Raw genomic sequence first — 52323 nt, 5'->3', positions numbered from 1 at the left:
TCGATATCTGGGGCAAAACCTCGGATGAAGTCGGCAAGGCCATGATGGACCAGCTCAAAGTCGAAGACGTGATCCGCCGCGACGGCACCAAGTCGACGCAAGAATCGTTCAACGCCATTTACATGATGGCCGACTCCGGCGCGCGCGGTTCCGCAGCCCAGATTCGTCAGTTGGCCGGTATGCGTGGTCTGATGGCGAAACCGGATGGCTCGATTATCGAAACGCCGATTACCGCGAACTTCCGCGAAGGTCTGAACGTTTTGCAGTACTTCATTTCGACCCACGGTGCGCGTAAAGGTCTGGCCGATACGGCGCTGAAAACGGCGAACTCCGGTTACCTGACGCGTCGTCTGGTTGACGTGACGCAAGACTTGGTGGTGATCGAGGACGATTGCGGCACCATGAACGGCGCGCTGATGAAGGCGCTGGTCGAAGGTGGTGAAGTCATCGAAGCGCTGCGCGACCGTATCCTCGGCCGTGTTACCGTGCACGATGTCGTCCATCCTGAAACCCAGGAAACGCTGTACGAAGCCGGTTCGTTGCTGGACGAAGACATGGTCGAAGAGATCGAGCGTCTGTCCATCGATGAAGTCAAGGTGCGTACGCCACTGACTTGCGACACGCGCTTCGGCCTGTGCGCCAAGTGCTATGGCCGCGACCTGGGCCGCGGTATGCTGGTCAACGCCGGCGAAGCCGTCGGTGTGGTGGCAGCGCAGTCGATTGGTGAGCCGGGTACCCAGCTGACCATGCGTACGTTCCACATTGGTGGTGCGGCATCGCGTGCGGCAGTGGCATCGTCGGTGGAAGCGAAGTCGAACGGTACCATCCGCTTCACGGCAACCATGCGTTACGTGACGAACGGCAAGGGCGCGCAAATCGTCATTTCCCGTTCCGGCGAAGTGCTGATCACCGACGACCATGGCCGTGAGCGTGAGCGTCATAAAGTGCCGTACGGCGCGACCCTGATCGTCAAGGACGGCATGGTCATCAAGGCCGGTACGGCCCTGGCAACGTGGGATCCGCTGACCCGTCCGATCATTACCGAATACGCCGGTCAAGTGCGTTTCGAGAACGTCGAAGAAGGCGTCACCGTAGCCCGTCAGGTCGACGAAGTGACCGGTCTGTCCACCCTGGTGGCGATCGATGCGAAACGTCGCGGTTCGTTGACGAAAACGTTGCGTCCGCAAGTCAAGCTGATCAACGACGCGAACGAAGAAGTCAAGATCGCCGGCACCGAACACTCGGTGGCGATCGGCTTCCAGGTCGGCGCGCTGATCATGGTCAAGGACGGTCAGCAGGTATCGGTTGGTGAAGTGCTGGCACGTATTCCTACCGAATCGCAAAAAACACGCGATATTACCGGTGGTCTGCCACGCGTTGCGGAACTGTTCGAAGCGCGCTCGCCGAAAGATGCCGGTATGCTGGCGGAAGTCACGGGTACGGTTGCGTTCGGTAAAGAAACCAAAGGCAAGCAGCGTCTGGAAATCACGGACATGGACGGCAACAAGCATGAGTTCTTGATCACCAAGGACAAACAAGTGCTGGTGCATGACGGCCAAGTCGTGAACAAGGGCGAGATGATCGTGGACGGCCCGGCCGATCCGCAAGACATCCTGCGCCTGCTGGGTATCGAAGCGCTGGCACGTTACATCGTTGACGAAGTGCAAGACGTGTACCGTCTGCAAGGCGTGAAGATCAATGACAAGCACATCGAAGTGATCGTGCGTCAGATGCTGCGCCGTGTTCAGATCGTCAATGCCGGCGACACCAACTACATCGTTGGCGAGCAGGTAGAGCGTTCGGAACTGCTGGACGAGAACGATCGCATGGCCGTTGAGAACAAGATTCCAGCGACCTACGAAAACGTCTTGTTGGGTATTACCAAGGCATCGCTGTCGACCGATTCGTTCATCTCGGCCGCATCGTTCCAGGAAACCACCCGCGTGCTGACCGAAGCGGCGATCATGGGCAAGCGCGATGGTCTGCGCGGCCTGAAAGAGAACGTCATCGTCGGCCGCCTGATTCCTGGCGGTACGGGCCTGGCCTTCCACCGCGCACGCAAAGAGAAAGAAGCGTGGGAAGTGGAAGAGCGTCAAGCACTGCTGCTGGCCGAGAAAGCCTCGATGGCTGGCGAAGCTGCCGAAGCGCTGCAGGACATCGAAACCCAGCAACACCACGGCGACGAAGCGTAATCTGCGCTGCTAGCTGACAAAAAACGGCACCTTCGGGTGCCGTTTTTTTTATGTGCGTCACTGCGGCCTTCCACCGCACAGGCAAGGAGACGACCGCAGAGCTTCAAGCCCCGCTGCTGACCGATAAAGCCACCCTGGCCGGTGAAGCCGCCGAAGATTTGCTGGCCATCGAAACCCAGCAACACCACGGCGACGAAGCGTAATTTGCGCTGCTAGCTGACAAGAACGGCACCTTCGGGTGCCGTTTTTTTATGCCTGAGCGCATTAACTAGTGCATATATACAAACCAGATTGGAACGCGATAATCATGGTGTTCCGTCTATATCCGGCAGTATCTCCACCATAGATGATCATTTATACGATGTATTGATCAGGATGCGATTATCGATATTGCCTATTCATGCCTGGTATTTTTATTGGCAGTATGAGTAAATGAAGAGTAAATCAGGCATTGAAACTCCTGCTCAGTCATGCTGTTATTAATGGTTGAGATTGCAAATAAACCTATATGCCGATATTCATCTTGCTCGATTTTTGAATAAATATGGCTGAGTTATTGTTGCGTCGTGCATGTTTGAATTGATGGGCTAGATCTGGTGATGCGTTGCGTCAGCCCGGCGGTCGCGATAGGCAGGGATATCTGACCGGCGCGCCAGCGCATCTGAAGTGAGCGCTCACAAGGAATGTAGCTGCAAACTGCCTGTTGCTGTGTCAACGCCATGCGTTGCGCATGGGCTCGCCCAGTTGCCGGTGACGGCGCAACACGGCGTTGTTGTGGCGTCACGCCCAATTGCCTTCGCCACGCCAGCTTCCAGTTCATTCATGCTAAGATTTGGCGCATGATTGCCCAAGCCCTGTTTACTCCGGCCCAGCAGAAACTGCTGGGTTTGCTCTTTGTTCGCGTGAATGAAGGTTTTCACTTGAACGAGATCATGCGCTTGACGGGACTGGGCAGCGCGTCGGCGCAGCGGGAACTGCGCCGGCTGCATGAGTCAGGGCTGATCACGTCGGAGCGGATCGGCAACGTGCGGCGCTTCTGGCCCAACAAGGAAAGCCTCGTGTATCCGGAGTTGAGCGGACTGGTGCAGAAAACCTTCGGCATCGTCGGCGTCCTCAGCATGACCTTGGCGCCCTTGCGTGCCCAGCTGCATCTGGCCTTCGTGTCGGGCGCCACGGCGAAGGGACAGGACATGCCTGGCAGCGCCATCGATTTGCTGCTGGTGGGCGAAGAAGCCAATTATGGCGATCTGTTGACGGGATTGGCCCCGGCCGAGCGAACCTTACGGCGTAAAATCAATCCCAACCTATATACGCTGGCCGATTATCGCCGGCGGCTGCGCGAAGGCCAGCCATTTCTGCTGCAGGTATTACAGCAGCCGAAGCTGTTTGTCATCGGCGATGAATCGCTATTGCATGCGCTGGCATTACCTGATGCTTCATTACAAGCGAATCACATGCCTTCTGTATTCTAAAGGCCGGGCCTGGCATTCAATTTCTGATGCTTGAAATTGTTGGTCAGAATAATATCTGAGGCGGATTGATCGTATGATGAACAAACTACAGGCTTTCGGTTTAATTGTTTCCCAGGCAGTGCGTGGAGAATTAACGTTTCCCACGAGTGTGAATTCCGCACTGCAATTGCAATTGGCCCTGGCTGAGCCGGACTGCCACATCGACCATGCGATCAAGCTGGTATTGGCCGAGCCCTTGCTGGCGGCGCGCACGGTCGCGCTGGCCAACTCGGCCGTGTACAGCCGCGGCGATGCCGCACCCGTGACCAGCGTGCGCGCCGCCGTCATGCGCATGGGTTACCGCAATCTGTACGCGCTGGTGGCGGCCATGGTGGTGCGCCAGTTCGGCAGCAAGATCATCGACCCCGTCCTGCGCCAGAAGGCGACCCAGCTGTGGGAACACACTGCCCATGTGGCGGCACTGGCCCACGTGCTTGCCCGCCGCGTGACGCACGTCGATGCCGACACGGCGCTGTTCGCTGGCATCGTGCATGAGGTGGGCGGTTTTTACTTGCTGTCGCGTGCCGACGAATTCCCCGGCCTGCTCGACGACGATGCGGATCACTGGATGGAGTCGGCAGAAGAAATCATTTCCCGCGAAGTCATGAAGAAGCTGCTGATCCCGCTGGCAGTGAGCGAAGCCATCGAAGGCTTGCGCGATGGCTTGCTATCGATACCGCCCGACTCCCTGCTCGACACCTTGTTATTGGCCAAGCAGCTGTCGCCCGTGCAGTCGCCCTTGCAGGTGACGTACGTGGAAATGCTCACGCCTTCCGATTCCGTCATCGATTTCATTATCGACAACGACACCCTGCAAAGCATCCTGGCCGAGTCAAACGAGGAAGTGCGCTCGATGAGCGCCGCGCTGCTCGTCTGAAATACGCATTGCTCATCTGATCCGGCCACGTTGCCTGCCAGCGCAGGTCAAGGGCCGGGGTGCAATACCACCTTGATGCATTGCTCCTGTTTCTTCTGGAAGATCTCGTAGCCGTGCGGGGCCTCGTCCAGGGTCAGGTGGTGGGAAATGATGGCGCCGGGATCGAGCTCGCCCCCTTGTATCCGTTCCAGCAGCGGCTGCATGTAGCGCTGCACGTGTGTCTGCCCCGTCTTGATGGTCAATGAACGGTTCATGATGGAGCCAAACGGGATCTTGTCGCTGAAGCCGCCATACACCCCCGGCACCGAGACGACGCCGCCGTTGCGGCATGCCATCAATGCTTCGCGCAGGGCCGTGGGACGGTCCGATTCCAGTTTCATCGTCTGCTTGAGGCGGTCATAGATATAGCTGATACCGGAACCGTGCGCTTCCATGCCGACGGCATCGATGCAGGCATCTGGTCCCCGTCCTCCCGTCATTTCCCGCAGGGCGTCGGGCACGTCCACGGCATCGAAATGCAGAGTTTCCGCACCGGACAGTTCGCGTGCCATGCGCAGGCGTTCCGGGTAATGGTCGATGGCGATGACGCGCTCGGCGCCGAGCAGGAAGGCGCTCTGGATGGCGAACTGCCCCACGGGGCCGCAACCCCATACGGCCACCACCTGGCCCGGCGCGATGCCGCAGGCTTCGGCCGCCATATAGCCGGTCGGCAGTATGTCCGAGAGAAACAGCACCTGTTCATCCTTGAGCTCGTCCGGTACCTTGATGGGGCCGACGTCGGCAAACGGCACGCGCACATATTCGGCCTGGCCGCCCGCATAGCCGCCCGTCAGGTGGGAATAGCCAAAGATGCCCGCGCCCGAGTGGCCCCACATCTTTTCCGCCATGTAGGCGTTGGGATTGGAGTTCTCGCACACCGAATACAGCTGTTGCTCGCAAAAGAAGCAGCGTCCGCAGGCAATGGGAAACGGCACCACCACCCGATCTCCCACCTTGAGCTTGCGTACCGCGGAGCCCGTTTCCACCACTTCGCCCATGAACTCATGGCCGAGGATATCGCCTTGTTCCATGGTGGGCACGACGCCATTGTAGAGGTGCAGGTCGGAGCCGCAGATGGCCGTGGAACTGACTTTGATGATGGCGTCGCCGGGATTGAGGATGGCGGGATCGGGCACGTGTTCGATCCGTACGTCGCGCTTGCCGTGCCAGCAATTGGCTTTCATGACACACCTCCATTCGTTTGCGTGCCTGCAGCATTTGCCTTGTTGCCAGCCTTGCTCAGCAGCCGTGCCTTGAAGCTGCGCTTGCCCGATGGCTGGCCCTCGGTGGTGCTGACCTCGCCCGTTTCCATCCACTGCTTGAAGCGGCGCAGGGTGGTCTCGATCTGGTAGGCGGGCGCCTGGCTGAACAGGCCGGCCACGGCCGCGCCCACCTTGCCGACCGGCGCCTGCATGTGCAGTTGCATGGTCACCACGGTGCCCTGGCCGTCCGGTGCGGGCGACAGTTCCAGCGCGCCCGTTTCCGCATGGTTTTCCGCCGCGCGCCAGCGCATGCCCTGGCCCGGACGCTCGTCTGTCAGTTCGCCTATCCACTCGCCTTCGACATTGTGCCAGCGCGAGCGGCGCGCATCGATTACCTGTACCGACTGCAGGCCCGGCATGAAGCGGGGCAGGTTTTCCAGGTCGCGCCAGGCGCGGTAGCAATCGTCGGCGGAACGGTTGACGATGACGCTCTTTTGCAGCGCCAGCCCCTCTTCGCCGGGTGCAGGCAATTCGCTCAGCTTGCGCGGCGCCAGTTGTGTGCTGGCGATATAGTCGATGGCCGTCACGCCTGCCACCACGGCCGCCGTCGCCGCAAGGCGTGTGCGCGCATGGCGCCGGCTGGCCATGGCCACGCCCAGCAGCGACAGGTCCATGGCGTCGCCGGCGATGCGCGACCAGCGCCATGCCGGCCTGCTTTCTCCGCGCAGCAAGGCCACGCCGCAAGCCATTTCGCGCAGGCCGATGGCGCGTATCCATAAAGATGAGACGCCACGCAAGCCGCTGGCCCGCGCCAGGCCGCGCGGCGCCACCAGCTGGGCCAGGCCCAGGCCGATGCTGAGCCAGCCAAGTGCCGCGATCAGGGCACGGTTGCCGCGCGGGGTATCGTCGGGAATGTGCCGCTGTGGCCGTGTATCGGACTGGCCGCGCGCGCTCGTGTAGTGAAGAATGGCGTCGTGCCCATTCCCGGACGAGCCGGATGTTTCCGCTGGTATTTCTGACTGCTGCCGCCATGTTGGCGGACGCGCCGTGGCGCCATCGCTGATGTCTTCGTTTTGCATGCTGCCTCCCTTCTGTGTATGGGAATTAGGCAGCATGGTCTGGTACGCGTTCCGGCAGGCGTGCGCGCGATGCGCTGTTTTGTGAAGGGATCTGCGCCAGATCAAATATCGGCACGAAAAAAAACGGCAGCCCCGCTTGGCGCTGCCGTTCTCACAGGAGTGGGTTAGTTTACTTCTGCTGCGCGATCCACCGGTCGACCTTGGCTTCCAGCAGTTTCAGGGGCAGGGTGCCGTCGCCGAGCACCACTTCGTGAAACTTCGGCAGGCTGAACTTGTCGCCCAGCGCCAGCTGCGCGCGCTGGCGCAGTTCGACGATCTTCAGGGAACCGATCTTGTAGCCCAGCGCCTGGCCCGGCCAGGCCATGTAGCGTTCCGTCTCGCTTTTCGCCACGGCGTCATAGCCGAGCGTGTCGCGCATGTACTTGATCGTCTGCTCGCGCGTCCAGCCCTTGGTGTGCAATCCCGTGTCGACCACGAGGCGCACGGCGCGCAGCATCTCGTCGTTCAAATGGCCGAAATACTGGGCCGGATCCTCGAACAGCCCCATTTCCTTGCCCAGGGTTTCCGCATACAGGGCCCAGCCTTCCGTGAAGGCATTGTTGCCGCCGAAGCGGCGGAAGTTCGGCAAGTCCATCTCTTGCACGAGCGCCAGGTGGAAATGGTGGCCAGGTTTACCTTCGTGCAGGAACAAGGTGGTCATGCCCGTGTCGCCATACAGTTTCGGATCCGTGACGACGGACCAGAACACGCCGGGGCGCGAACCGTCGGCGGCCGGCGCCGTGTAGTGGTCGGCGGCCGTGTCGCGGCTCAGTTCAGGTTCCAGACGCAAGTCCAGCGGCGCTTTCGGCACCAGGGTGAACAGGGCGGGCAATTTGCTGTCGAGCAGCACGTTCAGCTTGCGGTAGACGTCGAGCACTTCCTGTTCCGTCTTGAAAGGGCGGTATTTCGCCTGTTCCGACACCCACACGGGCAAGCCGGCGGCTGGGCCGTTGTAGCCCATCTTCGGGCCCACGATCGCGTATTGTTCCTGGATGCGCGCCACTTCCTTCAAGCCAATGGCGTGGATCTGCTCCGGTTTTAGATCCGTCGTGGTGCTGCTGGCCACGCGCGCCTGGTACCAAGCCGCGCCATCGGGCAGGGCGCTCCAGCCGCTGCTCGCGCGGCCGGCCGGCAGGTAATCGCGTTCCATGAAGGTGGACAGGCGCTGCAGCGCGGGCATCAGCTTGGCTTCGATGATGACGGTATAGGTTTGCGTCAGGCGCGCCTTGTCCGCGTCGGAAAAGCTGGCCGGCAAGTTCTTGATGGGCGTGTAATAGACGCTGTCCTGCGGCGTGGCACTGACGAGCTTCTTGAATTGCGGCAGCGCCGATTCCGTCAGCGCCTTCGGCAGCACGATGCCCTTTTGCATGCCGACCTTCATGTTGGCGATGGCCTGGTCTATCCAGCCCGGCAACTGGCCGATACGGCTCAGGTAAGCGTCATACTCCTTGACCGTGGTCAAAGGCTGCGATGCCTCGCCGCCCGCATAATTGGCCAGGGTAACGGGCATGCTGTCCATCTGGTTCAATGGCAGCAGGTATTCCGGAAAGCGCTCGAAGCTCAGGGCCGTGGCCAGCTCATAGTCGAGAATGTCGTAGTTGATCTGGTCCTGGTGCGACAGCTGCGCGCGGGCAATGCTGCGCAGGGTCTTCTGGTACTGGCGGTACAGGGCGAACTGTTTTGCGCGCGCGGCGGGCACGATGGCTGAACCGAGCTGGTCATCAAAGCGGTTGTCGCCGCTTTCGGTGGCATTGATCGGCTCGAAACGGGCCTGTGCATCGTAATATGTGTCGGCCAGCACTTGTAGTTGTTGCTTTGCTTTTGGCGCGCTGACGGCGGGCGCGACGGCTGTTTTGGCAGCGGGCTGGGCCGCTTGCGCCATGGGCGCGTAGGCGAGCAACAGGGAGATGGCCAGGGTGCCGAGGGTGCCGGCGGCAAAACGATGCTTCATGCGCGATGTCCTTTGTAAGGAGGGTATGAACGGAGGCGTTGTGGGTCGGGGTGGCCGGTCGCGATCGAGCAGCCGGGGCGTAAGCATACGCCATTGCACAGTACGTTTGGATAAATTGTACGAGGGGAATGTTGCTATTTTGCCGTAGGCGGCAGGGACGCTTTCATGGCTTGCCAGTGGCTGCTGGTCAGGGGAAGGCAGGCAGGGCACGGCGTGGCGGCGATCAGGCTGCGAATTTGCTGCGCGCGCGCCGCCGTTTGCGGGTGCGAGGAAATCCAGTCGGGTACCTTGGCCTTGTCCTTCTCATCGAGCTTCTGGAAAAAGCTGAGCATGCCATCGGGGCGGATATGTGCGCGCTGCAAGGCGAGCAAACCGAGGCGGTCCGCCTCTTCTTCCATGTCGCGGCTGAAATACAGGGTGCCGGCCTGGTGCGCCAGCATGGCGGCCACGGCGCTGATGTCGCCGATGGTCACGCCCACGAGGGCGCCCCAGCCCAGGCTGCTGATCATTTGCCGCAGCGAATGGCGCTGCTCCACGTGCTGCACTTCATGCGCGAGCACGCCGGCCAGCTCGCCCGGGTCGGCGGCTTGGCGCAGCAAGCCCGTATGCACGACGATGATGCCACCCGGCATGGCAAATGCGTTGACCGTGTCGTCGTTCTTGATCAGCCAGCGGTACTGGTAGCGCGAGCCGGCCGTCAGCTTGCGGCCGATCTCCTGCACCGTCTGCTGCGTCACGCCGCTTTCGCTGACGCCTCCCTGGGCGCGCACTTGCGCCAGGGCCAGTTCGCCCAGCTGTTTTTCCGTCGACAAAGGGATTAATCCTGCCAGCGCACCGACGGCATGGCCGCCTTGCCACCACAGCAGGCCGGCTGCGACGACGGCCGCGCCCGTCAAACCGGCCAGCCAGCCCGACACCTGCCGCCGGTTGCGCTGGCGCTCGCCCCACAAACGCTGCAGTTGCGGCTGCAGCGCGGCCGGCGCTTCGCGCAAGACGATGGCGATGTCGCTAGCCGTCAGCGGCTTGAGCGACGCTTGCCGACCTTGCGCGTCGAGCCAGTTCAGGAACAGCTCCGGCCCATCGACGCCGCCCACGCTGACGACCAGCTGCGCCACGTCGACACCATGGCCGGGCGCATCGATGGCCAGTTGGTTGGCGAAAAAATGCGCGCTGACGGCCGTGCCCGCCGGGCCGCCATCGGGGTCAGTCAGCAGTGCCTGGAATGGCGTCATGCGGCGGCCTCGGCAAAGCGGCTTTCGTACAGGGCCGCCATCAGGTCAGACTGGCTGATGATGCCGGCCAGGCGCTCTTCGTTGTCGAGGATGGGAATATGGTGATAGCCGGCGTCGGCCATCAGGGGAACCAGATCGATGATGGGCGTGCCCAGGCGGGCCGTGTGCGGCGACGGCGTCATCAGCTGGCCCACCACTTCCGGCTTGTCGCTGTGGGACAAGCCGCTGCGTTGCAGCAAGCTGCGCAGGCGCTGGCGCATGCCCTGGTAATCGTCGAGGCCGCCATGGCGCAGGAAATCCGTCTGCGTGATGATGCCGACGACGCGGCGCGCCCGGTTCAGCACGGGCAGGGCGCCTACCTGATGCTCGCGCATGGTGCGCCAGGCAACATCGAGCGGCGTGCCGAATTCCACGCTGAGCACGTCTTTCGACATGATGTCGGCGCAGGTGACGACGCCGAAGCGGCGCTGGTAAGCGCGCATTTCCGTTTGCAGGAAGATCGCTTGCAAATCGTCGCGGCTGATGTCGAGCACTTCGCTGTGCTGGCGCAGGACGGCGTCGAGGTCATCGGGCGAAAAGCCCAGCCGGTTGCTGGGCACGTCATCCTTGGTGGCGTGCGGATGCGGCGCGACCAGTTGCTGGATGTGCGGGTAGCGGCGTCCCGTCAGGTTGTTGTACAGCACGGCGCAAGCGACCAGCACGGCGGAATTGAACAGCACGGTGATAAAGACGAATTCAAAGCCGGCCGCATGCACGCTGGCGCCGCCAACCACCGTGGTGAGCGCCACGGCGCCGCCCGGCGGATGCAAACAGCGCAGGGCAAACATGGCGCCGATGGCCAGGCAGGCGGCCAGCGCCGCCACGCCCACGCTGGGCCCCAGCCATTTGACGCAGGCCATGCCCATCAGGCCGGACACCACATTGCCACCCACCACGGACCACGGTTGCGCCAGCGGGCTGGCCGGCAGGCAGAACAGCAGTACCGCCGAGGCGCCCATGGGCGCGATCAGGTAGACGCTGGCGCTGTCGGGGGCGAGCAGGAAATGGCAGATCAGGCCCGTCAGCAGCAAGCCGCAGATGGCCCCCGCGCAGGCGCGCAATTGTTCGCGGCGGCTGCCGTTGTTCGGTTGCGGCAGCCAGCGTGCCAGGAAAGAAGTCGTCATGGGAGGGCGCGTTCGGGCCGCGTTGCTCAGTGTCAGCCCGATATTATCCCATGCGTTCCATTTCGCTGCCTGCAGGCATCAATCTTCGGCACAGATGGCTTGCAAGCCGTGTTGCTCCAGCAAGCGCTTGGCGGCCGCGATGGCGGCAGATGCCGGTTTGCTGCTGGCGCAGGCATAGATGTCATTGAGAACCACCGCCGCATCCTTGCCCATTACAGCAGCCATCAGCTCGGCCAGGTTGCGGTCGGAAAAGTGTTCATACAGCACGGCCAATACGGGGAAATACGCCGAGCCGGGAATGCCCGCGGGATAGGCGCTGCGCAGCATGCGCGCGGTGCCGGACAAGGTTGGGGGCAGGGTATCTGACATGCTCAAGCGACTACTCCTTGGTGTTGCTTATACGTTTTCCGCATAAGCACAGTGCAATTAAATGGTGGATATTTCCCACAAGCAGGCATATTCTAGACAATCACACTAGCTGGCAGCTGTTCAGCTGGTCCCCACGATTTTTCTCAGGAGCCCGCATGCGCTTTTCTCTTTTCCTTGCCAGCCTGCTGCTTGCCGGCACCGCCGTTGCCGCCGCGCCGACGCCGGCCAACCCCGTCGCCACGCCGCACTTGCCGTACAACGCGGCGGCCGACGCCAAGGCCGACGTGGCCCGTGCGCTGGCCGAAGCCAAGGCGGCGCACGTGCCTGTCTTGCTGATCTTTGGCGCCAACTGGTGCGAGGATTGCCGCGCGCTCGACAAGGCATTGAAGGAAGGCAAGAACGCGGAGTTGATGCAGCAACAGTTCAAGGTCGTCAAGGTCGACGTGGGTAACTTCGACCATAACCTAGACGTGGCGCAAGCCTATGGCAATCCGCTCAAGAAAGGCATCCCGGCTGCCGTGCTCGTATCAAGCGACAACAACCAGGTGCTGTACGCCACCAAGGGCGGCGAACTGGCGAATGCCCGCCGCATGAGCGAGAGCGGCATTTATGATTTCTTCAAGCAAGCGGCCAGCGTGAAAGCGCCGGCGATTTAAGGGTCTTCTTTAAAACTCTTCCCACGCATCGCTGGCCGGCGCTGCCGGGCGCGATGGCGTGGGCAGCATGGGCTTGTGCGTCGGCTGCCGAGGCTGCTGCTGCGCCGCATGCCCGGTCTCTTCCAGCTTGAAGACGCTGACCACCTGTGCCAGCCGGCCCGCCTGGTCCTGCAAGGACTGGGCGGCCGCCGCCGCTTCTTCCACGAGCGCCGCGTTTTGCTGGGTCGCGTCATCCATCTGCGTCACGGTGGCATTGACTTGCGCGATACCCTGGCTTTGCTCCTGGCTGGCTGAAGCGATTTCTCCCATCAGGTCGGCGACTCGTTGCACGGAAACGACGATGTCCTGCATGGTGGCGCCGGCCGAGTCGACCAGCTTGCTGCCCGCTTCCACCTTGCTGCCCGAGTCGACGATCAAGTCTTTGATTTCTTTCGCTGCCGCCGCCGAGCGCTGCGCCAGGTTGCGCACCTCGGTTGCCACCACGGCAAAGCCGCGGCCCTGTTCGCCCGCACGGGCCGCCTCGACCGCTGCATTTAACGCCAGGATATTGGTTTGAAAGGCAATGCCATCGATCACGCCGATAATGTCCGCGATCTTGCGTGAACTTTCCGTAATCGCGCCCATCGTCTGCACGACTTGTCCCACGACTTCACCGCCCTTGACGGCGTGGCTCGACGCCGATACCACCAGCTGATTGGCCTGGCGCGCGTTGTCCGCGTTCTGTTTCACGGTCGACGTCAGTTCTTCCATGGCCGCCGCCGTCTCTTCCAGGCTCGACGCCTGGGCTTCCGTGCGCGCCGACAGGTCCAGGTTGCCCGACGCGATCTGGCTCGATGCGCTGGCAATGGAGCCCGTACTGTCGCGAACTTCGCGTATCGTCACGTTCAGCGACGCGACGAAGCGGTTGAAGGCGGCGGCCAGCGCACCGACCTCGTCTTCCGATTCGACGGGCATGCGGCGGCTCAGGTCGCCATTGCCACTGGCGATTTCGCTGAGCATGTCGGCCGCCCGTGCGACGGGAGCTGCGATGGCGCGGCTGATGACATAAATGATGCACAGGGCAATGCCGCCACCGACGAGGCCGGCGATCAGGGCGGCGATCAGGGCCGAACGCGTGACGTTGCCCAGCACTTCCGTTTCCGGTACTTCGGCCATCACGTACAGATTCAATTCCGGCACGAAGGAGGCGGCGACGAACTGGCGTCCGGCAGGCGCATCGTAGATGGCATACGCGTATTTTTTGCCAGTGAGCAGGCTCTGGCTCAGGATATCGCTAAAGCCGGGCAAATCCTTGAGTGCATGCTTGCCATCGGCCAAGGCCGTGTCGCGGTGCACGAGCAGCACGCCATTCGCGCGCGCCAGGTAGACATGGCCCGTCTGGCCGATCTTGTAGCTGCGGATGGTGTCGGCCAGCGCATTGATGGACAGGCCCAGGCCGGCCGCGATCTGCTTGCCGCCCGCCGTCTGGCCGCGCGCATTCAGGTACAGCATCAGGTCGCTGGAGTTTTCCGCCTTGTCGATGTCGAGCGTGTAGGCCTTGTCGCCGGCCAGCAAGCCATAAAACCACTGATCTGCCGCCTGGTTCTTGTCCAGGGTACGCAGCAAGCCTTCCGTGGTGAAATATTTGCCTGTGCTGGCCGAGGCCCAGTTGATCGAGGCGGCCTTGTTTTTTTCCTTGACCACGGTGGCGTAGCGCTGGAAGGTGGCGATGCCGCTGTCGGGCAAGTCCGCGTCCTCCCAGTCTTGCAGATAGACATCATTGGCCATGGTTTGCACCACGGACAGGGGCTGGCTGATCTGGCGCAGCACGTCGTTGCGGATTTCGCCCACTTGCGCCGGCAACTCCTGGCTGACGACGCGCTCGCGCACGTAATCGCTGCTCATGCGCACGCTGAGGAAAGACGAGATCGCCATGAAGAGCAGCAGGCACAAGCCCATGCTGAACAGGAGTTTTTTCTGGATGGAGAGGCGGCGGAGCAGAGACATGGAAGACCTTGGAGGATGGCCTGCAGAATGAGCAGAAAAGCGGGCAGGCGAGCAGACAGTATACCGGCCGCACTGCGCCTTCCATCGCACCATTGCTGCTTTTCATTCATTTATGTTGCATTGCAGCAACGCGCGATCGTCTCAGGCAGGCAAGCCGTGGGCGATCAATTCCAGCGGCAATTCCGTGCTGCACTTGATTTGCTCCATGGAAAAGGCGGACGACACGCCCGTCAGCTGCACGGCCTTGATGAGTTTTTTATAAAACGTGTCGTAGCCCTTGATGTCGGTGGTGACGACTTTCAGCAGGTAGTCGATGTCGCCGCTCATGCGGTGAAACTCCTGTACCTCGGGCAAGACGATGACGGCGGCGGCGAAGCGGCGCAGCCATTTCTCATCGTGCTGGCCCGTGCGGACGCTGACGAAGACGGTCACGGGCAAACCCACTTTTTGGCGGTTGACGATAGCCACGCGGCTCTCGATATAGCCGTCTTCCTCCAGGCGCTTGACCCGCTTCCAGCAAGGCGTGCTGGACAGGCCGATCTTCTCGCTGAGGGCTGCGATCGACAGGGTGCCGTCCTGCTGCAGGGCTGCGAGGATGGCGCAGTCAAATTTGTCGAGCGAGGCGTTTGGTGAATTCATTTTCATTAATCCGGTTTTTATGGCATGAACATGCTGCATGGTACATCGTTTGCAGCATTTTTTGGCATATCTTCACGGGGGCAGGCCGGTAGACTATCCATATATTCCAGCCGCCTGTGCTGTGCCCTTTTTATAGAATACTCAGACTGCCATCATGAAAGAAATCTACCTCGACAGCAATGCCACCACCTGCGTGCTGCCCGCCGCCGTTGCCGCCGCCCGGCAAGCGATGGAGCAGGGCTATGGCAATCCCAGCAGCACCCACGCGACGGGATTGCAGGCCAAGGCCATGATGGATGGCGTGCGCCAGCGCGCCGCCCGCTTGCTGGGCGTGGGCGACGGCCGCCTGATGTTCAACAGCGGCGCCACGGAAGGCATCCAGACGGCCGTGCTGTCGGCCCTGTGTGCGTTGCGCGAACGGCGCGATGCAGGCAAGCGCATCGGCAGCCTGCTGCTGTATGGCGCGACCGAGCACAAGGCCGTGCCGGAAAGCCTGGCGCACTGGAATCGGCTGCTGGGCCTGAACCTGGAAGTGCGCAAGCTGCCCGTCGATGCGCAGGGGCGCCACGATTTGCAGGCGCTCGGTGCGCTGATCGGCGACGCGGCCATGCTGTGCACGATGGCGGCGAATAATGAAACGGGCGTCGTCAGCGATTTGTCCGGCATCGCCCACCTGCTGCAGGAACGCGGTGCCGATGCCTACTGGATGGTCGATTGCGTGCAGGCGCTGGGCAAGCTGAAACTGAACCTGGCCGCCACGCGCATCGATTACGCGCCGTTTTCCGGCCACAAGCTGTACGCGCCCAAGGGCATCGGCATGCTGTACGTGCGCGCCGGCGCCCCGTTTACGCCCCTGATGATGGGCGGCGGCCAGGAGGCGGGCCTGCGCTCGGGCACGGAAAACATGGCAGGCATCGCCGCGCTGGGCGCCGTGCTGGGCGCGCTCGACGATGGCAAGACCTTCCGCAGCGACGCCGACCTGGCCGCGTTCCGCGTGCAGCTGGTGGCCAGCCTGGAACGCGCTTTCCCCGGCATCGTCTTCAATATGCCGTTCGACTTGTCCTTGCCGACGACGCTCAATTTTTCCGTGCCGGGCCTGTCCTCGAAAGAGCTGTTGGACCTGTTCGACGCGGCGCGCGTGCGCGTCAGCTCGGGCAGCGCCTGTTCCGCCGCCAAGGCGCTCCCCAGCTATGTCCTGGAAGCGATGCACGTGCCGCAATGGCGCGCCAGCTCGGCCATCCGTTTATCGTTCGGCCCCCTGATCGACGCGGCGACCATTACCGCCGCCTGCGCGCGCATCGAGCGCTGCGGTGAAGCGCTGCGCAGCAGCTGCCTGTCGCCGTCGACACTGGCGCCATCGCCGCAGGACGGCGTAGTCCAGTTGAGCGTCGATGGCCAGTGCACCTGGCTGCTCAGCGACCTTGCCAGCGCCAGTTGCGTCGTCATCGATCCCGTCGCCGCCCTCGTGCCGCGCCTGGCCGCCTTCATCCGCTGCCAGCACCTGGCCTTGCGGGCCATCGTGCACACGGCGGCGCCAGCCGACCATGGCGTGGCGCGTCTGGCCTTGCTGCAGGAACTCGAGATCGAACAAGTCGGCCGCGTCGATATCGACGGTGAGCTGGCGCTGGGCCAGCAGCGTTTGCGCCGCATCGAGTGCGGCGAAACCCATGTGTACCTGCTGGAGCAGCGCTTCGCCTTCATCGGCAATCTGGCGTCCGAGGCGCTGGCCCCCTTGCTGGAGGCGGCGCTGCTGACGCAAGACACCGTGCTGTGCGCGTCAGGCGACGACGGCAGCATTTGCGATACCGTGCGCACGGTGCAGGACGGTAGCGTGCCGGCCGCCGAACTGCAGCTCGACGCGGCCGCCTTGCCCGCCTTCCTGCGCCAGCATCCCGACGCCATCCTCGTCGACGTGCGCGAAGCGTATGAACATGCGGCGTGCGTCGGCACGGTGTTCGAGGACTGCGAGGTACGCAGCGTACCGCTGAGCCGCCTGGCGGGGCAAGTGGCCGCGTGGCTGCAGCAGCCGCAGCGCCCGCTGGTCTTTTTCTGCCGCAGCGGCAATCGCAGCGCGCGCGCCAGCGCCTGTTTGCGCCGCCTCGGCCACGGCGCGGCATGGCAGCTCAACGGCGGCATGGCGATGGCGGAAGCGACGCGCCACCCGCTGGCCATCGCTGCCTGAGCGGCTTGAACTTTCCTCGTTGAAATATTGCACCGTGTCATCATCGGCACGGTGCACGCTATTCGTTTCCTTGCGGCATTTTTTCACTGTCCAGTCCGCAAATTTCTTTGCCGACACGCTTCCAAAGCGGCAGCTATGTACGCTAGCGCACGGTCTTGCCTGCGCGGCCCTCCTACGATGAAGTTCAGAAAATCTCCCTATACCCTGAGATTCGTCGCAACGCTCCGGCGCTTCGCTTTCCGTCTTCGCCAGTGTCCGATCGTGTTCTTGCAGACTGGGCCCGCGTGACGGTGGCCGCTGGCTGTGTGCGCGCACCTAGCGAGGCCCAAGTTGAAAGAGTACACAGCAGTTGTCACGCAGCAGATCAAGGAACAGATTTCCAAAGTTAAAGAAATCTTCCGCGACCATTCCCTTGCACCGGACACCTTCGACGCCGCGCGCGACGATGCCTTGCCCCTGCGTTCCGAATTATTCAGCGCCATGCAGATGGCCGCCCACGGCAAGCATGTGGCCACCGGCCATGCGGTGGGCAAGCATCATGGCCGCGACCGCCTGCTGGCGCGCCTGGCCGACAATGCAGCCCTGATCACGGCCACCGTCAACGAATTGACGGCGACCGTCAAAAGCGGGCGCCAGGTCACGCCCGCGTCGGAATGGCTGCTCGATAATTTTTATCTGATCGAAGAGCAGATCCGCACCACGCGGCGCCACCTGCCGAAGAACTACAGCAAGGAGCTGCCGCGATTGACATCGGGCCCCGATGCCGGCTGCCCGCGCGTCTACAAAATTGCGCTGGAAATCATCTCGCACGGCGATGGCAGGGTCGACCTGGAAAATCTGTGCCACTTCGTCGAGGCCTACCAGGACGTGGCCACCTTGACCCTGGGCGAACTCTGGGCCGTGCCCATCATGCTGCGCCTGGCCCTGATCGAAAACCTGCGCCGCGTGGCCGTGCGCGTGGCCGACGACCGCATGCAGCGCGACCTGGCCAACACCTGGGCCGACCAGATGACGGAGATCGCCGAGCGCAATCCCAGCGGCTTGATTCTGCTGGTGGCCGACATGGCCCGTTCGAATCCGCCGATGACCAGCGCTTTCGTGGCTGAATTGTCGCGCCGCCTACAGGGACAAAGTTCCTCGCTGACCCTGGCGCTGTCGTGGCTGACGCACAAGCTGGCCGAGTCGGGCCTCACCATCGAGCAGCAGATCCAGTCCGAGATCGGGCAGCAGGCGGCCGACCAGGTGTCGATCGCCAACAGCATCGGCAGCCTGCGTTTTCTCGGCACCATGGATTGGCAGGAATTCGTCGAGACCATGAGCGTGGTCGAGCAAACCTTGCGCCTGGACCCGGCCGGCACCTATGGCTTGATGGATTTCGCCACGCGCGACAGCTACCGCCACGCCATCGAACGCATCGCCAAGCGCAGCGCGCGCAGCGAAGTGGAAGTGGCCGAGATGGTGGTGAAGCTGGCGCACACGCACGGCAACGGCAATGACGCGCGCCGTGGCCACATCGGCTTCTACCTGGTGGGGCGCGGCGTGCTGGTACTGGAAAAGCTGGCAGGCGCGAAGCTGCCCTTTGTCGAGGCGCTGCAGCATACGGCGCGCGCCGCGCCGCTGGCCGTCTACCTGGGTGCCATCTGCTTCCTGAGCCTGGCGACGAGCGCCTTGCTGCTCGAGCGCGCCGTGCGCCATGGCGTGCAGGGCTGGCCATTGGCAGCGCTGGGCGCGCTGGCGCTATTGGGCAGCAGCCAGCTGGCCGTGGCCGTGGTGAACTGGCTGGCGACCTTGATGACGTCGCCGCACCCGCTGCCGCGCATGGATTACCAGGCCGGCATTCCGTCGGACGCGCGCGGCATCGTCGTCGTGCCGACCCTGATCTACAGCCAGGAAAACGTGGCGGCCCTGTGCGAGGCGCTGGAAGTGCGTTATCTCGCCAACCGTGATCCGAACCTGCGTTTCTGCCTGCTGACGGACTTCGTCGACGCGCAGGCGCAAACGATGCCCGGTGACGAAGCCCTGCTGCGCCAGGCGCAGGACACCATCCGCACCCTGAACGAGAAATACCGCGTGGAAGGCGTCGAATTTAAGGAAAACGGCGACCCGGCCGACCCCGAGGAACTGGGCCATGTCGGGCCGTTCCTGCTGCTGCACCGTCCGCGCCTGTGGAATTCGCAGCAGAATGCGTGGATGGGGCAGGAGCGCAAGCGCGGCAAATTGTCCGACCTGCACGCGTTCTTGCGCGGCGGCGCGCGCGACAAATTCTCGCTGGTGGAAGGCGAGTTGCGCGGCCTGCGCACGATCAAATACGTGATCACGCTCGACACGGATACGCAGCTGCCGCGCGACGCGGCGCGCGAATTCATCGCCACCATGATGCACCCGCTGAACCGCCCCGTGCTGGACGCGGCCGGCACGCGCGTGGTGGCCGGCTACGGCATCCTGCAGCCGCGTGTGGCCGTGGCGCTGCCCAGCGCGAACGCGTCGCGCTACGAGCTGCTGTGTGGCGGCGAGCCGGGCATCGACCCGTATACGCGTACGGTTTCCGACCTGTACCAGGACGTGTTTTATGAAGGCTCCTTCATCGGCAAGGGCATCTATGACCTCGACATGTTCGAGCGCGTGCTGGGCCAGCGCCTGCCCGACAATAAAATCCTCAGCCACGATCTGCTGGAAGGTTGTTATTTGCGCGCGGGGCTCCTGAGCGACTCGCAGCTGTACGAGGAATATCCGGCCCGCTACGACGCCGACGTGAGCCGCCGCCAGCGCTGGATACGCGGCGACTGGCAATTGATCGGCTGGCTGCTGGGCCGGGTGCCGGGCCGCGCCGGCAAGCGCGAACGCAATCCCTTGTCGATGCTGTCGCGCTGGAAGCTGTTCGACAATCTGCGCCGCAGCGTCGTCGCGCCCGCGACCACCGTGTCGCTGCTGCTGGTGTGGGGCTTCTTGCCGCATGTGGCATTCTGGAGCGCGGCCGTGCTGGCCATCATCTTCCTGCCGCCCGTCTTTTCGGCCCTGTACGATTTGCTGCGCAAGCCACGCGACACCCTGTGGCGCCAGCACCTGGCCGCCTTCGAGCGGCGCTGCGGGGTGCAGTTTTCGCACGCCATGCTGACCCTCGTCTTCCTGCCGTACGAAGCGTGGATCAGCCTGGACGCCATCGCCCGCACCCTGTGGCGCCTGGGCGTGTCGCACAAGCATTTGCTCGACTGGCGTGCCTCGAACCTGCATGTATCGTCAGGTTCGCAGGCCGACAGCTGGCGCGCCATGTGGTGCTCGCCCGCGCTGGCGCTGGCCGCCTTCGGCGCCTTGCTCTACTGGCGCCCGGAAGCCTTGCCGGCCGCCGCCGTGGTGCTGCTGCTGTGGCTGGCCGCCCCCGCCATCGCCTGGTGGATCAGCCGCCCCATCGAGCGGGCCGTGGCGCGTTTGTCGGCCGAGCAGGGGCGTTTCCTGCACGGCGTGGCGCGCAAGACCTGGGCGTATTTCGACACCTTCGTCGGGCCGGACGACCACTGGCTGCCGCCCGATAACATGCAGGAACATCCGAATCTGGTGGTGGCGCACCGCACTTCGCCGACGAATATCGGCCTGGCGCTGCTGGCCAACCTGACGGCCTACGATTTTGGCTACATCACCATGGGCCAGCTGATCGAACGCAGCCGTGCCACCTTGCACAGCATGGGGGAGCTGGAACGCTTCCAGGGCCACTTCTATAACTGGTACGACACGCAAACGCTCAAGGCGCTGCAGCCGATGTACATCTCGACGGTCGACAGCGGCAACCTGGCCGGCCATCTGCTGACCTTGCAGCCGGGACTGGTGGAACTGTACGACGCCCCGATCATCGGCGCGCAGGTGGTGCAGGGCATCCGCACGACGGCGCAGGTGCTGCAGGAATTCATCGCCGCCGAAGGCGAGGGCAAGGCCATGCGCGAGAGCATGACCCTGCTGCAGGCAGCGGCCGCTCCCGCCAGCCTGGCCGAATGGCATGCCTATCTCGCCGCCGCGAATGGCGCGGCCGATGCGCTGCTGTCGCTGACCCTGCAAAGCGAGGATGGCGAGCTGTCGATGTGGGCGGGTGCGCTGGCGCGCCAGTGCCGCGCGGCGCTGGCCGAATTGCTGCAACTGGCGCCGTGGGCGGCGCAGGCGGGCGTCGATGCGGCGCTGATGCGCGTGCCGACCCTGCGCGAACTGGCCAATCTGGAAGCGCCGCAAGGCACGCAGCCGGAGCTGGCCGCCTTGCTGGCACAAGGCCGCGAACAGGCGGGCCGCCACATGCGCGACATCGCCCATGCTGCGGGCCAGGCGCGCGACTTCGCGCAGATCGAATACGGCTTCCTGTACAACCCATCGACGAAACTGCTGGCCATCGGATACAACGTCAGCGAACGGCGGCTGGACCCCAGCTACTACGACTTATTGGCTTCCGAAGTGCGCCTGGCCAGCTTCATCGCCATCGCCCAGGGCCAGCTGCCGCAGGAGCACTGGTTCGCCCTGGGCCGCCAGCTGTGCATGGTGGCCGGCCAGCCCGTGCTGCTGTCGTGGAGCGGCTCGATGTTCGAGTACCTGATGCCGCTCCTGGTGATGCCGAACTACCCGAACACCTTGCTCGACCAGACCTACCACTCCGTCATCGAGGCGCAGATCGATTACGGGCGCCAGCGCGATGTGCCGTGGGGGATTTCCGAGTCCGGCTACAACACGGTCGACGCCAGTTTGAACTATCAATACCGTGCCTTCGGCGTGCCGGGACTGGGCTTGAAGCGGGGCCTGGCCGACGATCTGGTGGTGGCGCCTTACGCCAGCATGATGGGCTTGATGGTGCAGCCGGAAGCGTCGTGCCAGAATCTGCAGCGCATGCAGGCGGCCGGCTACATGGGCCGCTACGGCTTTTTTGAGGCGATCGATTTCACCACGGCGCGCCTGCCGCGCGGGCAGGGCAGCGCCATCATCCGCTCCTTCATGGTGCATCACCAGGGCATGGGCTTTTTGGCCCTCAGCTACCTGCTGCACGACCGTCCGATGCAGCGCCGTTTCGAGTCCGATCCGCTGCTGCAATCGGCCTTGCTGGTGCTGCAGGAACGCACGCCGCAGGCAGGCGCGTTTTATTCGAACACGGCCGAACTGGCGGTGCTGCGCAGCGGCGCGCCCGAGCAGGCCATGCCGATGCGCATCCTCACGCAAGCCAACAGCGCCGTGCCTGAAACTCAGCTGCTGTCGAATGGCCGCTACCACGTCATGGTGAGCAATGCGGGCGGCAGTTACAGCCGCTGGAAAGACCTGTCCGTCACGCGCTGGCGCGAAGACAGCACGCGTGATAACTGGGGCAATTTCTGCTACCTGCGCGACCTCGACGACGGTGCCGTCTGGTCCACCATGTACCAGCCGACCCTGGCCGAACCGAAGAAGTACGAAGTGATTTTTTCGGAAGGACGGGCTGAGTTCCGCCGCGCCGACCATGGCCTCGACCTGTACACGGAAATCGTCGTCTCGCCCGAGGACGACATCGAAATCCGGCGTACGCGCATCAGCAATAATTCGAACCGCCAGCGGCGCATCGAGATCACCAGCTTCGCCGAAGTGGTGATGGCGCCGGCGGCGGCCGATGCGGCCCATCCCGCGTTCAGCAAGCTGTTCGTGCAGACGGAAATCCTCGCGCATGAAAAGGCGATCCTGTGCACGCGCCGGCCCCGCTCGAAGGAGGAGCAGATGCCGTGGCTGCTGCATGTGATGACGGTGCACGATATCGAACGCTATGAAGTATCGTTCGAGACGGACCGCGCGCGCTTCATCGGCCGCGGCAACACGGCGCAGTTGCCGCAGGCGCTGCAGGAAAGTGGGCCGCTGAGTGGCGGCCACGGTTCCGTGCTCGACCCCATCGTGGCCATCCGCTACGTCATCACGCTCGAACCCGACCAGGCTGTGACGGTCGACAGCGTCACCGGCATGGCCGAGCAGCGCGATGCGGCCTTGCACCTGATCGACAAATACCAGGACCGCCATCTGGCCGACCGCGTGTTCGAACTGGCCTGGACGCACAGCCAGGTGGTGCTGCGCCAGTTGAACGCGAGCGAAGCGGACGCGCAGCTGTATGCGCGCCTGGCCAACGCCGTGATCTATCCGAATGCGGCCCTGCGCGCCGAAGCCAGCATCCTGATCAAGAACCAGCGCGGCCAGTCCGGCCTGTGGGCGTATGCCATTTCCGGCGACCTGCCCATCGTGCTGCTGCAGATACGCGACGCGGCCAATATCGAGCTGGCGCGCCAGATGGTGCAGGCGCATGCCTATTGGCGCCTGAAAGGATTGATCGTCGACCTGGTGATCTGGTACGAAGAGCAGTCGGGCTACCGCCAGCTGCTGCACGACCAGATCATGGGCCTGATTGCCTCGGGCATCGATGCACAGGCGATCGACCGTCCGGGCGGCATCTTCGTGCGCCTGGCCGAGCAGATCGCCAATGAAGACCGCATCTTGCTGCAATCGGTGGCGCGCGCCATCATCAGCGACTTGCGCGGCACCCTGGCCGAGCAGGTCAAGCGCCCGCCGAGCCCCGTGCTGCGCATGCCGCCGCTGCTGCAGGACCCTGCCCGCGAACAGGGCGGCGTGCCGCACCGGGCGCCCAAGCGCGAGCTGATCCTGGAAAATGGCCTCGGTGGTTTCACACCCGACGGCCGCGAATACGTGATCACCACGGCAGAAGGCAAGCAGACGCCGGCGCCGTGGTCGAACGTGCTGGCCAATGCGCAATTCGGCACCGTGGTGTCGGAAGCGGGGCAGGCGTACACGTGGAGCGAGAATGCGCATGAATTCCGCCTCACGCCATGGCAGAACGACCCCGTGTCCGACCTGTCCGGCGAAGCGTTTTATGTGCGCGACGAGCAGACGGGCCAGTTCTGGTCGCCCTCGTCTTTACCCGCTCGCGGCAGCGGCGACTACGTGACGCGCCACGGTTTCGGCTACAGCATTTTCGAACACAGCGAAGGCGGCATCGCCACGGAGTTGTGCACCTATGTGGCGCTCGATGCGGCCGTCAAATATTCGGTGATCAAGGTGCGTAACGACAGCGGCGTGCCGCGCCGCCTGTCCGTTACCGGCTATGTGGAATGGGTGATGGCCGACCTGCGCGCCAAGTCCGGCATGCACGTGGCCACCGAGGTCGACACGATCAGCGGTGCCCTGTTTGCGCGCAATAACTACAACACGGAGTTTTCGGGCCGCGTCGGCTTCTTCAATACGGACGCCAGCATCCGCTCCATCACCTGCGACCGCAATGAATTCATCGGCCGCAACGGCAGCCTGGCGCAGCCGGCGGCGCTGCGCCGCGTGCGCCTGTCCGGCAAGGCTGGCACGGGACTGGACCAGTGTGCCGCCATCCAGGTGCCGTTCGAACTGCAGCCGGGACAGGAGCGCGAAATCGTCTTTATCCTCGGCGTGGGCGGGCGCCGCAATGCCGACGCCAGCACCATGGTGCAGCGCCATGCGGGCAAGGAAGCGGCCCGCAGTGCGCTCGACGCGGTGCGCGCGCACTGGGAAAGTACCCTGGGCGCCGTGCGCATCGAAACGCCCGACCCGTCGCTCGACGTGATCGCCAATGGCTGGCTGATGTACCAGACCATCGCCTGCCGCCTGTGGGCGCGTAGCGGCTATTACCAGTCTGGCGGCGCCTACGGTTTCCGCGACCAGCTGCAAGATGCGATGGCCATGATCCACACGGCGCCGCAGCTGCTGCGCAAGCACTTGCTGCTGTGCGCGGCGCACCAGTTTGTCGAGGGCGACGTGCAGCACTGGTGGCATCCGCCGTCGGACCGGGGCGTGCGCACGCACTGCTCCGACGATTACCTGTGGCTGCCGCTGGCCGCCTGCCGCTACGTCATCGCCACGGGCGACGTCAACGTGTTGTCGGAAGTGGCGCCCTTCATCGAGGGGCGCGCCGTCAAGCCGGAAGAGGATTCGTATTACGACTTGCCCGTGCGTTCGGGCGAATCGGCGGACCTGTACGAACACTGCGTGCGCGCCATCCGCCATGGCCTGCGCCTCGGCGTGCACGGCTTGCCGCTGATGGGGTCCTGTGACTGGAACGATGGCATGGACAAGGTGGGCGAGCATGGCAAGGGCGAGAGCGTATGGCTGGCTTTCTTCCTGTATGAAGTGCTGCAGCGCTTTGCCGAAGTGGCCATGCTGCGCGGCGACTCTGCGTTCGCCCAGTTCTGCCGTGACGAAGCCGTGAAACTGGCCGCCAACGTCGAGGAGCATGCGTGGGACGGCGAGTGGTACCGGCGCGCGTATTTCGATGACGGCACGCCATTGGGTTCGCACACGAACGAGGAATGCCAGATCGATTCGATTTCGCAAAGCTGGGGCGTGCTGTCGGGCGCCGCCAACAAGGAGCGGGTCGCCGGCGCCATGCGCCAGGTCGATGCGCGCCTGGTGCGCCGCGATTCGGGCGTGATCCAGCTGCTCGATCCGCCGTTCGACAAGGCCGACCTCAATCCCGGCTACATCCGCGGCTATGTGCCGGGTGTGCGCGAGAACGGCGGCCAGTACACGCATGCTGCCATCTGGACGGCGATGGCGTTTGCCCGCATGGGCGACGGCGAAAAGGCGTGGGAATTGCTGCGCATGATCAGTCCCGTACGCCATGGCGCAGACGCGCAGGCGGTGGCGCGCTACAAGGTGGAACCGTACGTGGTGACGGCCGACGTGTATGCCGTGGCGCCGCACGTGGGACGCGGCGGCTGGAGCTGGTACACGGGATCGTCGGGCTGGCTGTACCGGCTGATCGTCGAATCCCTGCTGGGATTGACGCGCGAAGCGAACGTGCTGCGCATGGCGCCGACGATGCCGGCCGAGTGGCGCAGCTTCAAGCTGCATTACCGCTTCGGCGCCAGCAGCTATGCCATCACGGTGGAGCAGGCGCAGGGGCGGCCTGCGGGATTGTCGCTCGATGGCGTGGCGCAGGGCGGCAACAGCATCGCCCTGCGCGACGAGGGCCGCGAGTATGCGGTGCTATTGCTGCTCTAGTCCTGCCCCCGTACTTGCCACGTATCGTGTTCGGGACGGCGCCGGCCTGCCAGTAGGATCAGGCCGGCGCCAAACAGCAGCAGGTCGCGCGTGCGCACTTCGGGCGCGGACGGCGTTGCCGCCTGGTGGTAGTTCAAGGCTGCCGCCGTGGCGGAGGCAGGCTGGATGGCGCAAGCGGCCAGGCACAGCGCCGCCACTTTTCTATTTAACTGCATACATTCCTCAAGAAAGCGCGGTGGGCACCAAGTGGCACCGTGCCACTGTTCATGTCGACGACATTGTAATTATGGACATGAATATTGTAAATGAGAAATTATCTAAAGCTCTCTCAAAACCCCAGGGCGGCGCCTGCGCCCAGCAGGGTGGCCACGCCCAGCACGGCAAACACCAGCGCCGCGATGCCATGCACCAGGCGCAGCGACACGCGGTTGGCGATCCTGTCGCCCAGGTAGACGGCCGGCACGTTGGCCAGCATCATGCCGAAGGTGGTGCCCAGCACGACGGAAACGATATCGTGATAACGCGCCGCCAGCGCCACCGTCGCCACCTGCGTCTTGTCGCCCATTTCCGCCATGAAGAAGGCGATCAGGGTGGTCAGGAAGACGCCGTATTTGGCCAGCTTCGTCTCGTCTTCATCGAGCTTGTCGGGGATCAGGGTCCAGGCGGCCATGGCCAGGAACGACACGCCCAGCACCCAGCGCAGCACGTCGGGTCCCAGCATGCTGGTGATCCAGGCGCCGACGGCGGCGGCGAACGCGTGGTTGGCGATGGTGGCGACGAAAATGGCCAGCACGATGGGTAGCGGCTTGCGGAATTTGGCGGCCAGTAGAAAGGCCAGGAGTTGGGTTTTGTCGCCGATTTCAGCGAGACCGACGATGCCGGTGGAGATGAGGAATGCTTCCATGAGATTGCAAGAGGTACGCGGGCCGGACGAATTAACCAATGATCCACGGGCGACTCCGGCCCATGCGGCCGCCCTGGATCAATGGTCTCGTCAAGTTCTGCAACCACCTGCACCATGGCCTGCGGGCCAATCATGTTGATACAGGTTCCCGCGGCAGGACCGCGGGACGACTACTCCCCAATGTTCGAGGCGCATCATACGCCAATGCCCGCGCCGGCGCCAGTAGCGCCGGGGCGCGGCACTGCCTGGTGTGTGGGACTTCGACAACAATGACCGGTTTGCAAACAGACTCGACTTAGAATGCAGTTCTGTCCACGACTCCCAGATGGAATGCGCCATGCCGGTCCTTGTCCGCTTGCTTGCCTTGTGTTTGACCTTGTTTGCTCCCTTGTCCGGCCTGTGCGCCGCCGCACCCTTCGACGACAAGTTCCGCCAGCTGGAAGAGCTGCTGCCCACGCCGAACAGCTACCGCACGGCTTCCGGCGCGCCGGGCCACGCCTACTGGCAGCAGCGCGCCGATTACGTGATCCGCGCCACGCTCGATGAGGAACGGCGCGCCATCACGGCCAGCGAGCAGATCACCTATCACAACCGCTCGCCCGACAGCCTGGCCTATCTGTGGCTGCAGCTGGACCAGAATGGCTTGCGCCAGGATGCCGACCAGCGCCGCGTATTGAGTGCCCCATCGCGCCAGGCCTGGCTGAGTAACAGCGAGGACGAGGCGCTGAAATTCGAGGACTTGCGCGCCATCCATGCGGGCCGCGAATTTGACGGCGGCTTCAAGCTTACCGCCGTGAAAGCGGCCAACGGCAAGCCGTTGCCGTATGTCGTCAACCAGACCATGCTGCGCATCGATCTGCCGGTGGCGCTGGCGCCCGGCCAGAGCATCACGTTCAATATCGATTGGTCGTATCAGATCAATGACCAGAAGGTGCTCGTCGAGCGCTCCGGCTACGAATATTTTGAAGACGACAAGAACACGATCTTCCAGATCGCGCAGTGGTTCCCCCGCATGGCCGCGTATTACGACGCCGCCGGCTGGCAGCACAAGCAGTTCCTCGGCTCCGGCGAATTCACGCTGGAGTTTGGCGACTACGAGCTGTACCTGACGGTGCCGTCCGATCACGTGGTGGCCGCCACTGGCGAGCTGCAAAATCCTGCGGCTGTCCTGAGCGCGGCGCAGCGCGAGCGCCTGGCGAAGGCAAAAAACAGCACTACGCCGCTGCTGGTGATCACGCCGCAGGAAGCGCTGGCGGCGGAGAAGGGCAAGGCGGCCGGGATGAAAACCTGGCACTTCAAGGCGGCCAATGTGCGCGACGTGGCGTGGGCCTCGAGCCGCAAGTTCATCTGGGACGCGCAGGGCCTGGACAGCGGCGGCAAGCGCGTGATGGCCATGTCGTATTACCCGAACGAGGGCAATCCGCTGTGGCAGCAGTACAGCACGCGCGCCGTCGTGCATGCGATCGAGCAGTACAACAAATACAGTTTCGACTATCCGTATCCGAATGCGATTTCCGTCAACGGCGCCGTGGGCGGCATGGAGTACCCGATGATTGCGTTCAATGGCGGGCGCCCCGTGAAGGACAAGAAGACGGGAGAACGCACGTATTCGAAGACGACCAAATATGACCTGATCGGCGTGATCATCCACGAAGTGGGCCACAATTATTTTCCCATGATCGTCAACTCGGACGAGCGCCAGTGGACGTGGATGGACGAAGGTTTGAATTCCTTCCTGCAGTACCTGGCCGAGCAGGCGTGGGAAGAGCATTTCCCGTCCTGGAATGGCGAGCCGCGCAAGATCGTCGACTACATGCGCAGCCAGAACCAGGTGCCCATCATGACCAATTCCGAGTCCTTGCTGCAGCTCACGGCGAACGCCTACGACAAGCCGGCCACGGCCCTCAACATCCTGCGCGAGACCATCCTCGGACGCGAACTGTTCGACTTCGCCTTCAAGCAGTACGCGCTGCGCTGGAAGTTCAAGCGCCCGACGCCGGCCGACTTTTTCCGCACCATGGAAGACGCGTCCGGCACGGACCTGGACTGGTTCTGGCGCGGCTGGTTCTATACCACCGACGCGGTCGACATCAGCATCGACGGCATCAGCGAATATGGCGTGAGCACGAAGAATCCGGAAGTCGAGAAAGCGTGGAAGAAGGCGCAGAAAGACGCGCAGCCCATCTCGATCTCGGACCAGCGCAACAAGGCGCTGCCGAAGAAGATCGACATCGATCCCGCGCTGAAGGATTTCTACAACCAGCATGATGAATTCACGGTCACCAACAAGGACCGCAACAGCTATGCGGAAGAGCAGGAAACGCTGGAGCCGTGGGAGAGAAAGCTGCTGGAACAGCGCAACATGGGCAAGCATCTGTACCTGGTCGATTTTTCGAATCTCGGCGGCTTGGTGATGCCGCTGATCCTGGAAATCGAACTGAAAAGCGGCAAGAAGATCATCGAGCGCGTACCGGCCGAAGTGTGGCGCTATGCGCCGGACAAGATCAGCAAGGTGATCGTCACGGATGAACCGATGGTAGGGCTGGTGCAGGACCCGTACTGGGAGACGGCCGACATCGACACCAGCAACAATAGCTGGCCGAGAAAAATCACGCCATCGCGCCTGGAGCTGTTCAAGCAGGACCGCGACAAGAACAACCTGATGAAGGATTTTAATACGCCGCTCAAGGCGCCCGAGGCAAAGCCGGAAGCCAAGGCCGAGACGAAATAGGGAAACAGCGCCGGCCAGTCCGGCGCTTTTTTCTGCCGGCCTGCGCGGGAAGTGCTATTCTGCGCGACGCCCCGGCGCACACGGACCGGGGCTTTCGCAAATCATTCAAAAGACGACCATGCAAACTTTGACCTTCCTGCGCGCGCTGGGCTGTGCGCTACTTTGCCAGGTAACCCTGGCCGCGCACGCCGACCCCCTCAGCTACGCGCGCTACGACCAGGTGCGCACGCGCGACCTGCAGCTGGACCTGAAAGCGGACTTCAAGCAAAAGACCCTGTCCGGCTATGCCGAGCTGTCCTTGAACTGGATCGATCCTGCGGCGCGCACCCTGGTGCTCGACACGCGCGATTTGTCGATCGCAAAAGTGCAGGTACAGGACAAGCGCGGCGCCTGGCAGATGGCGCCGTACCAGCTGGACAAGGCCGACCCGGAAAAGGGCCAGGCGCTGCGCATCACCACCACGGGCCAGCCGGGCAAGGTGCGCGTCTACTATCACACGGCGCCGAACGCCATCGCGCTGCAGTGGCTCACGCCGCAGCAAACCATGTCGGGCAAGCTGCCATTCATGTTCAGCCAGTCGCAAAGCATCAACGCCCGCTCGTGGGTGCCATCGCAGGATACGCCGGCCGTGCGTTTTACGTATAGCGCGCGCATCGATGCGCCAGCGGGCATGCGCGTCGTGATGAGCGCCGAGAACGACGAAAAGGCGACGGGCAAGGGCGGCTGGAAATTCAGGATGCCGCAGCCGATTCCATCGTACCTGCTGGCCATTGCCATCGGCGAGCTGGAAGTGCGCAAACTCGGTCCCCGCTCCGCCGTGTATGCGGAACCGCCGCGCATCAAGGCGGCCGAATACGAGCTGGCCGACACGGAAAAGATGATCCAGGCAGCCGAAGCGCTGTACGGCCCGTATGGATGGGGGCGCTACGACATGATCGTGCTGCCACCATCGTTCCCCTACGGCGGCATGGAAAACCCGCGCCTGACCTTCCTCACGCCGACCATGATCGCGGGCGACCGCAGCCTGGTCGACCTGATCGCGCATGAACTGGCCCACTCGTGGTCGGGCAACCTGGTCACCAACGCGTCGTGGAAGCACATGTGGCTCAATGAAGGCTTCACCACCTACGTCACGACGCGCATCGTCGAGCAGCTGTATGGCAGCGACGTGGCGCAGATGGGCGTGCAGGTCGACCAGGAAGAACTGGCCGCCTCGATCCGCGAACTACCGGCCGCGAAAACGGCGCTGATCACGCGCGACGCGGACGCCAACCCGGCTGAAACGTACACGGACGACGGCATCATCTATCCGAAAGGCGCCTGGTTCCTGGCCACGATGGAACGCCGCGCCGGCCGCGCCGTGTTCGATCCCTTCCTGCGCGGCTGGTTCGACCAGCACGCGTTCCAGAGCGTGACGACGGAGCAGTTCGTCGCCTACCTGCGCAAGAACCTGCTGGCGCAGCATCCGGACGTGATGCCTGAAGCGGAACTCGATGAATGGCTGTATGGCACAGGCGTGCCGGCCAGCGCGCAGCGCGTCGTCTCGCCGCGCCTGGCGCTGCTCGACCAGCACCGCGACGCCTGGTTGAAAGGCACATTGCCGACGAAAGACCTGGGCATGGACAAGTGGATCGCCATCGAGTCGATGCACTTCCTGAACGACATCAACAACAAGGCCAGCGCGGCGCAATTGCGTGAGCTGGACCAGGTCTACGGCGTGGGCAAGAGCGGCAACAATGAAGTGGCCTACCGCTTCTACCTGGCCTCCGTGAACGCCGGCTACGACGTGCAGCAGCCCTTGCAGGCATTCCTGATGAGCGTGGGCCGCCAGAAGTTCGTCGTGCCCCTGTACAGCGCCCTGATGAAGACGCCCCAAGGCCATGCCTGGGCCAAGGACGTGTATGCGAAGGCGCGCGAACGCTACCACCCGGTGACGCAGGAAAGCGTCGACAAATTGATGGCCGCGCAAGCGCATTGAACTTCCTTTGGACATCCTCACCATGCATACCATGAACCGCCTCGCCGCCGCCATCGTGCTGGCGTTTTCCGGCATCGCCATGCCGGCGCTGGCCCTTGACGCCGCCCCCGTTGTCGCCGCCGCGCCGGTGCCCGCGCCGGCCTTCGACCTTGAGCGCGACGTCGCCACCGCCCTGAAAGTGTTCGACGTGCCTGGCATGGCGATCGCCATCGTCAAGGATGGCAAGGTCATCACCGCCAGGGGTTTCGGCGTGCGCAAGCTGGGCGAACCGGCCGCCGTCGACGCGAAGACCGTGTTCGAAGTGGCGTCGAACTCGAAAGGCTTCACGGCCGCCGCGCTGGCCATGCTGGTCGACGAGGGCAAGCTGGCCTGGGACGATCCCGTCACCAAGCATTTGCCCGGCTTCCAGATGCACGATTCCTACGTGACGGGCGCCATGACCATCCGCGATTTGCTGACGCACCGCAGCGGCCTGGGCCTGGGCGCGGGCGACTTGCTGTGGTGGCCGACAACGACCTTCAGCACCGACGAGATCATCGAGAAGCTGCGCTACATCCGTCCGGCCACGAGTTTTCGCAACAGCTATGCCTACGATAACCTGCTGTACATCGTGGCCGGCAAGATCATCGCCGACAAGGCGGGGAAAAGCTGGGGCGAGGCCATGCATGAACGCATCCTGGCGCCGCTGGGCATGACGGGCACCACCACCAGCCTGGCTGAAAATGCGGGCAATCCCGACGTCGCCAATGCGCACAGCAAGATCGACGGCAAGATCGCCGCCGTCAAATCGATGCCCGTGCCGAACGCCGTGGGCGCCGTCGGCATCAACACGAATGCGGAAGATATCGCCAAGTGGATGATGGTGCTGCTCGACGGCGGCAAGATCGCCGGCGTGAAGGACAAGGATGGCAAGGACGCGCGCCTGTTCAGCGAAAAGCAGGGCCGCGAAATGTGGACGGCGCAAACGCCGATCAAGATCCCCGAGCCGAAACCGGCATTGGCCGCGACGAAACCGAACTTCAGCGCGTATGGCCTGGGCTTCCAGCTGCGCGACTACAAGGGCATGAAGGTGGCCATGCACGGCGGTGCGCTGCAGGGATTTTATTCGCGCGTGGTAATGGTGCCGGAAGCAAAGCTGGGCGTGGCCATCCTCACCAATGCGGAAAATGGCGGTTCCATGACGGCGCTGCAATGGCGCATCCTCGACCATTACCTGCAGGCGGCGCCATCGGACTGGCTGGCGTTGGTGGCCAAGGTGGAGCAGGATCAGCATGCGGAAGAAGTGAAAAAGCAGGGCAAGGCGTCGAGCGCGCGGGCGGCCAGATCGCAGCCATCGCTGTCGCTGGCATCGTACGACGGCGAGTATGAGGATGCCTGGTACGGCAAGGTCGTGATCAAGCCCGAGGGGAAAAAGCATATCCTCAGCTTCACGCGCACGCCGGACCTGACGGGCGAGCTGGAACACTGGCAGCACGACACCTTCATCGTGCGCTGGAAAGAGCGCAACTTCAACGCGGACGCCTACGTGACGTTCTCGCTCAATCCCGATGGCAGCATCGATCGGGTAAAGATGGCGCCTGTGTCGGCCGAGACGGATTTCAGCTACGACTTCCAGGACCTGAGCCTGGTGCCGGTGAAACCGAAGGAAGCGAAGAAATAAAGGGTCGATACCAAAAACGCAGCCTGTGCTGCGGTTTTTTTTCGCCCGTTGCCATGCAAATGCGCGGCAGGAGGGCGGCGCGCCGGTTTTTATTCCATGAAATGGGGTGAAAAAGAAACGTTATCTTGTTTTCCTGTTTGCTTATTTACTAATTTTTCAAAGTGCTACTATTTCCGTGCGCCATGAAATTCGCCTGTCGGCAGGCGCTTTCTGGCGGCTGACGTCTTTGTCTTCCAGTGGTTTTTAGAACGACTCAACTTTGGGGAATGGGATAAAAATGATCAATGTGAAAAAAGCCGTATTTGTCTTTTGCGCCGCCGTCGGTTTTGCCGGCGCCATCAGTTCTTCCGCGTTTGCCCTGCCAACGCGCGAAACCTGCGAGGAAGCCTACACGGCTTGCGTGACGGACGGCGATGCCAACGCCTGCACCCTGGTCAAGCGCCTGTGCGGCGTCTACGGCATCCACCTGTAAGGCGGCATTCAATCCGGGATCGGGCGGCGCGCCGGAGTGGCGCGCCGCCGTTTGCTTTTTATGGCTTGACGAACTTCAAGGTCATGCGGTCGCTCTCTCCGATGGCCGTGTACTTGGCCCGGTCCACATCCTTGTTGGCGTAGGTGGGCGGCAGCGCCCAGACGCCCCCCTGGTGGTCCGCCGTGTCTTTCGGATTGGCGTTGATCTCCGATTTGGCCGCCAGTTTGAAACCCGCTCCTTCGGCCAGTTTGATCACGTATGCTTCGTGCATGTAGCCGCTGCTGGCCGTGGCATCCTGCGCCTTGCTCGCCGGCAGGCGATGCTCGACGACGCCGAATACGCCGCCCGGTTTCAGGCTGTCATACACTTCCTTGAACAGGGTCTGCATGCCCGCTTCGCCGATCGGTATCCAGTTGTGGATATTGCGGAAGGTGAGCACCATGTCGGCCGTGCCCTTGGGCGCGATGCGGTAGGTGGTGGGTGGCGCAAAGGCACCGATGTCCACCTTGCCGAAGGCGGCAGGATTGGCGTCGAGTTTTTGCTGGAAGCGCGCCGCGCCACGGCGCGCGCCTTCGCTGGCGGATTGCGGGTCGTTGCCGGCCGCGATCAGCTTGCCGTTGTCGCGCAAGTAGGGTGCCAGGATCTCCGTGTACCAGCCGCCGCCGGGCGCCAGTTCCACCACCGTCATGTTTGGCTTGATGCCGAAGAACGTCAGCGTTTCATACGGGTGGCGGGCGCTGTCGCGCAGCGCGTTGGCCGGCGTGCGCGCACTGCCGGCGATGGCCGCCTTCAGGGCCGCGTCGCCCGTATCGGCGGCCAGTGCCGCGCCGCTGCCGCCACAGGCCAGCATGACCGTCAGGGCCGCGGCCAGGGATACTCGCTTCATCATCATTTGCTCCATGCGTGATTGGATCGGTTGGTCAATTGGTGGCGATCGCCATCAACGCCGATCATCGGCCAAGCACGCTGGCCGGTCAAGCGGATTCCGTCCCCCATGCGGCGGCATACGCGGGCATGTCGCAAGTATTGAGCGCATCGGCGATGGCCGCGCCACGGCCGTGCGTGAACGGCAGTTCGCCCGTCCAGACGGCATGCGCCATGTCGTCCGCATCGTCGAGCGGACCGCCCTTGCGCTGCTTGACGGCATATTCGTCGAGCGCGATGCGCAGCACGGTGGTGGCCGCGTATTCCTTGGCGCTGCCACCGCGCACGTGCGCCAGCCGTCCCGGCACCAGCTTTTCCATCAGCGCGTCCATGGCCGCATGCTGCTGGCCGATGTCGCTCACTTTCTCAAACTGCCCGTACACCATCGCCGAACGGTAGTTCATCGTGTGGTTGAAGGCGGAGCGCGCCAGCACCAGGCCGTCGAGATGGGTGACCGTCACGCACACGTCGCTGTCTTGCAGGAGCTTGAGCATGCGGCTGCCGTTCGAGCCATGGATGTACAGGTGGCCATCGATGCGCCAGCAGGCGGTCGGGATGCAATGGCTGCCCTTGTCGTCGTGGAAGGCGATATGGCACAGGTAGGCGGCATCGAGAATGGCGTGCAAGGTGGCTTGCTCGTAGCTGGCCAGTTCGGCGACGCGGCGCACGCGGGTACGGGGACTGGGAGGAAGGGCGGTAGCGGTCATGGCGGAAATCCCGTTGGTTGAAGAGGAAGGCCGCACTATAATCGGCTTCTGGCCCTGAAAAAAGATCCAGAAGCGAGAAATAATATAGAGCCACGATGGAGGGGAGCGCATGGATTTCGCTTTGCTGCTGAACGCATTCGAGCGCACGCACCGCGAGCGGGGCTGGCCGCGCCAGCGCCTGTTGCATGAATGCCTGCGCGCGGCGATCCGCAGCGGCCAGCTGGCACCGGGCACGCGCCTGGCCGCCACGCGCGTGCTGGCGGCCGAACTGGGGCTGGCGCGCAATACCGTGCTGTACGCCTACGAGCAATTGGCCAGCGAAGGGTTTGTCTTGCCGGACCGGCGCGGCACCGTCGTCGCCGGCAGCGTTGGCGTGCCGACCACACCGCCAGTGAGCGCAGGCCAGGATGGTTTGTCGCGCCGCGCCCGGTATTTGCGTGGCGTGTCGGGACAGGATGCCAGCGCGACGGTGGTGTTTCCCGCCGACGCCATGGGCGCGTTCGCGCCTGGGGTGCCCGCGCTCGATGAATTCCCGCTGGCGCAGTGGCGCCGCATGCTGGACCGCGCGTGGCGCGCGCTGACGCCGCGCCAGCTCAATTACGGCGACCCTGCCGGCGAGCCGCAGCTGCGCATGGCCATCGCCGAGCATTTGCGCGCCGCGCGCGGCGTCGTTTGCGATGCGGGCCAGGTGTTCATCACGGATGGCACGCAGAGCAGTCTCGATGTCTGCCTGCGCGCCTTTGCCGACCAGGGCGACACCTTGTGGATCGAGCATCCCGGCTATGGCGGCGCGCTGGCGGCGGGCCGTGGCGCCGGCTTGCAGGTGACGGGCATCGCCGTCGACATGGATGGCATCGCGCCGACGGATGACGACTGGCGCGCTATGCCGCCGCGCCTGATCTACACGACGCCGTCGCACCAGTATCCGACGGGCAGCGTGCTTAGTCCCGCGCGCCGCATGGCGCTGCTCGAACGCGCGCGTACGGCCGGCGCCCTGATCATCGAAGACGATTACGACAGCGAGTTTCGCCATGGCGGGCCACCGTTGGCAGCCATGCAGGGACTGGTGGCCGACGCGCCCATCGTGTACCTGGGCACCTTCAGCAAGACCATGTTCCCCGCCTTGCGTCTGGCCTTTATCGTCGTGCCGGCTGCGCTGGCCGGGGCCTTCGCGCAGATGCAGGCGCAGGGCGCCGCGCGGGGCCGCGTGGCCGAACAGCTGGCGCTGGCCGAGTTCCTGCGCAGCGGCCTGTTTGCGCGCCACGTGCGCCGCATGCGCCGCCTGTACCGCCAGCGGCGCGACGCCTTGAGCGAGGCGCTGCAGCGCCATGCGTGTGGCGGCGCGGCCATCCATGGCGGCACGGCCGGCATGCACCTTGCGCTGCGCTTTCACGATACGGCATGGGATGACCTGGCGCTGAGCCGCCGCGCCGCGCAGGACGGCATCGTGGCGCTGGCGTTGTCCGCGCATGGCACGGGAGAAGGGCAGGGCTGGAACGGTTTCCTGCTCGGTTATGCGCAGGTGCCGGCCGAGAACATGGATGGCCTGGCGCGCCGCCTGGGCGCGCTGCTGCCGGCGTGATGCGGTTATCTTATTGCTGGTCCTGCATCCACTGCTTCAAGCCGTTGACCCAGTTCTTGGCGGGCAGGTTGAACTGCTTCTTGATGGTGGCGGCGCGTTCGTATAAATCGCTGAAGTCGAGCGAGGGCGATTTTTTGAAGGCCAGCACGACGATGTTTTCATCTTCCATTTCCGGCACCCAGACGACGGCGTCGAAGACCAGTTCCATCGTCTGCAAATTCTTGTCGTAGTTGGGGAAGTCGCCGAAGACATTCGTGCACATGATGCCGTCGTCCGTCAGGCAGTCGAAGCAGGCCTGGTAAAACTCGGGCGTGTCGAGCACGGGGCCGCGCGCGTCCTCGTCGTACAGGTCCACTTGCAGCGCGTCGACGGTGCCGTGGTTGGCCGGGTCGAGCACAAAGTCGAGCGCATTCATTTCGCGCACGTCAAGGCGTGCGTCGTTTGGCGGCAGCGCGAACTGGGCGCCGCAGATGGCGATCACGTTCGGATTGAGTTCGATGGCCGTGACCGTGGCGTCGGGGAAGCGGCGGTAGCTGAACTTGGTCAGCGCGGCGCTGCCCAGGCCCAGCTGCACGATGCGTCTGGGCTGCGTCTTGAACAGCATCCACATCATCATCATCTGCACGTATTCGAGTTCGATGGCGTCGGGTTTGTCGAGGCGCATGGCGCCTTGCACCCACTTGGTGCCCAGGTGCAGGTAGCGGATGCCGCGGTGTTCGGTGGTGGTGGCGGGTGGGTGGCCCGGGTGGCTGAAAGCGGTGTGGCTGGTGGAGGTAAAGTCGGTCGTCATGGCGTCAGTTTAGCAGCCGCCAAAAAAAAAGACGCCGGGGCGTCTTTTGGGAGGAGCGTTCAAGATTGCTTGCGGCGTCGCGCCAGGAAGCCGAGTATGCCCAGGCCAGCGAGCAGCATGCCATAGGTTTCCGGTTCAGGAACGGGAGCCAGGTTCAGGTTGAAGACGCCGCCATAGCTGCCGCCCTTGGTGTTGCCCATCACGGTCAGGACCAGCGGGCCATTGAACAGGATGCTCGTCGGTGCCAGTATTTCACCCTGGGCATAGCCAAAGACGGTGGGGCCGCCAAAGCCGGTCAGTCCTATGCCGTTCAGGTCGGCACTGGTGAAGTGGATGGAGGAGCTGTCCGTGCCCGTAACGGACAGGTTGGCCAGGAAGGCTTGCGCGGTGGAACCGAAGGTGGCATTCGGCGTAAACGTGAAGGTATCCGTGAAGTCGCCGAGGGGGCTGGGTACGGCGTTGAAACCGCTGGTCCACAGATTGCCCGTGGTATTGACGAGGTTGACGGTGTAGGCGGTGGCGCTGGCGCTGCCGATGGAGGCGGCGCTGAGTACTGCCGCTGCGATGAGTGATTTTAGTTTCATGTTGATCCCCGCGAAAAAACGATTAATGTTTCAAAAAAACCGTACCGCGCTGATAAATTATCGCCAAGACAATTCATTGTCAATGAGCTATTTTTATATCATTATGCAAACTTAAATAGCTTATTTCTAACACACGGGCATGGCGTTCATGAAGTTGCAATATTAAAAACTATAATTATTAATATTGCACCGAAAAATAATTGCGGATGGCGTGATTTAAAAATCGTTGCAGAGGAACTAATTTCTGTCTGGCAAAGGCAGAATCAAGGTCACCGCCAGGCCGCCGCCTTCTCGGTTGGCCAGGGTGATGCGCCCGCCATGGGCTTCGGCGATTTCGCGCGCCAGGGCCAGGCCCAGTCCCGTGCCGCTGCGCTTGGTGGAATAAAACGGCACCAGCGCGTTTTCCAGCACGGCGCCGCTCATCCCCGGTCCGCGGTCGCGCACTTCGATGCGCAGCTGACCATGCGCCTGGCTGACGTGCAGGCCGATATGCTCTTCCCGGGAGCCCGATTCCAGCGCATTCTTGAGCAGGTTCAGCAGTGCTTGCTGCATTTGCGCCGCATCGAACAAGGCCGCCTGCGCGGGCGGGGGGCCATCCAGCGTGAAGGCCGCTTGCGAGGCCAGGCTGTCGAGGAAGGGTTGCCATTCGCACGGCGCCAGGCGCGGCGCGGGCAGCTTGGCAAAGCGCGCATAGCCGAGGATGAAGGTTTCCAGGTGACGCGTGCGTTCCTCGATGGTGGCGAGGATCTGCGGCAAGCGCTCCGTCTGGCCGCGGCGCACCAGCTCGGCGCCGGAATGGGCCAGCGAGGCCAGTGGCGCCAGCGAGTTGTTGAGCTCATGGCTGATGACGCGGATGACTTTTTTCCAGGTCTGCACTTCCTGGCGCCGCAGTTCCAGCGTCAGCTGGCGCAACAGCAGCAGTTCGTGCTTGCGCCCGTTCAGGCTGAAGCTGCGCCGCGCCAGGTGATATACCTCTTCCTGTTCCCCTTCACCGCTGGTAAACAGGCCGTCGTTGCGGCGCGCCAGTGCTTCGGCCAGGGCCGGCGCCGCCTCGCGCACGATGTCGGTCAGATGGTGCCCTTCGAGCCGGCGGCCGTGATGCAGCAGCTGGCGCGCGGCCAGGTTGGCGTAGACGATGGCGCTGCCCTCGGCCACCAGCAGCATGGCCACCGGCGTGTTTTGCACCATGGTGTCGAGCAGCAGTTCGCGCTGCACCAGGTCCAGGCGCTGCTTGCGCAGCACGTCGCCCAGCGCATTGTGGGCCGCCACCAGGTCCGCCAGTTCATCGTTCTGCGGCCAGCGCAGGCTGAAGCCGAAGTCGCCGTCCTGGTAGCTGGCCACCGTGCCGCTCAAGGCGCGAAACAGCGACAGCATCGATTGCAGCTGCGCGCGGATGGTAATGACGGCCACCGGCAGCACGCACAGCAGGGTGCCGGCCAGCACCAGCAGCGGCTGGCCCGGCAAAAAATGCGCGAGCAGCAGGGCGATGCCGATGCCCAGCACCAGCAAGGTGACGATCAGCGCCGTCCAGCGCGTGAGCAGGGAGAGGCGCATGGGGCGGTAGGCCATCAGCCGCGCGCGATGCCCAGGCGTTCCATGCGCCGGTACAGCGCCTGGCGCGACAGCCCCAGTTCCTGCGCCGCCTGCGCCACCACGCCGTGCGCACGCGCGAGCGCCGCGCTGACGCTGTCGCGGTCCGGCTCCGTCGCGGCGCCATCCTGCGGCGCGCGCGGCGATGCCACACCGGTCAGCGGCAGGCCCGTTTCCAGCGCGCCGATCACCGGGCCGGCCGTCAGCAGGCTGGCGCGCTGCATGACGTTTTTCAGTTCGCGCACGTTACCCGGCCAGCCGTGCGCCAGCAAAGTCGCCTGCGCCTGCGCGTCCAGCGTCTTTTCGCTGCCCAGGAAATGCCGCGCCAGCACCAGGATGTCCAGCGGTCGCTGGGCCAGCGGCGGCAATCGCAATTCGATTACGTTCAGGCGGTAGAACAGGTCTTCGCGAAACGTGCCGGCCTTGATCATCGCCGGCAGGTCGGCGTTGCTGGCGCTGATGACGCGTACTTTCACTTGCCGTTCGCGGTTCGAGCCGAGGCGCTCGAAGCGTCCCGTTTCGAGCACGCGCAGCAGTTTCATTTGTCCGGCCAGCGGCAGGTTGCCGATCTCGTCGAGGAACAGGGTGCCGCCGTCAGCCGCGTCGAACTTGCCGTCGCGTGCGCGCGTGACGCCCGTGTAGGCGCCCGCTTCCGCGCCGAACAGTTCCGCCTCGATCAGCTCCACCGGCACGGCGCCGCAATTGAGCACGACGAAGGGGCCGCTGGCGACCTGGGAATTGGCTTGCACGATGGCGGCGATGCGTTCCTTGCCGCTGCCGTTCGGCCCCGAAATGAGCACGGGCACGTCGGCGCGCGCCACCTGGCACGCCAGGTGCACGACTCTTTCCGTGGCCGGGTCTTGCCACACCATGCCGCGCAAGTCGAAATCGTGTTCCAGGGCGTGGCGCTGGCGCTGTTCGGCCACCACGCGCTGGCGCAGCGCGCGATTGGCCTGCCCCAGCTCCAGCAGGTTCTGCACGCTGGCGATCAGGCGCCGGTCATCCCATGGCTTGGCCAGGTAGTCGGCCGCGCCGGACTTGATCAGGTCCACGGCCGCGTCGAGCTGGGTCCATGCCGTCAGCAGGATCACGGGCAGGTCCGGGTAGCGCGCGCGGATCGCGTGGAACAGCGCGCCGCCTTCCTCGCCCGACGTGGTGTCGGCCGTGAAGTTCATGTCCTGCACCACCAGGTCGATAGCGTGGCGTTCCAGCAGGTGCAAGCCCTCCTCGGGCGAGGCGGCGCGCACGGCGTCGATCTCGTGCAGCGAGAACAGCACGTCCAGCGCGATGGCCACGGCGGCATTGTCGTCAATAATCAGTACGGTAGGCATGCGCGCAGCATATCACTCAGGTGCCGGCTCAGGTACTGCGGGTGGCAGTGGCGGGCGAAATGCTGGCCGCGCGCCATGCCGGGCCGTACACCGCGCCCACGCCCAGCAGCCAGAACACGAGCGCGCCGGCCAGCAGATAGCCGGGCGGCAGGCGCGCCATTTCCAGCTGGCTTACCAGCAGCTGGTTCAAGCCCAGGGCCAGCACCACGCCGGCCGCCACGCCGACGCTGGTGATCAGGAAATTCTCCGTCAAAAAATAGCGCAGGATGTCGATGCGGCGGGCGCCCAAGGCGCGTCGCACGCCGATCTGCTTGCGCCGCTGCGTCACCCACAGGCTGGCGATGCCGACGATGCCGCTGGCCGTCACCAGCAGCAGCAGGGTCGATACGGCGATCAGCATCCATGACAGGCCCTGGTCGGCCCGGTAGCGCGCCTTGCGATGCTGTTCCAGGGTGTCGGTGGTGACCAGCAGCCGGTCCGTGCTGGTAGTGCGGATGGCCTGTTCCGCTTCCTGCATCAGACGGTCACGCTGGCCCGGTTCGGCTCGCACGGCGTATATCAGCAGGCCGCGCCCGCCCGTCAGGCGCGCCGGCAGCAGTGACGAATACTCGCCGCGCGGCTTGGTCTGCGCGTTCTGGGTCTGCAGCCGCTCGACGATGCCCACCACGCGCAGTTCCGGGTCGTCCGAGCCGGTGCCCTGGTACAAGGTCTTGCCGACAAAGCTGGTCTCGCCGGGCCAGATTTTCTGCGCCGCCGCCCGCGTCAGTATCAGAACCTTGGGCGAGCTCTCGTCGACGTCTTCGTTGATTTCGGGCGCCTCGTCGGGCCGGAAATCGCGTCCTTCGACCAATTGCAGGCCATAGGTTTTGATCAGCGAATCGGGACTGACATAGGTGGATACTTCGGCGCTGGCCGCGGCCTGGTCGCGCTTGGCGGACATGCTGGTGAAGTGGCCAGAGCGCGACAGCACCGCCTGTGACGTTTGCGCCACCGACATCACGCCTGGCAGCGCGCGCAGCAGTGCCGCCTGGCGCTTCTGCTCGGCCAGCTGGCGCTCATGGCTGCCACGGTTGAGGTTCTGGATATTGACGTAAAAAACGTCGTTTTCAGCGGCCACGCCGCTGGGCCGCGCGGCGACGGCCTGGCGCACGTTGACGATGTGCAGGGCGTTGGCCAGGATGGCCAGGCTGATCGCGACCTGCACGGCCACCAGGACGGCGCCGGTTTTGCTGCGCATCAGCGCCGACAGGATGGGACGGATTTCCATGCTGGACCTCATGTTGGGTAAAGGATGTTCATTGGGATTTGAGCTGGATGGCCGGCGTCACCTGACAGGCGCGCCAGGTCGGCAGCAAGCCTGCCAGCAGGGCCGCCAGCACCGACATGGCAAACGTCAGCAGCAGCATCGGTACGTCCATGTGCGCGACGGTGCCCAGATCTTCCGACTGCTTGCTGACCACGGCCAGCGCGCCGAACGCCAGCAGCAGGCCCAGCACGCCGCCAGCCAGGCCGATGACGCCTGTCTCGATCAGGAACTGGCGGAAGATGTCGCGCCGCGTGGCGCCCAGCGCACGGCGGATACCCACCTCGCTGGCGCGCACGGAAAACTTCGCCAGCAGCAGGCCGATGGTGTTGACCAGGCATAGCAGCAGGAAACCGAAGGCCAGCCAGGCCGCCAGCTTGTTGTCGTTGTCGACTACCTGCAAAAAGCTCATCCATTCGTTCAGGTCGTACAGGCGGTTCGGCGCGTTGCGCTTCATGCGCCCCAGCTTGCGCTGCTCTCCCGCATAGGCGTCCAGGTACTGCTGCAACTGGCCACGCTCGCCGCTGCCGGCCATTTCGAACCAGAACTGCAGCCAGGTGCAGCCCGAGGCGAGCCTGCCCTGGTAGCCGGGTGCATTATTGTCGCCGTTGCAGCTCATGCCACCGTCGTGCTCGGTTTCGTGGCGGATCGCGCTGGCAAATGGAATGAAGAATTCGTCCTCCGGACCGAACGCCCCCTTGCTGCCGATAATGTGATGGGCGCGCGGCACCACGTCCCAGGTGGCCAGCACGCCCGTCACCATGTAGGGCCGGCCCAGCACCGTCACGCGCTGGCCGACAGGGTTGTTCGTGCCCACCAGTTTTTCGGCCAGCGCGCGGCTGAGCACGATCACATCGGCGCCGCTGGCGTCATCGGCTTCGCTCCACGGCTGGCCGTACAGAAAGGGGGCTTCGAACATGCTGAAAAAATCGCGCGTGGGCGCCATCCCCTGGGCCTGGAAGGAACCGATATCCTTGCGCGCCGGCTCGACTGGCCCTGCCACGCCATACATGACGGTGCGGCGCACGCCCACCTTGCTGGCCATGAAATTGCGCGCGTCGATATAGCTCATCTGGGATTGCGCGAAGCCGGGTTTGTCGCCGGGCACGTAGCCCTTGACGGGCAGGATGTCGATCATCGGCACGAACAGGCGGTCGCTCTTGTGCGGCAGCGGGTCGCCCGACATGGCGTGCAGGATGGTGACGGTCGATACGCTGGCGGCCACGCCGACGGCCAGGGTCAGCACCATCAGCGCCGTCAGGGCGCGGTTGCGGCGCAGGCTGCGCAAGCCCAAGGTGAAATAGTAGCGGAACATGTGCTCTCCTTACACGGTCGCGGCGTGCTGCGGCTTGGCCGACAGCGTGGCGCGGTGCTGCACCAGATCCGACACCTGGCCGTCGATGATGTGCACGTTGCGCTGGCTGCGCAGCGCCAGTTCCGGATCGTGGGTGACCATCAGGATGGTGGTGCCTTGCGCGTTGATGTCTTCCAGCAGTTCCATCACGCCGCGCGCCATCTGCGTATCGAGGTTGCCCGTCGGCTCATCGGCCAGCAGCAGTTTGGGCGAGCCGGCCAGCGCGCGCGCGATGGCCACGCGCTGCTGCTGGCCGCCCGACAATTCGGCCGGATAATGCTTCATGCGCGAGGCCAGGCCCACCTTGGCCAGCGCGTCCTCGATGCGTTCCTTGCGTTCGGCGCGGTTGAAGCCCCGGTAGCGCAGTGGCACGTCGACGTTGTCGAACAACGACAGGTCGGGAATCAGGTTGAAACCCTGGAAGATGAAGCCGAGCTTTTCATTGCGCAGGCGCGAGCGGGCATTGTCGTCCATACCCCTGACGTTGACGCCGTCGAGGATGTATTCGCCGTCGGTGAATTCCTCGAGCAGGCCGGCGATGTTCAGAAAGCTCGTCTTGCCCGAGCCGGACGGCCCCGTGACGGTGACGAATTCACCTTGTTGCACATGGATGTCGAAGCCGCGCAGCGCGTGGGTTTCGATCATGTGGGTGCGGTAGACTTTGCTCAGGTTTTGCATGCGCAGCATGGAGGGCTCCTGGTTGGATGAGTGGCGTTAGTTGAGCGAGACGCGGGCCGCGTTCTCGAAGTTTTCCGTGCCGGCGACGACGACCTTGTCGCCCAGCTTCAAGCCGTCGAGGATTTCCACCGACGAGACGCTGGTCGCGCCCAGCTTGATCGGCGTGCGCATCGCCACGCCGTCGCGCACGACGTAGGCGAAACGGCCGCCTTCGGCCTCGACGAAGGAGCCGCGCGCCAGCATCAGCACATTCGGTTTTTCATCGATCAGCAGGCGCGCCGCCACGCGCTGGTTCTGGCGCAGGCCGGCCGGCTGCTCGCCGTTAAAACGCACGCGCGCCAGCACCTGGTTTTTCACCACTTCGGGCGACAGCGCCGACAGCTTGCCGGTCGCCCGGATGGCGCCTGTTTCGATTTCCGCGCGCATGCCCAGGCCAATGTCGGCGACATAGGTTTCCGGCACCTCGAGCTCGACTTCCAGCTGCGACAGGTCGACCAGGGTCATCAACGCCGTGTTGGCTTGCACCACGCTGCGGTTGGCCACCGACAGGGTGCCGATGAAACCGTTGACGGGCGCGCGCACGGTCAGTTCATCGACTCTGCGCTGGGCGTTGTCGCGGCTCAGGCGCTGGCGTTCCAGCTCGTTGACCTTGGTCTTGAGCGCCAGGGTCACGTCTTCGCTTTCCAGGCCCGCCGCCTGCGAGGCGTGCTTGCTGCGGATATCGGCGGAATTGAGCGCATCTTTCGCCTTCTGGTAATCGATCTTGGCAATGATGCCTACCTGCGCCACGCTTTCATAGCGTTCGAGCGTGCGCTGCGCGGACAGGCGCTCGATCTCGGCCGTATCGGCTTCGCGCCGCGCCAGCAGTTTCTGCTTCTTGGCCAGGATCTGCTGGCGCGCCACTTCCGCTTCCAGCTGCTGCACGCTGGACTGCTCACGTTTCAGCGCATCGGACAGGTCCGGCGACTCCAGCACGGCCAGGATGGCGCCCTTTTTCACCGTGTCGCCCGCCTTCGCTTTCAGCGTGACGGTGGCCACCGTGGTCGAATACAGGGTGGGGCTGATGGCGGCCACCACGCGGCCCGTGACGGCCGCGTCGCGTATCAGGGTGCCGCGCGTGACCTCGGCGATGCGCAAACGGCTGGCATTGACGGAATGCTCGCTGTTGCGCCAGCCGGCAACGACAGCGATGGCCGCGCCGATGACGATGACGGCGCCGGCCAGCAGCAAGGCGCGTTGCTTGTGGCGCTGGCCCGGCGGGGCGGACAATACGGCGTCTTGGGAAGAGGTATCGCGGATCATGGTCATGTCTCGTGGAGAATGGCTGCTCCAATGCACGATCCATGCCAGTTATTAAACCGTTGATTTAACTGGGGAAAAATCCAGGCGTCCGGCTGTCCGCCGTGTCCGTGCTGTCCAGGCGGTGTCCGCCCGCGTCCGGCGTGCTGCAGGCCACCAACGGCATCGCCCTGCTGGCGCAGCGCGGGTTTGACGCCGGTATCACGGACAAGGCGGGGCGCGTCTTCGACTGGCTCAGCACGCACATGGCGCAGCCGGCCGATTACGCGGGAGTGCTGGAGCGGGCTTGATGGCCGCCCTTATTTGTCCTGCTTTTCCGGCGTGCTCTTGTCGATCACTTCGCGGCAGTCGCCGCGGATGATGGCGTTGTCGTAGTTGGTCCAGCCGTAGCTGTCGACATAGCGCTTGTGCTGCTTGAAGCGGGCGCTGGCGATGCTCCAGTCGGGCTGTTCGCCGGCGAAGCGGATGTCGCCCAGGTCGAGCAGCGTATGGAACATGTTTTCCGTCGACAGGCGCGCCTTCTGATGGCGCCGCAGTTGCGTCACCTTGTCCGGATAGTGCTGCTGGAATTGCGGCGAATACCAGACGAAGGCGGGCACGTGGAATTCGAACTGCGTGTTGTGGCCATGGAAGGCCAGGCGGCAGGTGCCGTCGTACAGGGTCTGGCCGTGGTCGGCCACGTAGACGAGCGAGCTGCGCAGGGCGGTGCGCTGGCCGTCGTCCTTCAGCATGCCGATCACGTTTGACAGGAACCAGTCCGTGTACAGGATGGAGCTGTCGTAGCTGTTGTTCAGCTGCGGCTTGATGGCCGTGTCCGTGTAGACGGGCTTGTCGACGCCGAACAGCGACGGCTGCCATTTGTCGAACGATTTCGGATAGCGCTGGCTGTAGTTCCAGTGGCTGCCCAGGGTGTGCAGCACGATGAGTTTTTTCGGCGCCGGGTCGGCCAGTGCGTTCTTGAACGGATCGAACAAAATCTGGTCGAAGTTCGAACTGTTGGTAAAACCGCCCAGGTTCAAAAATTGCACCACGTCCGCTTCCTTGGCAAATACGGACACGGGCGTGTCGAACTGGCCGAACGAGATCTGGTTCGACAGCCAGTAGGTCTTGAAGCCCGCTTCCTTGTAGGCGGTCAGGAAGGATTTTTCCGAGAAGCCATCCTTGAGGCTTTGCGTGGCCGGCTTGCGCGAGATGATGACGGGCACGGACAGGCGCGTGGCGGAAACGGCCGTGATGACGTCGGCCAGCGGCACCAGGTTGCTTTCCTGTTTCAGCAGGGGATTGGTGTCGCGTTCGTAGCCGTTCAGGCTCCAGCGGTCGTAGCGCGACGATTCGCCGATCACCATGACCACCACTTCCGGGTTGGTATCGGGCTCTTGCTGGTGCGCGCCGAAACGGAAGCTGCTGCTTTTCTGTCCCAGCTCGGCCAGGTATTTGCGTTCCTTGTAGAAATCGAAGCCGCGCGCGGCCAGGCCGAAGGGCCAGGAATTGCTGACGGTGTCGAAGGCGTAAGGCAGGCGCGCCCAGTGGGGCAGGCTGGGCCAGCCCAGGCCCGTCTCGTCGGCGCCGGCGATGCTGGCGTTCTCCGGTTTGCTGCTTTCCTCGTCTTCCTCTTCCGTTTCATCGTCGGCCGAGCTGGCGTCGCCGAAGCCGGAAGCGCCGGCCTTGCCGCTGGCCGCCGGCTTGCTGGCCTTGGCGGACGCGGCGGCGCTGTGCACGGCCTTGGCCTCGAAACCGAATTCGTAGCCATACCACCAGAAGCCGCCCAGCAGGATCAGCAGCACGAAGGCGGCCGGGCGCGTCTTGCCGCGCCAGTCGAGGTCGCGCGTGCGCGCGGCCGCAAACCAGCTCAGGACGCACCAGGCGATCACGCCCAGCATGACGGCGCCCATCAGCCATACTTTTTGCCCGAGGAATTCCATCGCTTCCTTGGGGCTGGTTTCGAAGATGATGCCCAGGTGGTGCGTGGAAATGCCCTGGCCATAGAAGATGAACAGGTAGATTTCCGTCGGCAGGGCCAGGAAGGCGGGCACCAGCAGCCAGTGGAAGTAGGCGGGGCGCTTGAAGATGCTCCAGACGGCCAGCCAGGCCAGCAGCTCGAACGTGAGCATCTGCCACGGATGCTCGAGCGCCCGCCCCAGCAGCGCGGGGATGAAGGGCACGGCCGTCAGCAGGGCATACGTCAGGAGCAGGAACAGATTGGCGGGGCGAAGCAAGGAGCGCATAAGGGGAGGCAGCGAAAAATGTCCGCTATTATCAGTCCTTTTGTTGTCTTGCGGTCATACAAGAATGCGTCCCTCAGAGGCTTGGCGACAGAGAAAGAATGCCAAATCATCAATTGCCGCGAGACGTAGGCGTCCGCCCGCCGCAGCCAAAGATTAGTCAAAATGCTACAAAAGTGCCTCTTTTTTGCCTTTTTTTATAGCAAAAAGCGGTAAACTGATTGACCCCCTGTAACACAAGGTCTAAACTAGCGAGTTCTCGATTTTATTCTGCTCATCGTTTACGTATTACTTGGCATTTCATGGCCGCTCCTAATCGAGTGGCTGCGGGCGCCTCCGGTGCGCAGTAGATGAAAGTGGGACGAGGTTTTAGTCGCCGGGCATCTTGCCCGGGTTATTAATCGTAGTTTTTTGTTGGATTTATAACGATGCCAACCATCAATCAATTGATTCGCAATCCACGCGTCGCTTTGACCGTGAAGAGCAAATCGCCGGCGCTGGAAAACAGCCCGCAAAAACGTGGCGTCTGCACACGTGTTTACACCACGACTCCAAAGAAGCCTAACTCGGCTCTGCGTAAAGTCGCTAAAGTTCGCCTGACCAATGGTTTCGAAGTTATTTCGTACATTGGCGGTGAAGGCCATAACCTGCAAGAGCATAGTGTTGTGCTGTTGCGCGGCGGCCGCGTCAAGGATTTGCCGGGTGTGCGTTACCACATGGTTCGCGGTGCTCTGGATACCCAAGGCGTTAAAGACCGTAAGCAATCGCGTTCGAAGTACGGTACCAAGCGCGCTAAAGCTGGCAAGAAGTAATAAGTTGTACGCAGCAAACCCAAGTTTCGCTCAGTGGCAACTAGCTAAGTGAATGTAGTCGACCGCATCTGGTCGAGTAAGTGGAAGACTATGATGGTCGTCCGCGAGTGTGCGAAGAACGCGCGCTCAACTGAAGATTGAAAGGAATTGATATGCCACGTCGTCGTGAAGTACCCAAGCGCGAAATTTTGCCAGATCCAAAATTCGGCAACACTGATGTCGCTAAATTTGTAAACGTGCTGATGCTGTCCGGTAAGAAATCGGTTGCAGAAAACATCATCTACGGTGCTTTCGAGCACATCGCAGCAAAATCGGGCAAAGATCCGCTCGAAGTTTTTGCTACCGCAATCAACAACGCCAAGCCGCTGGTTGAGGTGAAATCCCGTCGCGTCGGTGGTGCAAACTACCAGGTGCCGGTCGAAGTTCGCCCAGTCCGTCGTATGGCTCTGTCCATGCGTTGGTTGCGTGAAGCTGCTAACAAGCGCAGCGAAAAATCGATGCCACAACGCCTCGGCGGTGAGCTGATGGAAGCGGCTGAAAGCCGCGGCGGCGCGATGAAAAAACGCGACGAAGTCCATCGTATGGCTGAAGCGAACAAAGCGTTCTCGCATTTCCGCTTCTAATATAAAGCCAGCTACCGCAAGGCGGCTGTCAAGCATCTGTTGTTCGAGGCCGGGCTCATTTTTGCAAAAAAATGCTGCTCGGTTTTGTCCATTCATTTAGGATTAATTATGGCCCGCAAGACCCCCATTGAGCGCTATCGTAATATCGGTATCTCCGCTCACATCGATGCAGGTAAGACGACCACGACCGAGCGCGTCCTGTTCTACACAGGCGTGAACCACAAGCTGGGCGAAGTCCATGATGGCGCTGCCACCACCGACTGGATGGCACAAGAGCAAGAGCGCGGTATCACGATTACCTCGGCTGCTGTTACGTGCTTCTGGAAAGGCATGGCAAACAACTTCCCAGCTCACCACATCAACATCATCGACACCCCAGGCCACGTTGACTTCACCATTGAAGTGGAACGTTCGATGCGCGTGTTGGATGGCGCCTGCATGGTTTACTGTGCAGTCGGCGGCGTGCAGCCACAATCGGAAACGGTATGGCGTCAGGCTAACAAGTACAAAGTGCCACGTCTGGCCTTCGTGAACAAGATGGACCGTACCGGCGCCAACTTCTTCAAGGTCTACGATCAGATGCGTTCGCGTCTGAAAGCCAACCCAGTACCTATTCAGATGCCTATTGGCGCTGAAGACGTCTTCACCGGTGTTATCGATCTGGTCAAGATGAAAGCGGTTATCTGGGACGACGCTTCGCAAGGCATGAAGTTCGAATACGGCGACATTCCTGCACACCTGGCCGCTGATGCTGCCAAGTGGCGCGAAAACATGGTTGAAGCCGCTGCTGAAGCGTCGGAAGACCTGATGAACAAGTACCTGGAAGAAGGCGACCTGTCGGAAGCCGAGATCAAGGCTGCTCTGCGTCAGCGTACCATCGCCAGCGAAATCGTTCCAATGTTGTGCGGTACCGCCTTTAAAAACAAGGGCGTACAAGCCATGTTGGACGCGGTCATCGAGTACCTGCCATCGCCAATCGACATTCCACCTGTCCCAGGTCTGGACGAGGACGAGCAGCCAGTCGAGCGCGCAGCTGACGACAATGAGAAATTCTCGGCATTGGCGTTCAAGATCGCAACCGATCCGTTCGTCGGTCAGTTGTGCTTCATCCGTTGCTACTCGGGTACCCTGAATTCGGGCGACTCGGTGTTGAACTCCGTGAAGCAGAAGAAAGAGCGTATCGGCCGTATCGTGCAGATGCAAGCGAACGAACGCGAAGAAATCAAGGAAATGCGCGCTGGCGACATCGCCGCCGTTGTGGGTCTGAAAGACACCACCACCGGCGACACGCTTTGCGACGAAAAAGCCAGCGTCGTTCTGGAACGCATGGTCTTCCCTGAGCCGGTGATTTCGCAGGCAGTCGAGCCAAAAACCAAGGCCGACCAGGAAAAAATGGGCCTGGCGCTGAACCGCCTGGCAGCAGAAGATCCATCGTTCCGCGTGCGTACCGATGAAGAATCGGGCCAGACCATCATCGCCGGTATGGGCGAGTTGCATCTGGACATCATTGTTGACCGCATGAAGCGCGAATTCAACGTTGAAGCCACCGTCGGCAAGCCACAAGTGGCTTACCGCGAAACGATCCGTAAAGTGTGCGAAGAGTCGGAAGGCAAATTCGTCAAGCAATCGGGTGGTCGTGGTCAATACGGTCACGTGGTTCTGAAGATCGAACCGCAAGAACCGGGCAAGGGCTTCGAATTCGTTGACGCGATCAAGGGCGGTACCGTTCCTCGCGAATACATCCCTGCAGTTGAAAAAGGTGTGCGCGACACGCTGACTTCGGGCGTGATGGCTGGTTACCCAGTCGTTGACGTGAAAGTCACGCTGTTCTTCGGTTCGTACCATGATGTTGACTCGAACGAAAATGCATTCCGCATGGCCGCTTCGATGGCATTCAAAGATGGCTGCCGCAAAGCATCGCCAGTCATCCTGGAGCCGATGATGGCCGTGGAAGTGGAAACGCCGGAAGACTACGCCGGTACCGTGATGGGCGATCTGTCGTCGCGTCGCGGCATGGTGCAAGGTATGGATGAAATTGCTGGCGGTGGCGGCAAGATCATCAAGGCCGAAGTACCTCTGTCGGAAATGTTCGGTTACGCCACGTCGTTGCGTTCGTCGACCCAAGGTCGTGCGACTTACACGATGGAATTCAAGCACTATGCTGAAGCACCTAAGCATGTGACTGAAGCAATCGTAAGCTCGAAAGCTAAGTAATAGAAGTTCCGGGCCGGCTTTCACGAGAATGCCGGTCCCTACATTTAAATCATTGTTCTAAGGAAGAATAAAATGGCAAAAGGTAAATTCGAACGGACCAAGCCGCACGTCAACGTCGGCACCATCGGCCACGTCGACCACGGTAAAACCACGCTGACCGCTGCAATCGCAACGGTTCTGTCGAAGAAATTCGGCGGCGAAGCTAAAGCATACGACCAGATCGATGCAGCACCAGAAGAAAAAGCGCGCGGTATCACGATTAACACCGCCCACGTCGAGTACGAAACGGAAACGCGTCACTACGCGCACGTTGACTGCCCAGGCCACGCCGATTACATCAAAAACATGATTACCGGTGCAGCCCAGATGGACGGCGCGATCCTGGTGTGCTCCGCAGCTGACGGCCCAATGCCACAGACCCGCGAAC

Annotated in this window: 37 protein-coding genes, 1 pseudogene and 1 riboswitch; of the genes and pseudogenes, 17 read left to right on the top strand and 21 right to left on the bottom strand. The window is 63.0% G+C overall.

Annotated elements, in window-relative coordinates; all coding sequences use genetic code 11:
• The 4 genes and pseudogenes from ASN89_RS17660 to ASN89_RS17650 form a co-directional block, all read left to right on the top strand.
• Window positions 1-2192: pseudogene (locus ASN89_RS17660) on the top strand (DNA-directed RNA polymerase subunit beta'); the annotation flags it as partial.
• Between the two features lie 50 nt (window positions 2193-2242).
• Window positions 2243-2395, top strand: a complete 153-nt coding sequence (locus tag ASN89_RS29040; RefSeq protein WP_161911779.1) for a hypothetical protein — start codon at window positions 2243-2245, stop codon at window positions 2393-2395.
• A gap of 516 nt (window positions 2396-2911) precedes the next feature.
• Window positions 2912-3664 (top strand): ArsR family transcriptional regulator, encoded by a 753-nt coding sequence (locus ASN89_RS17655; RefSeq protein ID WP_235502000.1) that lies wholly within the window; start codon window positions 2912-2914, stop codon window positions 3662-3664.
• A gap of 76 nt (window positions 3665-3740) precedes the next feature.
• Window positions 3741-4580, top strand: coding sequence for an HDOD domain-containing protein (locus tag ASN89_RS17650; RefSeq protein WP_046682085.1), 840 nt, complete (start codon window positions 3741-3743; stop codon window positions 4578-4580).
• Window positions 4581-4627: 47 nt separating this feature from the next.
• On the opposite strand, the gene ASN89_RS17645 is transcribed toward ASN89_RS17650, so the two are convergent.
• From ASN89_RS17645 to ASN89_RS17620, 6 genes are all read right to left on the bottom strand, one after another.
• Window positions 4628-5803 (bottom strand): zinc-dependent alcohol dehydrogenase, encoded by a 1176-nt coding sequence (locus ASN89_RS17645; protein WP_058050188.1) that lies wholly within the window; start codon window positions 5801-5803, stop codon window positions 4628-4630.
• Window positions 5800-6900 (bottom strand): SRPBCC family protein, encoded by a 1101-nt coding sequence (locus ASN89_RS17640; RefSeq protein ID WP_052755479.1) that lies wholly within the window; start codon window positions 6898-6900, stop codon window positions 5800-5802. The genes ASN89_RS17645 and ASN89_RS17640 overlap by 4 nt, the downstream gene beginning before the upstream one ends.
• A 169-nt stretch (window positions 6901-7069) precedes the next feature.
• Complete coding sequence (locus ASN89_RS17635) at window positions 7070-8890, bottom strand: DUF885 domain-containing protein (protein WP_058050187.1); 1821 nt, start codon at window positions 8888-8890, stop codon at window positions 7070-7072.
• Window positions 8891-9024: 134 nt separating this feature from the next.
• Window positions 9025-10122, bottom strand: coding sequence for a M48 family metallopeptidase (locus tag ASN89_RS17630; RefSeq protein ID WP_058050186.1), 1098 nt, complete (start codon window positions 10120-10122; stop codon window positions 9025-9027).
• Complete coding sequence (locus ASN89_RS17625) at window positions 10119-11285, bottom strand: HPP family protein (RefSeq protein WP_058050185.1); 1167 nt, start codon at window positions 11283-11285, stop codon at window positions 10119-10121. Before ASN89_RS17625 ends, ASN89_RS17630 begins: the two co-directional genes overlap by 4 nt.
• 78 nt (window positions 11286-11363) lie before the next feature.
• Window positions 11364-11654: a DUF3349 domain-containing protein gene (locus ASN89_RS17620; protein WP_235502002.1), complete on the bottom strand. Its 291-nt coding sequence runs from the start codon at window positions 11652-11654 to the stop codon at window positions 11364-11366.
• A 155-nt stretch (window positions 11655-11809) separates the two neighbouring features.
• Here ASN89_RS17620 and ASN89_RS17615 point away from each other — a divergent pair, with 155 nt between their 5' ends.
• Entirely contained in the window at window positions 11810-12310 is a 501-nt protein-coding gene (locus ASN89_RS17615) for a thioredoxin family protein (protein WP_034753151.1), read from the top strand.
• Between the two features lie 9 nt (window positions 12311-12319).
• Here the strand turns inward: ASN89_RS17615 and ASN89_RS17610 are convergent, their stop codons facing one another.
• Entirely contained in the window at window positions 12320-14296 is a 1977-nt protein-coding gene (locus ASN89_RS17610) for a methyl-accepting chemotaxis protein (protein ID WP_082654621.1), read from the bottom strand.
• Window positions 14297-14437: 141 nt separating this feature from the next.
• Complete coding sequence (locus ASN89_RS17605; RefSeq protein ID WP_034753155.1) at window positions 14438-14935, bottom strand: Lrp/AsnC family transcriptional regulator; 498 nt, start codon at window positions 14933-14935, stop codon at window positions 14438-14440.
• A 154-nt stretch (window positions 14936-15089) separates the two neighbouring features.
• Here ASN89_RS17605 and ASN89_RS17600 point away from each other — a divergent pair, with 154 nt between their 5' ends.
• A complete protein-coding gene (locus tag ASN89_RS17600) occupies window positions 15090-17117 on the top strand; it encodes an aminotransferase class V-fold PLP-dependent enzyme (RefSeq protein WP_058050183.1) in 2028 nt (675 codons plus the stop codon).
• A gap of 393 nt (window positions 17118-17510) precedes the next feature.
• Window positions 17511-26138 (top strand): GH36-type glycosyl hydrolase domain-containing protein, encoded by an 8628-nt coding sequence (locus ASN89_RS17595; RefSeq protein ID WP_082654626.1) that lies wholly within the window; start codon window positions 17511-17513, stop codon window positions 26136-26138.
• On the opposite strand, the gene ASN89_RS17590 is transcribed toward ASN89_RS17595, so the two are convergent.
• Together ASN89_RS17590 and ASN89_RS17585 are read right to left on the bottom strand one after the other, a co-directional pair.
• Window positions 26135-26353 carry a hypothetical protein gene (locus ASN89_RS17590; RefSeq protein ID WP_152988597.1) on the bottom strand — a complete coding sequence of 73 codons (219 nt, stop codon included), beginning with the start codon at window positions 26351-26353 and terminating at the stop codon, window positions 26135-26137. The two genes, ASN89_RS17595 and ASN89_RS17590, sit on opposite strands and share 4 nt — an antisense overlap.
• A 113-nt stretch (window positions 26354-26466) precedes the next feature.
• The gene (locus ASN89_RS17585; protein WP_058050181.1) at window positions 26467-27042 is read right to left on the bottom strand and encodes a TMEM165/GDT1 family protein; all 576 of its coding nucleotides are present in this window, start codon (window positions 27040-27042) and stop codon (window positions 26467-26469) included.
• 9 nt (window positions 27043-27051) lie between these two features.
• Window positions 27052-27233, bottom strand: a riboswitch (yybP-ykoY riboswitch).
• A gap of 146 nt (window positions 27234-27379) precedes the next feature.
• On the opposite strand from ASN89_RS17585, the gene ASN89_RS17580 reads away from it, so the two are divergent.
• From ASN89_RS17580 to ASN89_RS17565, 4 genes are all read left to right on the top strand, one after another.
• Window positions 27380-29773, top strand: coding sequence for a M1 family aminopeptidase (locus ASN89_RS17580; protein ID WP_058050180.1), 2394 nt, complete (start codon window positions 27380-27382; stop codon window positions 29771-29773).
• Window positions 29774-29891: 118 nt separating this feature from the next.
• Window positions 29892-31751 carry a M1 family metallopeptidase gene (locus ASN89_RS17575; RefSeq protein WP_058050179.1) on the top strand — a complete coding sequence of 620 codons (1860 nt, stop codon included), beginning with the start codon at window positions 29892-29894 and terminating at the stop codon, window positions 31749-31751.
• A gap of 22 nt (window positions 31752-31773) precedes the next feature.
• Window positions 31774-33411 (top strand): serine hydrolase, encoded by a 1638-nt coding sequence (locus ASN89_RS17570; RefSeq protein WP_058050192.1) that lies wholly within the window; start codon window positions 31774-31776, stop codon window positions 33409-33411.
• A 277-nt stretch (window positions 33412-33688) separates the two neighbouring features.
• Window positions 33689-33883: a hypothetical protein gene (locus tag ASN89_RS17565; protein WP_046682096.1), complete on the top strand. Its 195-nt coding sequence runs from the start codon at window positions 33689-33691 to the stop codon at window positions 33881-33883.
• 58 nt (window positions 33884-33941) lie between these two features.
• On the opposite strand, the gene ASN89_RS17560 is transcribed toward ASN89_RS17565, so the two are convergent.
• Window positions 33942-34769 (bottom strand): class I SAM-dependent methyltransferase, encoded by an 828-nt coding sequence (locus tag ASN89_RS17560; RefSeq protein WP_058050191.1) that lies wholly within the window; start codon window positions 34767-34769, stop codon window positions 33942-33944.
• An 88-nt stretch (window positions 34770-34857) separates the two neighbouring features.
• A complete protein-coding gene (locus ASN89_RS17555; protein WP_058050178.1) occupies window positions 34858-35514 on the bottom strand; it encodes a pyridoxamine 5'-phosphate oxidase family protein in 657 nt (218 codons plus the stop codon).
• 109 nt (window positions 35515-35623) lie between these two features.
• Between ASN89_RS17555 and ASN89_RS17550 the strand changes: the two genes are divergently transcribed.
• Complete coding sequence (locus ASN89_RS17550) at window positions 35624-37096, top strand: PLP-dependent aminotransferase family protein (RefSeq protein ID WP_058050177.1); 1473 nt, start codon at window positions 35624-35626, stop codon at window positions 37094-37096.
• A gap of 10 nt (window positions 37097-37106) precedes the next feature.
• On the opposite strand, the gene ASN89_RS17545 is transcribed toward ASN89_RS17550, so the two are convergent.
• The 8 genes from ASN89_RS17545 to ASN89_RS17510 all read right to left on the bottom strand — a co-directional run bounded on the left by ASN89_RS17545 (window position 37107) and on the right by ASN89_RS17510 (window position 46028).
• Window positions 37107-37886, bottom strand: coding sequence for a spermidine synthase (locus ASN89_RS17545; RefSeq protein ID WP_058050176.1), 780 nt, complete (start codon window positions 37884-37886; stop codon window positions 37107-37109).
• A gap of 59 nt (window positions 37887-37945) precedes the next feature.
• Entirely contained in the window at window positions 37946-38470 is a 525-nt protein-coding gene (locus ASN89_RS17540) for an FxDxF family PEP-CTERM protein (RefSeq protein WP_058050175.1), read from the bottom strand.
• 237 nt (window positions 38471-38707) lie between these two features.
• Complete coding sequence (locus ASN89_RS17535; RefSeq protein ID WP_058050190.1) at window positions 38708-40024, bottom strand: sensor histidine kinase; 1317 nt, start codon at window positions 40022-40024, stop codon at window positions 38708-38710.
• Between the two features lie 14 nt (window positions 40025-40038).
• On the bottom strand, window positions 40039-41391 hold the full coding sequence (locus ASN89_RS17530) for a sigma-54-dependent transcriptional regulator (RefSeq protein ID WP_058050174.1): 1353 nt from the start codon (window positions 41389-41391) through the stop codon (window positions 40039-40041).
• A 28-nt stretch (window positions 41392-41419) separates the two neighbouring features.
• On the bottom strand, window positions 41420-42658 hold the full coding sequence (locus ASN89_RS17525) for an ABC transporter permease (protein ID WP_058050173.1): 1239 nt from the start codon (window positions 42656-42658) through the stop codon (window positions 41420-41422).
• A gap of 28 nt (window positions 42659-42686) precedes the next feature.
• Window positions 42687-44009: an ABC transporter permease gene (locus tag ASN89_RS17520; protein ID WP_046682103.1), complete on the bottom strand. Its 1323-nt coding sequence runs from the start codon at window positions 44007-44009 to the stop codon at window positions 42687-42689.
• Window positions 44010-44018: 9 nt separating this feature from the next.
• On the bottom strand, window positions 44019-44735 hold the full coding sequence (locus ASN89_RS17515) for an ABC transporter ATP-binding protein (RefSeq protein WP_046682104.1): 717 nt from the start codon (window positions 44733-44735) through the stop codon (window positions 44019-44021).
• A 27-nt stretch (window positions 44736-44762) separates the two neighbouring features.
• Window positions 44763-46028, bottom strand: coding sequence for an efflux RND transporter periplasmic adaptor subunit (locus tag ASN89_RS17510; RefSeq protein ID WP_058050189.1), 1266 nt, complete (start codon window positions 46026-46028; stop codon window positions 44763-44765).
• Window positions 46029-46129: 101 nt separating this feature from the next.
• Between ASN89_RS17510 and ASN89_RS29180 the strand changes: the two genes are divergently transcribed.
• Window positions 46130-46315 carry a hypothetical protein gene (locus ASN89_RS29180; RefSeq protein WP_082654619.1) on the top strand — a complete coding sequence of 62 codons (186 nt, stop codon included), beginning with the start codon at window positions 46130-46132 and terminating at the stop codon, window positions 46313-46315.
• Window positions 46316-46324: 9 nt separating this feature from the next.
• Here ASN89_RS29180 and ASN89_RS17505 read toward each other — a convergent pair whose 3' ends face one another.
• A complete protein-coding gene (locus ASN89_RS17505; RefSeq protein WP_058050172.1) occupies window positions 46325-48250 on the bottom strand; it encodes a phosphoethanolamine transferase in 1926 nt (641 codons plus the stop codon).
• Window positions 48251-48675: 425 nt separating this feature from the next.
• Between ASN89_RS17505 and rpsL the strand changes: the two genes are divergently transcribed.
• From rpsL to ASN89_RS17485, 4 genes are all read left to right on the top strand, one after another.
• Window positions 48676-49059 carry a 30S ribosomal protein S12 gene (rpsL, locus tag ASN89_RS17500; protein WP_010394376.1) on the top strand — a complete coding sequence of 128 codons (384 nt, stop codon included), beginning with the start codon at window positions 48676-48678 and terminating at the stop codon, window positions 49057-49059.
• A gap of 152 nt (window positions 49060-49211) precedes the next feature.
• Window positions 49212-49682 (top strand): 30S ribosomal protein S7, encoded by a 471-nt coding sequence (rpsG, locus tag ASN89_RS17495; RefSeq protein WP_010394377.1) that lies wholly within the window; start codon window positions 49212-49214, stop codon window positions 49680-49682.
• A 108-nt stretch (window positions 49683-49790) separates the two neighbouring features.
• Window positions 49791-51896, top strand: a complete 2106-nt coding sequence (gene fusA / locus ASN89_RS17490) for an elongation factor G (RefSeq protein ID WP_046682107.1) — start codon at window positions 49791-49793, stop codon at window positions 51894-51896.
• 72 nt (window positions 51897-51968) lie between these two features.
• Window positions 51969-52323, top strand: a 355-nt coding sequence (locus ASN89_RS17485) for a GTP-binding protein (RefSeq protein WP_235501999.1), incomplete at its 3' end; no start/stop codon positions are given.

Origin of the sequence: Janthinobacterium sp. Ant5-2-1 (assembly GCF_001445815.1) — a bacterium.
Lineage (GTDB): Bacteria > Pseudomonadota > Gammaproteobacteria > Burkholderiales > Burkholderiaceae_D > Janthinobacterium > Janthinobacterium lividum_E.
The sequence above is the reverse complement of the archived record's forward strand: the minus strand, read 5'-3'. Positions and strand labels throughout refer to the sequence as shown.

Coding starts and splice junctions, on each gene's coding strand:
- ASN89_RS29040 (WP_161911779.1), top strand. CDS start 2,243: ATGTGCGTCACTGCGGCCTTCCACCGCACAGGCAAGGAGACGACCGCA.
- ASN89_RS17655 (WP_235502000.1), top strand. CDS start 2,912: ATGCGTTGCGCATGGGCTCGCCCAGTTGCCGGTGACGGCGCAACACGG.
- ASN89_RS17650 (WP_046682085.1), top strand. CDS start 3,741: ATGAACAAACTACAGGCTTTCGGTTTAATTGTTTCCCAGGCAGTGCGT.
- ASN89_RS17645 (WP_058050188.1), bottom strand. CDS start 5,803: ATGAAAGCCAATTGCTGGCACGGCAAGCGCGACGTACGGATCGAACAC.
- ASN89_RS17640 (WP_052755479.1), bottom strand. CDS start 6,900: ATGCAAAACGAAGACATCAGCGATGGCGCCACGGCGCGTCCGCCAACA.
- ASN89_RS17635 (WP_058050187.1), bottom strand. CDS start 8,890: ATGAAGCATCGTTTTGCCGCCGGCACCCTCGGCACCCTGGCCATCTCC.
- ASN89_RS17630 (WP_058050186.1), bottom strand. CDS start 10,122: ATGACGCCATTCCAGGCACTGCTGACTGACCCCGATGGCGGCCCGGCG.
- ASN89_RS17625 (WP_058050185.1), bottom strand. CDS start 11,285: ATGACGACTTCTTTCCTGGCACGCTGGCTGCCGCAACCGAACAACGGC.
- ASN89_RS17620 (WP_235502002.1), bottom strand. CDS start 11,654: ATGTCAGATACCCTGCCCCCAACCTTGTCCGGCACCGCGCGCATGCTG.
- ASN89_RS17615 (WP_034753151.1), top strand. CDS start 11,810: ATGCGCTTTTCTCTTTTCCTTGCCAGCCTGCTGCTTGCCGGCACCGCC.
- ASN89_RS17610 (WP_082654621.1), bottom strand. CDS start 14,296: ATGTCTCTGCTCCGCCGCCTCTCCATCCAGAAAAAACTCCTGTTCAGC.
- ASN89_RS17605 (WP_034753155.1), bottom strand. CDS start 14,935: ATGAATTCACCAAACGCCTCGCTCGACAAATTTGACTGCGCCATCCTC.
- ASN89_RS17600 (WP_058050183.1), top strand. CDS start 15,090: ATGAAAGAAATCTACCTCGACAGCAATGCCACCACCTGCGTGCTGCCC.
- ASN89_RS17590 (WP_152988597.1), bottom strand. CDS start 26,353: ATGCAGTTAAATAGAAAAGTGGCGGCGCTGTGCCTGGCCGCTTGCGCC.
- ASN89_RS17585 (WP_058050181.1), bottom strand. CDS start 27,042: ATGGAAGCATTCCTCATCTCCACCGGCATCGTCGGTCTCGCTGAAATC.
- ASN89_RS17580 (WP_058050180.1), top strand. CDS start 27,380: ATGCCGGTCCTTGTCCGCTTGCTTGCCTTGTGTTTGACCTTGTTTGCT.
- ASN89_RS17575 (WP_058050179.1), top strand. CDS start 29,892: ATGCAAACTTTGACCTTCCTGCGCGCGCTGGGCTGTGCGCTACTTTGC.
- ASN89_RS17570 (WP_058050192.1), top strand. CDS start 31,774: ATGCATACCATGAACCGCCTCGCCGCCGCCATCGTGCTGGCGTTTTCC.
- ASN89_RS17565 (WP_046682096.1), top strand. CDS start 33,689: ATGATCAATGTGAAAAAAGCCGTATTTGTCTTTTGCGCCGCCGTCGGT.
- ASN89_RS17560 (WP_058050191.1), bottom strand. CDS start 34,769: ATGAAGCGAGTATCCCTGGCCGCGGCCCTGACGGTCATGCTGGCCTGT.
- ASN89_RS17555 (WP_058050178.1), bottom strand. CDS start 35,514: ATGACCGCTACCGCCCTTCCTCCCAGTCCCCGTACCCGCGTGCGCCGC.
- ASN89_RS17550 (WP_058050177.1), top strand. CDS start 35,624: ATGGATTTCGCTTTGCTGCTGAACGCATTCGAGCGCACGCACCGCGAG.
- ASN89_RS17545 (WP_058050176.1), bottom strand. CDS start 37,886: ATGACGACCGACTTTACCTCCACCAGCCACACCGCTTTCAGCCACCCG.
- ASN89_RS17540 (WP_058050175.1), bottom strand. CDS start 38,470: ATGAAACTAAAATCACTCATCGCAGCGGCAGTACTCAGCGCCGCCTCC.
- ASN89_RS17535 (WP_058050190.1), bottom strand. CDS start 40,024: ATGCGCCTCTCCCTGCTCACGCGCTGGACGGCGCTGATCGTCACCTTG.
- ASN89_RS17530 (WP_058050174.1), bottom strand. CDS start 41,391: ATGCCTACCGTACTGATTATTGACGACAATGCCGCCGTGGCCATCGCG.
- ASN89_RS17525 (WP_058050173.1), bottom strand. CDS start 42,658: ATGGAAATCCGTCCCATCCTGTCGGCGCTGATGCGCAGCAAAACCGGC.
- ASN89_RS17520 (WP_046682103.1), bottom strand. CDS start 44,009: ATGTTCCGCTACTATTTCACCTTGGGCTTGCGCAGCCTGCGCCGCAAC.
- ASN89_RS17515 (WP_046682104.1), bottom strand. CDS start 44,735: ATGCTGCGCATGCAAAACCTGAGCAAAGTCTACCGCACCCACATGATC.
- ASN89_RS17510 (WP_058050189.1), bottom strand. CDS start 46,028: ATGATCCGCGATACCTCTTCCCAAGACGCCGTATTGTCCGCCCCGCCG.
- ASN89_RS17505 (WP_058050172.1), bottom strand. CDS start 48,250: ATGCGCTCCTTGCTTCGCCCCGCCAATCTGTTCCTGCTCCTGACGTAT.
- rpsL (WP_010394376.1), top strand. CDS start 48,676: ATGCCAACCATCAATCAATTGATTCGCAATCCACGCGTCGCTTTGACC.
- rpsG (WP_010394377.1), top strand. CDS start 49,212: ATGCCACGTCGTCGTGAAGTACCCAAGCGCGAAATTTTGCCAGATCCA.
- fusA (WP_046682107.1), top strand. CDS start 49,791: ATGGCCCGCAAGACCCCCATTGAGCGCTATCGTAATATCGGTATCTCC.